Raw genomic sequence first — 57,671 nt, 5'->3', positions numbered from 1 at the left:
CTTTGGATTGCTCAATGAGACGTGCTGCGGCGTCGAAGAAGTTCGTGACTTCCTGCTTGGATCCCGCCCAAAGGGGCTTATTGTCGTCGAACACTAGGAACGGGTCGACATACAGCGGCGTATCTTGGTCAAGCAGAAGGTTGAACCACGGTCTCGTTTTGCTGTGGGCCACGCCGAAGGCGTTGCTGAACCTCATCTCGTGCTTCCTTCGGTGTCGATCCTTGCCCCGCTGTTCGGCTGTGGGATGAGAGTGCGTTGTCGCATACTGTTCCCGTCCGGGGCGCAGATGTCCTGCATTGGTTCCCCCATGAGTGCTGCACCAGCGTGATCAGGCTTAGCGGGAAGGAGTCGCATCGGTTCTCCTGGGATTAGAGGTGGGCTCAGCTTGTGGGACTTGCGGAGGTGGTTCATGCGCGGCGCGGTTGCGTAGTGCTGCGGCCTGTCTTCCCTCGGAATCAGACCAATCGAAGTCCGCCTCGCGACTCGCGTGACGCCCCGGCCCGAAGGGGGCCTTCATCAAGCGCACATCAGTTCGGGGCGTATGCAGTATGGCCGAGCCGAACTCCTTGCTGACAATCACACCCGAGGCTCGGAGCGTGGCATTGTCTGGCGCCTCGGCGAGTAACTTGTTGGTGGGACTTCGCAAGGAAAGCACACTCAAGATGAAGGCGTCATCGTGGGCTTCCATTGGTTGATCCGTCACACCCCGGCGGCGGCAACCTGAAAAAGTCGATCAACCCCGCATCGGCGAAGCTAGTGCGGAGTGTCTCCAAGCGAACTTGCCCATGTGGGGCCCATGACGTCATATCATCAGTCAAGCAAGGCCGCCAGTCAGAAGTCAATGCGGCAAGCTGATAAGCAATTCCGTAGAGTGTACGGAAAAATTTAGTAAATCGCCTTTCGGTGATTGGGTGTTTTCGTGCTCGTTGGCACTCTAGCGTCAGTGGGGGATGTTGTACGCCCTACTCCGGAAGACGGGCCCCAGCATGGCCAAGAAGCTTGCTAATGTCGGGAACTCGTGGATAGCTGCCCCACGATACCCAGCTTTGCCATAAGGCTGTGTAGAACATCCTGATCTGAGTCCTGGGCCTGCACCTTGACCGGACCGAAGACGCCGTGCGCAGCCGGGCTGGCGAGCTGGGTGTCCCGCTGAAGCCTACCAACCAGATTTTTTACAACACACGTGGCAAGAAACGCTAGGTAGCGGCACGCCTGACTATTGAACGCGATTCTCCCAGGGTGAAGGGGTCGGCGCGGAGCAGTTGACAACCATCCGGGCCGGACGTTGTCGTCCGATTCGTGGGGGCATCGGAGACTCGTGTCATTCGCAACATCTGTGGCCGCAGTGCAGGTCCACGACCATATTGGTGTGTGGACCCATGCTCTTAGTTGCTGGGTGGGCGGGGAGACGAGGGTAGGAGTTGTCAAGATCGCCGATCAGGCTGTTGTGGCCTGATTCTTCAGCAAGGGTTGCGTGAGCGTAGAACACGGTAGCTTTTCTGTACACGCCGAGGTGTGCTTTTCATCTGATCATGGGGTCAGTGAGATTCCGGCTCGCATCCTGGACTGTCTCCGGACGCCGCTCGACACCGGTGCGGTGCGGATCCTCCGAGCCAGGCAGGACGTGACATTCCCCGCCCGTTTCCAGTTGGTTCTGGCCGCCAACCCGTGCCACTGCACGTCAGACGATCCCCGCCGGTACCGGTGTCGTTCCGGAAGCGGTCGAGGTACCTCAATAATCTCTCCGGTCCACTGCGGGACAGGATCGACCTCCACGTCAGGACCCGGGCCAGGTCTACGGTCATCACGCCGGGGGACGAGGAATCATCGGAAGTGATCGCCGGACGGGTGGCCGCAGCCCGGGAGCGGGCGGCGGGCCGGTGGCGGCGTGCCGGGTTGGAGACGACGCTCACCGCCGATGTCAGGGGAACGGTGCTTCGCCGGGAACATCCCGCCGACGATGTGGCCATGGCGCTGCTCGCGGCGCACACGGCGCGGGGCCGGATCAGCCAGCGGCGCGTCGACCGGACGCTCCGGATCGTCTGGAAGCTGGTCCGCCGGAAGAAGGCTCTCCCTGATCGTGATCGGGTCACCACTCCGTGCGGTAAACATATCCCGCCACATTTAGCGCCGGTGTTCTTCTCATGTCGTTCCCGGCCTCCGGTGGACAACCACCGGTTCCGGTGTGTTGTACACAGCGACCGGCCATGAGGAATGTCCGACGCACGTGTTTCGGGGACGGTGAGGTCACCCGCCGCCGTTGCATAAGACGGGGGAGGAACCACATCGTCGATCCTCCGGGAGTCGCCCGAATGCCCATTCCCACACCTGCTGAACTAGGTCGTGCCGGTGAAGAAGCCGCCGCCCAGCACTACACGTCCAAAGGCGGTCGCATCCTCGCCAGGAACATGTCCTGTTTCCAAGGGGAGATCGACCTGATCGTCGAGGCTGCGGACGGAACCGTTGTCTTCGTCGAGGTGAAGACCCGCTCCACGGCGTGGTTCGGTGGGATTGAGGCGATCTCGCCCCGTAAGTTTGCGAGAGTCAAGCGCGCTGCGGCTGTCTGGCTGGCGGAGTATCCCGCGCATTCGGTGCGTTTCGACGCGGTTCTGGTGGCCCCGCACGCGGGTCACTGGTCGATCGAGTGCTGGGAGGACATCGACCGTGGCGCTCGGTAGGACCCGCACCGCAGCGGTCAGGGGTGTCACGGCCGCCATCATCGATGTGGAGGTGAGTACCGGACGTGGTCTGCCCGGCATCAGTGTCCTCGGCCTCGGGGACACCGCCGTCAGTGAAGCGCGAGACCGGATCCGCACCGCGTGCCATAACTTGGGCTTGCCGTGGCCGCGCACCCGGATCGTGGTCAGTCTTTCACCGGCGTCACTGCCGAAATCCGGGGCGGGGTTCGATCTCGCTATGGCGCTCGCGATCCTGAAAGCCGGCGGATCGGTCCCCGCGGACGGTGACCGGTTGGCCTCGACGCTGGTGCTTGGGGAGATCGGTCTCAACGGGGCGATCCGCCCGGTGACGGGGGTCCTGCCGTGTCTGCTCGCGGCCCGTGCGGCGGGACTGACCGGAGCTGTCATTCCCCGGGGTAACGCCGGTGAAGCGGCACTGATTCCGTCGTTTCCCGTCATGATCGCCGACACCCTCGACGAGGTTCTCCGGTGGGCGACCGGCGCCGGTGAGCTGACCGCAGCAGGTGATGTCGGATCCGGTGTTGTTGAACCTCGGGCGAACACGGACTTCGCGGATGTCGTGGGCCAGCCGGAGGCCCGGCTGGCCGCGGAGATCGCCGCGGCCGGTGGCCATCACATGTTGATGATCGGTCCGCCCGGCTCCGGGAAGTCCATGATCGCGACCCGCCTCCCGGGGATTCTCCCGCCGTTGACGGAGCGGGAGTGCCTGGCGGCGACCGCCGTGCACTCCGTGGCCGGGCGGACGTTCACCGGTGTCGTGTCCAGGGCTCCGTTCATCGCTCCCCACCACAGTGTCACGCGCGCGGCGCTGCTCGGCGGTGGAGGGAGTCCGCTGCCAGGGGCGGTGAGTCTCGCCCACCACGGTGTTCTCTTCCTCGACGAGGTCAGTGAGATTCCCGCCCGCATCCTGGACTGTCTCCGGACTCCGCTCGACACCGGTGCGGTGCGGATCCTCCGGTCCAGGCAGGACGTGACATTCCCCGCCCGCTTCCAGTTGATTCTGGCCGCCAACCCGTGTCGCTGCGCGGTGGACGATCCCCGCCGGTGCCGGTGCCGTTCCGGGGAGCGGTCGCGGTATCTCAACAACCTCTCCGGGCCGCTGCGGGACAGGATCGACCTCCACGTCAGGACCCGGGCCAGGTCAACCGTCATCACACCCGGGGACGAGGAGACATCGGAAGTGATCGCCGAACGGGTGGCCATAGCCCGGGAGCGAGCGGCGGCCCGGTGGCGGCGTGCCGGGGTGGAGACGACGCTCACCGCCGATGTCAGGGGAACGGTACTGCGCCGAGAACATCCCGCCGACGATGTGGCCATGGCGCTGCTCGCGGCGCACACCGCACGGGGCCGGATCAGCCAGCGGCGCGTCGACCGAACCCTCCGGGTCGCCTGGACTCTCGCAGACCTGGAGGGCAGGGACATCCCCGATCTGGATCACGTCGCCCGTGCCCTGGACCATTCCGGCGTAACGGACGGTGGTGAGACCGATGCCTGAGAGAATCACGATCAACGACAGGTGGTCGGCCCGGCGACATGCGTGGGCCTACCTCTCGCGGGTGATCGAGGGACCGTCGGCACCGCTCCAGCAACTGCTCGCCGAGGGGCGGGACGTCGAAGCCATCGCGTACGGGGTGAAGCGGCGGGAGCCGTGGATCGGGCCACTGCTCGGGCAGACCGCTACCCGGTATCGGACGGACAGCGCCGCGGAGGACCTCCTCACGGCCGACAGGAACGGGGCCAGACTCGTCACCCCGGACGACGCCGAATGGCCGTCAGAACCCCTGGACAGGGCCTTCGGTTTCGTCGACGCCGCGAGTGACCACGTCGGGCGGGCCGGTGGCCGGGATGCCGTGGCACCGCACGCGCTGTGGGCTCGGGGAGGGGCACCGGCGGAGCTGGCGCAGCGGGCGGTCGCCGTCGTCGGCACCCGCGCCATCACCCGCTACGGCTGGGAGGTCACCCGCATGCTCGTGGAAGGACTCGCGGCGTCCCGGTGGACGATCGTGTCCGGAGGGGCGCTCGGGGTGGACACCGTGGCACACGAGACCGCACTGGCGAACGGGACCCCCACCATCGTTGTCGCGGCATGCGGTCCGGAACGGACCTACCCGGCCCGCAACGCCGCCCTGTTCGACCGCATCGCCGGTGACGGGGCCCGCAGTGCCGTCATCTCCGAGTATCCGCCCGGTGTCCATCCGGCACGGCACCGGTTCCTCACCAGGAACCGGCTCGTCGCGGCGCTCAGCGGCGGAACCGTCGTGGTGGAGGCGGCCTGGCGTTCCGGCGCGCTCAACACGCTGACCTGGGCGGCGCGACTCGGCTCGGTGGCGATGGCCGTGCCCGGTCCGGTGACGGGGCACGGATCACTCGGTTGTCACGAGCGGATCCGGAACGGGGACGCACAGCTGGTGACGTCGGCTGAACAGATCCGGGAACTGATCGAACCGCTCGGGACCGTCGACGCGCAGGCGCAGTACGAGTTTGCTTTCCCACCCGACAGGATCCAGGCGTTGAGCCGCACGGAACTCAAGGTTTTCGACGCAACCTCCAGTGAGAGCCGTGTCACAGAAGACGTGGCTGCGGAAGCTGGCATCACAGTTTCTCTCGCGGTCCACATACTGGTTGACCTGCAGCAGAAGGGTCTCGTCCAGCGGGACGGAGTATCGTGGCGGCGATCCGGCTAGGTGATCGACGAAAGAAATTTCTGTCAGAGGGTTGCATGATGACGAAGCCAACCCTAAAGTTGCAGAGGCAAGCCTAAGTTACTGCTTCAAGGTTCGGGCTGGTTCCTTGTAGCAACTGCCTCTGAAGCTTCTCACGCACCGGGCGGTGTCCGCACCTCCAAGTCCTGGATGAGGCTGATGAAGGCGCTAGGGTTATGCATATGGGTGAGTCAGATGCGAAGGCGGCACGGTCAGCGATGATCGTGCCGCCTTCCGCATGTCCGGGGTCCGACATAACCCGCCGAGCAGCTAAACACGTACGGGGAGTGCCATGAAGGATCCAACGACACCGACCGGCCCGCTCCCGGAGGCCCTCGAGGACTTCTGTGAGCACCTCTCGCTCGTGGAGAACCGCTCGGACGCCACCGTGCGCGCCTACCGGAGCGACCTCTCGCCTCTGCTCCGGTCGATGTCCGGATGGGGTGACTTCACCCAGGCCACGTTGCGGACGTGGCTCGCCGACGCACACCGCTCCGGTCTCGCCCGCGCGACCCTGGCCCGGCGCACCGCCGCCGCCCGCGCGTTCAGTTCCTGGGCCGCCCGCCAGGGGTATCTAGACACCGATGTCGCAGCCAGGCTGGCGACCCCCAAGACGTCCCGGCACCTGCCGCGGGTCCTGAATGTCGATGAGGCTGTCGGTGTCGTGGAGGCCGCGGACGCCGCGAGTGAACCGGAGCAGCTCCGGGACGTGGCGATGCTCGAGTTCCTCTATGCGACAGGGCTGCGGATATCCGAGCTCTGCGGCCTCGACATCGCCGATGTCGATCTCGCCGCCAGAACCGCCCGGGTCACGGGCAAGGGCAACAAGCAGCGGGTCCTCCCGTTCGGTTCCACCGCCGCGACGGCGATCGGCACCTGGCTGGAGAAGGGGCGCGGGCATCTGGCCACCGGTGGGGAGAAGGCACTGTTCGTCGGCGTGCGGGGTGGGCGGATCAATCCCCGGCAGGTACGCCGTATCGTGCACGCCGCAGCCGCTGCGGCCGGCGCGGAGGGGCTCACGCCCCACGGGATCCGACACAGCACCGCCACCCATCTGCTCGACGGCGGGGCGGACATCCGGGAGGTCCAGGAACTGCTGGGACATTCCTCGCTGCAGACAACGCAGATCTACACCCACGTCTCCACCGCGCGTCTGGGCGAGGCGTTCAGGCAGGCCCATCCACGGGCTTGAGCCTGATCAACGGCCGCGGCAGCAGACCGAGCGGATTGACGTACGCCCCGTCCCGGCGGGCGCCCCAGCTCAGGCCGGGCCAGCCGCGCGGGTCGGTTCCCAGCGTTCCTATGACCTGTCCCTCCGTGACGGGGTCGCCGGCGGTCACCGTACCGATCACCGGTTGATAGGTCGTCCGGGTGCCGTCCGGATGGTCGATGGACACCGTTGCCGTTCCGGCCACGGTGCCGGAGAAAAACACCGTGCCGTCGCCGGCCGCCCGGACCGGCCGGCCGCGGGGGAGCGCCAGATCGACGCCCCGGTGTCCCGGGAGCCAGTCGTGTGCGGGCGGGGCGAACGGACGCAGGACCATCCCGGGATTTTCTCCGCCGGTGGTGGGGGAGACCCAGGCGCCTGCCGTGTGGCCGCCGCCGGGATGAATGGTCGTCAGGAACACCGCCAGAAGACTCAGGGAAGCGACTGCCGCGATGTGACGCGACCGCAGGGTGTTTTTGGTCCGGTTGTTCATGGCCCCGAGCCTGGCCGGTGGTGTGTGATGGGGTGTGCACGCGGTGGAGCGTCTGTGGATGATGAGGCATCTGTTGCCCCTGGTGCCCAGGTGCCGGAAACCGGGGTGTGCCGGATCTCCCTTTTGGTTCAACCGGCAGTTCAGGGCTACAATCACCGGTTAGCAGTGTGCCCGTTCCCGGGTGTGCTGACTACGCGCGGCCGCGTGCCGGGCGCACCTGATCGATCCGATCCCGTTTTCCGGGGTCCACGACCGATCGGGCCAGCTGCCGGAAACCTGAATACAGGCCACTCGAGGTCCCGCTCAACGCCCCTGCTCACGCGGGGGACGGTGTGCGGGTGAGGGGCCGGGTGTCGGTCGCCAGGGTGCGGGACAAAAACCCGCACAATCAAAAACCGAAACTCCGAACACAGAAAGGGAGCATCACCATGGCAGTTGTGACCATGCGCGAGCTTCTCGACGCCGGTGTCCACTTCGGACACCAGACCCGCCGTTGGAACCCGAAAATGAAGCGCTTCATTTTCACCGACCGTAACGGCATCTACATCATCGATCTGCAGCAGACGCTGACCTACATCGATCAGGCCTACGAGTTCGTCAAGGAGACCGTCGCCCACGGCGGCACCATCCTCTTCGTCGGCACCAAGAAGCAGGCCCAGGAAGCTGTGGCCACCGAGGCTGAGCGCGTCGGCATGCCCTTCGTTAACCACCGTTGGCTGGGCGGCATGCTCACCAACTTCCAGACCGTCTCCAAGCGTCTGCACCGCATGAAGGAACTGCAGGCGATGGACGCGGCCGAGGACGGCTACGAGGGCCGCACCAAGAAGGAAATCCTCATGCTGACCCGCGAGCGCACCAAGCTCGAGCGCGTCCTGGGTGGTATCTCCGACATGACCCGCGTGCCCTCCGCACTGTGGATCGTCGACACCAACAAGGAGCACATCGCCGTCAGCGAGGCCCACAAGCTGAACATCCCGGTCGTCGCTGTGCTGGACACGAACTGCGACCCCGATGTCGTCAACTTCCCGATCCCCGGTAACGACGATGCGATCCGCTCCATCTCCGTCCTGAGCCGCATCATCTCCTCCGCCGTCGAGGCAGGCAAGAAGGCCCGCTCCGACCGTGAGCTGGCCGCAGCCAAGGAGAGCGCCGGCGAGAGCAAGGCCGAGGCAACCGAGGAGACCGCCAAGGTCGAGGTCGCAGCCAAGGTCGAGGCCACCGAGGCCGTAGCGGAGTCCGCTCCGAAGGAAGAGACTGCCGCAACCGAGCAGTCCACCGAGGAAACCACCGCCGCGGAGTAGTCACCACCTCCGTCTGATCACACCCCCTCGCCGCGACCCAGCCACCGTGCGGTGACGGAGAACACTCCGCCACCGCACGGCGACCACCCACCAACCGTGGGTGGGGGCCGGGGAGGACACAGGCGCGGGGGTTTCGTGTCGCACACGGTACCTCCGGCCCACCGGAGACCTGCGGAACCGGACCGTGGTCAGGCACACTGGAAACCCGAGGGGATTCCACGCGTCGCGGATGCCCCACGTCCGGCACACAGCGCGCCGGCGTTTGGCTAAGCTCGTCCACGACGAACGTCACCGCACAGATTTCTACTTTCATAACCAATCAAGGAGGATCGCCCCATAATGGCGAACTACACCGCTGCAGACGTTAAGAAGCTCCGTGACATCACGGGCTCCGGCATGATGGCCTGCAAGAAGGCCCTCGCGGAACACGACGGCGACTTCGACAAGGCCATCGAGTTCCTGCGCATCAAGGGTGCCAAGGACGTAGGCAAGCGCGCCGAGCGCACCGCCGCCGAGGGTCTCATCGCCGTCTCCGGCAACACCATGGTCGAGGTCAACTCCGAGACCGACTTCGTCGCCAAGAACGACGAGTTCAAGGACTTCGCCGCCAAGATCGCCGAGGCCGCCGCCTCCGTCAAGGCCAACACCCCGGAGGAGCTCAAGAACGCTCCGGTCGACGGTGGCACCGCCGAAGAGGCCATCCAGCAGCTGTCCGCCAAGATCGGCGAGAAGCTCGAGCTGCGCCGTGCCGTCACCATCGAGGGTGACAACGTCGCCGTCTACCTGCACCACCGCGCCGCCGACCTGCCGCCCGCAGTCGGCGTGCTCGTCGCCTACACCGGCGAGGGCGAGGCAGCCGGTGCCGCCGCCCACGCCGCCGCGATGCAGGTCGCCGCGATGAAGGCCACCTACCTCAACCGTGAGGATGTGCCCGCCGACATCGTCGAGAAGGAGCGCAACATCGCCGAGACCATCTCCCGCGAGGAGGGCAAGCCCGAGAAGGCGCTGCCCAAGATCGTCGAGGGTCGTCTCAACGGCTTCTTCAAGGACGTCTGCCTCAACGAGCAGGCCTCCGTGACGGACAACAAGAAGACCGTCAAGGCCATCATGGAGGAGGCCGGCGTCACGCTGACCGGTTTCGTCCGCTACGAGGTCGGCCAGCACTGATCCGAGCTTTTCGGTACAGATTAAACACCGTGGGGCGTCACCTACCAATGACGGTAGGGACGCCCCACGGTGTTTTTGTTGTGCCCGTGGCGGACCGATTCAGGTGTCGGTCCGCCATCGTGGCTACGCGAGAACCGTGATCAGAGCTTTGGCCTCAGATAGCCGATGAGATAAGACTTCGTGAATCGTGCTTCATGCGCCGCTCCGGGATTCTGGGTCCACACCTTGACGTGCGAGCCGTCGTCGGAAACAACCATCGCCACGTGACCTGCCTCCGTGTCCCACGGCCAGCCCTTGCCCCAGATAGCGACATCACCGCGGCGTGGTTTGGCGCTGGCCGGGAGCTTCTCCCAGTGGGAATCCGGTGCTGCGGAGTACAGCTGCCGTGCGAGAATCACCGAGATGAAACCGTGTCCGAGAATGTTCTCGTTGTAGTGGTTGAAGAGGGCCACGCACTGGTTTCCACCGTGGTTGTAGACCTGCTTGCCCCGTGTCTGAGAGATCAGGCGGTCCATCACTTTGTCTGCTTTGGTGGAGCTGCTGTCTTTGCGCTTCGGACGCATCCAGAAGACGTGGCCGTTCTCCCCGTTGACCCGAAGAACTCCATCGTTACCGAGTTCAAGGATACGGGCGGTGGTGCCTGCGGTGTCCGATGCCCACCGAGCTTGGCCCCCGGAATAGAGCACGAGGTTGCCGTCCTTCTGAATACGCAGGTACGCATCCCTTCCAGCAACCTTTTCAGTTCCGGTTGCCCAGATAGGAGCTCGGTCCTTGGTACGCCGGATCACGAAGTTTCCGTCATCCTGAACCGCAGCAAAATACTCACCGTTCTCTGACGTCAGCTGCTGCCCTGCTGTGAGTCGGGCATTCGCGACGATTTTAGATGTGCGTTTGGGTTGGGGCTTGGGGGTCGGTTTGGGTTCTGGCTTGGGCTTGGGCTTAGTGGTGGCGTCGGGGGCGGGCTTGGGTGTGGAGCTCGATGTGGGTTCGGGAGACGGCCCGTCCGGTGAACTGTTGGCTACCTTCCCGGAGCTTCCGCCGCCGCCGAAGATCATGGCGAGCAATCCGATGATCAGTCCGCCCCGAGGAGTCCGAGAACCTGAACCAGTTGCGGGGGCAGTGCGGGAAGCTGGGGGAGACCTGCGACGAACTCGGCGATGACGTCATTTCCGGGGGGGGGGCAATGACATCGGTGTCACCCTGATCGTCCGGTTCCGTCAGCTCGGGTTCCGGACTATCGGCTGACGGATCGGTGATGTCCGCTGTGACGATCTCGGCGGGAGGGAACAACGGGTCTGCGGTTGCCGGTGTGACTCCGGTCAGGGTCATGCTCGCGACGAGTACAGCCGCGGTGACTGACTTTCGTTTGATGGGGGCTCTCATATGACGCTCCGAGCTGGGATTTGGGTAATTTGAATCTAGGCTCAGTTCGCGGAGAATCAAGACCAATGCTGCAACTTTCCCCTAACCAGGGCCACCCGTTTTGTGGGGAAAAATTAGGGTGGTGGACGAGGCTGCTGCCGCGGGCACGTGGCCGGCAGGTGCGGGCGTCGAACGGTGCGGAGGTCCTCGGGTAAGCTTGGCTGACGGTAGACCAAGTCACTGGTGACGTGTAACAACGATCCGAACCACGAGATTCACAACGGAAGGACAGTGCGGCATGGCCGACGAAGCGGGCGTCAGACGTCAGGGATTCAAACGGGTGATGTTGAAGCTCGGGGGGGAGATGTTCGGCGGGGGCAACGTCGGCATCGACCCAGACGTCGTGGAGAACGTCGCGCGGCAGCTCGCGGGCGTCGTGCAGAACGGCACCGAGGTCGCGGTCGTCATTGGCGGCGGAAACTTCTTCCGGGGTGCGCAGCTCCAGCAGCGGGGCATGGACCGTGCCCGCTCCGACTACATGGGCATGCTCGGCACCGTGATGAACTGCCTCGCCCTGCAGGACTTCCTCGTTCAGCTCGGAATCGACTGCCGCGTCCAGACGGCGATCAACATGGCACAGGTCGCTGAACCCTATCTTCCGCTGCGGGCGAAGCGGCACCTGGAGAAGGGCCGCGTCGTCATCTTCGGTGCAGGTATGGGCATGCCCTACTTCTCCACCGACACGACGGCCGCCCAGCGCGCCCTTGAGATCGACTGCGAGGTGCTCCTCATGGCGAAGGGCGTCGACGGGGTCTACGACTCCGATCCCCGGACAAACCCGGACGCCGAACTCTTCGACCGGATCACCCCGAGGGACTGCATCGAGAAGGGGCTGAAGGTCGCGGACGCCACGGCGTTCTCGCTGTGCATGGACAACAACATGCCCATCCTGGTGTTCAATCTGCTCACCGAGGGAAACATCGCACGCGCCGTCACCGGCGAACGTATCGGAACCCTCGTCCAGTCCTGATAGATTTATCGGGAGCAACAGAATAAATCAGTCCAGGCCAGTCCCCATTCCCCACCCAGTCCACGACTGCGCTGCTCCGCCGTCTTGAGGTGGTGCAGACAGGGAGGGGACCCGGCCGACCGAGCCCCAAAGGAACAGTCGAACTCACCATGATCGATGACACTCTCCTCGAAGCCGAGGAACGCATGACCAGCTCCGTCGAGCACGCCCGGGATGATCTCACCACCATCCGTACCGGTCGCGCGAACCCCGGTATGTTCAACGGCATCGTCGCCGAGTACTACGGTGTACCGACCCCCATCACCCAGATGGCGACGATCTCCGTGCCGGAACCCCGGATGCTCATCATCCGGCCCTACGAGCAGAACGTGATGAACGAGATCGAGAACGCCATCCGCAACTCGGATCTCGGCGTCAACCCGACCAACGACGGCCAGGTTCTCCGGGTCACCGTGCCGCAGCTCACCGAGGAACGCCGCCGGGACATGGTCAAGCTCGCCAAGTCCAAGGGTGAGGACGCGAAGATCGCGATCCGCAACGTGCGACGCAAGCACATGGAGATCCTGAAGAAGATCCAGAAGGACGGCGACGCCGGTGAGGATGAGGTGATCGCCGCCGAGAAGGAACTGGACAAGACGACCCAGAAGTACGTCGGCCAGATCGATGAGCTCGTCGAGAAGAAGGAGAAGGAGTTGATGGAGGTCTAGATGACCGCCATCGAATCCGGTACACGATCCCTTCCTGCTCCGGCGTCGACCGGAGGGACCTCAGTGCGGATGCGTCATGTCTGATAACCACCTCTCACCCCGGAAACACGGCGAGGACGGTACCCGCGAGACCGGGCACCCCGACCTGTGGCTGTCCGGCGACCCCGTTGATTCCGACCCCGAGGATCTGACCGATTCGGATGAGTCGGTCAGGCGTCTGTTCTCGGGAGGGCTCCGCGGGGGCAGTGGCGATGTCACCGACTCACTGCGCGCGCTGGGCCTCGACCATCTCCCCAAACCCAGGAACTCCGCCGGGCGGGACATGAAGAAGGCTGTCGGCGTCGGTGTGGGACTCGGTGCCCTCGTCCTCCTGATGATCTTCGTCGTCCCCTTCGGCTGGTACCCGCTCGTGGCGGCCGCCGTGGGCGTCGCGACCTGGGAGGTGCACTCGCGGCTCAAGGAGAGCGGGTACGTCATCCCGCGGGTGATCCTCCTCGCCGGGGGACAGCTGATGCTCTGGCTCTCGTGGCCCTTCGGGACGAAGGGGTTGGTCGCGGGGTTCGTGGTGAGCGTTCTCGCCCTGATGTTCGGCCGCCTGTTCCACCACGGTGCGAACACCGCTCCGCAGAACTATCTCCGCGACACGTCGCTCGGGATCTTCGTCCTCACCTGGATCCCGCTGTTCGCTTCCTTCGCCGCGATGCTCTCCCTGATCACTCGGGAGGGGGTTCCGGGACAGATGTTCATCGTCACCTTCATGGTGTGCGTCATCGCCTCGGACATTGGCGGTTTCGTCTTCGGGGTCCTGTTCGGGGCGCATCCCATGGCCCCCGCGGTCAGCCCGAAGAAGTCCTGGGAGGGGTTCGCCGGTTCACTGCTCCTCGGCACCGTCGCGGGAGTGCTCCTCGTGCACTTCCTCCTGGACGACATCTGGTGGCGGGGACTGATCCTCGGTCCCGGGCTTGTGATCTGTGCGACGCTCGGGGACCTGGTGGAGAGCCAGTTCAAACGTGAACTCGCCATCAAGGACATGTCGAACCTGCTGCCGGGCCACGGGGGGTTGATGGACCGCCTGGACGGTCTGCTGCCGTCCGCGATGGTCACCTGGCTCGTGCTGAGTTTCCTGCAGACCTGATCCGCTTCTTCTCGTCGAAGACACGAACAACGCCTCCGCCCGATCAGTCGAGGGGCGGAGGCGTTGTTCCGTCACCGGTGAATTCAGCGCAGTTTCTTCAGCTCACGACGAAGCTCGAGCATCCGGACGCCACCGACCAGCGCCATGATGAGGGCGCCGGCGATCGCGGCGAGGAGAACCCCGATGCCGGCGGGAACCGTGAACGTCCAGGCAAACAGGGTGAGCTCGACGGCCTGCTGGTTCTGCATGATGAAGATGAGCAGCAGGATCAACAGCAGAGCACCGACGATCAGGGATACCCAGGTGCTGCCGGCGAGTGTACGACGCTTCACGTTCGCGGGTTTCGGGTGCTCCGCGGACGCTGCCGCACCAGAATCGGGATAGGCGGGCACCTGAGGTGACGGGTCAGGCGTGGGAGTGTTGTCGGCGGTGTGCTCGGCCTCGTTGTTTCGGGTCATACCCCCATTCAACGGCTCCCGGGCGGGATGCACAACCCGCCGGTTCCAACGATCAGCCGGTGGCGTGTAATGATGGGGGAATTATGACGAAGGAACTACCCCTGGTTTTCGCCGCCCCCAAAAGGGGAATGCCGCCCACCCATTTCGCCGATCTCGACTCCGAACGACGCATCGAGACCCTGAAGGACCTGGGCTTACCCAGATTCCGGGCCGATCAACTCGCCCGCCACTACTACGGCAGGCTGGAGGCCGATCCTCGCACGATGACGGATCTCCCGGCGGCGCAACGCGACACGGTCAGGGAGGCTCTCTTCCCGGAGATGATGACGTGCGTGCGGAGCATCAGCTGTGACGCCGGCCAGACCAGCAAGACCCTCTGGCGCCTGCACGACGGCACCCTCCTCGAGTCGGTGCTCATGCGCTATCCCGACCGCGCGACCCTGTGCATCTCGTCCCAGGCCGGGTGCGGCATGGCGTGCCCGTTCTGCGCCACCGGCCAGGGCGGACTGGACCGGAACCTGTCCACCGGGGAGATCGTGGACCAGGTCCGCGCCGCGGCAGCGACGATGCGTGATGAAGGGGGCAGACTCTCCAACGTCGTGTTCATGGGGATGGGGGAACCGCTCGCGAACTACAAGCGGGTCGTCCACGCCGTCCGGCAGATCACCGAGCCGAACCCGAAGGGATTCGGGATCTCGCAGCGCAACGTCACGGTGTCCACCGTGGGGCTCGCGCCGGCCATCCGCAGGCTGGCCGACGAGGGACTCTCCGTCACGCTCGCGGTCTCACTGCACACGCCCGACGATGAACTCCGCGACTCACTCGTCCCGGTGAACAACCGGTGGTCGGTCGAAGAGGTACTGGATGCCGCCCGGTATTACGCGGACCGGACCGGACGCCGGGTGTCCATCGAGTACGCACTGATCCGGGACATCAACGACCAGGATTGGCGTGCGGACATGCTCGGAAAGAAGCTGCGGAACGCACTGGGCGCCCGGGTGCACGTGAACCTGATCCCGTTGAACCCGACCCCCGGATCGAAGTGGGACGCCTCGCCGAAGGACCGGCAGAACGAGTTCGTCCGCCGGGTCGCCGCACAGGGTGTGGCCTGCACCGTCCGGGACACCCGCGGCCAGGAGATCGCCGCCGCGTGCGGTCAGCTGGCCGCCGAGGAACGCTGACACCCGCAGCACACGCGACACAGAGAGGTTCCGAGGGGCCGGCGCAGATGGATATTCCCTCCATCGGGCACCGGAACCCGTCTCCGGGCGGGGCGGAGCTCCCGTCCCGGGGTGTCCGTCCGGAGCCGAGGCACGGCGACGACGGTCAACCGGAGTACCCGGGACAGAACAAAGACCCGCGATCCGAACGTGGATCGCGGGTCTTTGTTCTGTACGCGGAGAGAATCAGGCGTCGATGGCGTGGTTTCCGGAACGTCCGCGGACGGTGGCCGGATCGATGTTCAGGGAACGCAGCTGTGAGTCGGTGAGATCGGCGTAGACACCGCTGAGGGTGTGCTGATCGTGCGCCCAGTCGGGTTCGACGTGGTCGATGGGCTTGTTCCGGGCGGTGACCGTACGAACCTGGTTCAGCTTCGGCTGGAACAGGTTCAGCAGGAGACCGACCACGATCAGGGCGGTGATGGCGAACAGCCAGATGGTCTCCACGTGTCCGTGGTGGTTACCGAAGTGGTAGGCGAGGAGGAACGCGACCGAGATCCAGCCGGAGATCTGGATGGCCTGACGGCTGAGACCGTGCCAGCCCCACGCCGCCGAGGGCTCATCGAGGGTCGACACTCCGTTGTGGACCTGGGGAACGTTGTGGTCGGAACCAGACACGTCAAACTCCTTATGGGATAAAGCGCACGTACCGAAATCGCATTCTGTTGCCGCCATCATCTCATATCGAGCCGCCGACAGCGACTTGAACTGCCCCATACGGTGGCGGGATGTGACAAATCCATGCAAAATCCGGGGGCCGAACCGGGTTTTCTGCCGCTCGCCGCGGTGGTGGGCCGCCGATCCCGCCCCATTCGGGTGTAGTGGAAAGTTTGATGCGGACCGGTGGGTCCGGTTCCGCGCCCGCAACGGATCAATGGAACAATGGGACAGGTGAGTAAACGCGTTCTAATTCTGGGAAGTACCGGCTCCATCGGCACCCAGGCCATCGAGGTCATCACCGCCAACCCGGACGTCTTCGAGGTCGTCGGAATCGCCGCGGGGGGTTCCGACCCGGCGCAGATCATCGCACAGGCCCGGCAGTTGCGCCTCGACGCGGGAAAGGTGGCCGTCGCCGACTCCGCGGCCGCGGCCCAGGTTTCGCGTGCCCTCGGGGCGACGGTGATCAGCGGGCCTGACGCCGCCCGGGATCTCGTCGGTGCCGTGCCGGCGGACACCGTGCTCAATGCCCTCGTCGGTTCCATGGGCCTCGCGGCGACGCTCGCGGCCCTGGACTCCGGTGCGGTGCTCGCCCTGGCGAACAAGGAGTCGCTGGTGGCCGGCGGAGAGCTGGTGCTGCGGGCCGCCCGGCCCGGGCAACTCGTTCCCGTGGACTCCGAGCACTCCGCGATGGCCCAGTGCCTGATGGCGGGCACCGGACGGGAGGTGTCCCGTCTGGTGCTCACCGCGTCCGGTGGGCCGTTCCGCGGCTGGACGAGGGAGCGGATGATGGACGTCACCCCGCAGCAGGCCGCAGCCCACCCGACGTGGTCGATGGGGCAGATGAACACCCTGAACTCCGCGACGCTGGTCAACAAGGGACTCGAGTTCATCGAGGCCTCGCTCCTCTTCGGGATTCCCGGGGACCGGATCGACGTGGTGGTCCACCCGCAGTCCATCGTGCACTCGATGGTCACGTTCACCGACGGTGCGACCATCGCGCAGGCGTCCCCACCGTCGATGAAACTCCCGATCTCCCTGGCCCTGGACTGGCCCAGGCGGGTCCCGGACGCGCAGCCGGCGCTCGACTTCTCCGGCGCGTTCTCCTGGGACTTCGAACCCGTCGACCACGCCGCGTTCCCCGCGGTGCGGCTCGCAGCCCGCGCGATCGACGCGGGTGGCACCTGGCCCGCGGTCTACAACGCCGCCAACGAGGAGGCGGCCGCCGCGTTCCTCGCCGGGGACATCCGGTTCCCGCAGATCGTCGACACCGTTGCCGAGGTCCTCGATGGTGCGGCGGCCTTCGCCCGACCCGCCGAAACGGTTTCCGAGGTGCTCGAAGTAGAGCAGCACGCCCGTCGACTGGCGGGGCAGGTCCTCGCCGCGAAACGCTGAACCGGACGCCGGTGTGCGAGACTTGACCGCGCAACAACGGACACCGGGCCGAACCGGGACACCGACAGACATGCAAGGGGAGTGACCTCACCGTGGGTTATCTGCTGGGCGTCATTCTTTTCGCCCTCGGTATCGCGCTGACCATCGCACTGCACGAGGCGGGACACATGGGTGTCGCCCGGCTCCTTGGCATGCGGGTCCGCCGGTACTTCATCGGTTTCGGCCCGACCGTCGGCCAGTTCACCCGTGGACACACCACCTACGGGCTCAAGGCCGTCCCCCTCGGTGGGTTCTGCGACATCGCGGGAATGACCGCCAACGACCCGCTCACCCCGGAGGAGGAACCGCTCGCCATGTGGCGGCGCCCCGCGTGGCAGCGCATCGCGGTCCTCGCGGGCGGTGTGGTCATGAATATCTTCGTCGGTCTCGTGCTGATCTACACCGTCGCGGTGAGTGCGGGCATCCCTGACCCCGACATCGACCTCACCCCGACCGTCGACGGCACCGCGTGCGTCGCCCCCGCGCAGAACCCCGACGGCTCACTGGTGCCCTGCTCCGGTGAGGGGCCCGCCGCGGAGGCGGGCATCACCGCCGGGGACCGGATCACCGCCGTTGACGGCCGTCCCATGCACACCTTCATCGAACTCCGCGACACGGTGATGGCGAAACCCGGCGAGACGGTGGAGCTCACCGTGGAACGCGACGGGATCACCCGCGAGGTGGCGGTCACCGTCGCCGAGGCCACGCGGATCGACGCCGTGGGTGGGGAGGTCACCGTCGGGGCCATCGGCGTGTCGCGGGCACCGGTCGGGAACGTGTTCCGGTCCTACGGCCCCGTCGAGGGGATCGGTGCCTCGCTGCGTTTCGCCGGTCTGATGTTCTCCGGCACCGTCGAGGGGCTGAAGTCCTTCCCCGCCAAGATCCCCGGTGTCGCCGCGGCGGTGTTCGGCGAGGAGCGTGCCCAGGACTCGCCGGTCAGTGTCGTCGGAGCTACGCGGATCGGCGGGGAACTGGCGGAACGCAGCGAATGGGCAACGTTCCTCATGATGCTCGCCAGCCTGAATTTCTTCCTCGCGCTGTTCAACGTCGTGCCACTTCCGCCGCTCGACGGCGGGCACATCGCGGTCGTGCTCTGGGAGAAGTTGCGGGATGCCGTGCGGAGGCTCCGCGGTCTGCCGTCGGCGGGGCCCGCGGACTACCGGGGTCTGATGCCGTTGACCTACACGGTTGCTGCACTCCTGTTGACGGTGGGGATGGTCGTCATAGCTGCTGACGTGGTGAATCCGATCCGGCTGCCCGGCTGACGCTCCGCCGGCCGCAGATCCCCGGACCGGACGGGCACCGGTCCCGGTGCTACCATCGACCACGACGGCCCGCCCGAATCTCACCCACGAGCACCGACCTGCAGGCGGTGCGCGACAAGGAGTTCTTTCACAGTGACTATCCCCATCGGACTCGGCATGCCTGAGGCACCGCCGCCGGTGCTCGCCCCGAGACGCAAGACCAGACAGTTCATGGTCGGCAACGTCGGTGTCGGATCGGACCACCCGATCTCGGTGCAGTCGATGACGAACACGAAGACCCACGACATCAATGCCACCCTGCAGCAGATCGCCCAGCTCACGGCCACGGGCTGCGACATCGTGCGTGTGGCGTGCCCGAAGCCGATCGACGCGGAAGCCCTGCCGATCATCGCGAAGAAGTCGCCGATCCCCGTGATCGCCGACATCCACTTCCAGCCCAAGTACATCTTCGCGGCCATAGACGCCGGCTGCGCGGCGGTCCGCGTGAACCCCGGCAACATCAAGGAGTTCGACGGCCGGGTCAAGGAGGTCGCGCTTGCGGCCGGATCCGCCGGTATCCCCATCCGCATCGGTGTCAACGCCGGTTCGCTGGACAAGCGGATCATGGAGAAGCACGGCAAGGCCACCCCTGAGGCCCTCGTCGAGTCGGCGCTCTGGGAGGCCAGCCTCTTCGAGGAGCACGGTTTCGGTGACATCAAGATCTCCGTGAAGCACCACGACCCGGTCATCATGGTGGAGGCCTACCGTCAGCTCGCCGCACAGTGTGACTACCCGCTGCACCTCGGCGTCACCGAGGCCGGACCGATGTTCCAGGGCACCATCAAGTCTTCCGTGGCCTTCTCCGCGCTGCTGGCGGAGGGTATCGGTGACACCATCCGGGTGTCCCTGTCCGCGCCACCGGAGGAGGAGGTCAAGGTCGGTGACATGATCCTGCAGTCGCTGAACCTCCGACCCCGCAAGCTGGAGATCGTGTCCTGCCCGTCCTGCGGCCGCGCCCAGGTCGACGTGTACAAGCTCGCCGAGGAGGTCACCGCGGCCCTCGACGGGATGGAGTTCCCGCTGCGCGTCGCCGTCATGGGCTGCGTCGTCAACGGCCCCGGAGAGGCCCGTGACGCGGACATCGGCGTGGCATCCGGAAACGGTAAGGGGCAGATCTTCGTCAAGGGTGAGGTCATCAAGACCGTGCCCGAGTCGCAGATCGTGGAGACCCTGATCGAGGAGGCGATGAAGATCGCCGAGGAACTCGGTCTCGAGGAGGGCAGCGTGAGCGGTTCCCCCGAGGTGAAGGTCACCACCTGATCCTTTCCGGTGCCCACCGTATGCCGGCGCCCCCGCGGGGGCGCCGGCATACGCATGTCCCGGGTATCTACCGACTCCCCAACAGTCCCATCCGTCACAAGTTGCCGGTTCCGGTCACGGCACGCCGCGCGGTTCCGCTGCTGCGCCCGTTCCTGTTGCTACCTTGAACCCCATGAAGAAGACGTCTGCGCTGCTCACGGTGATCACGGTGGTCGCCGCGGGCCTGGTCGGATGCACCCCGAAGCCGCCGCCCGCGGACGGCACCATCGAGGCGTTCTTCGGGGCCGTCTCCGACGGCGATTTCGACGCCGCCGGGGAGCTGACCGATGACCCGTCCGCCGCGGCGGAGATGCTCCGTGAGTCCTTCGAGGGGTTGCAGGCGGAACAGGTCGAGGTGGAACTCGACGGGTCGTCCACGGGGGAGAACACCGCCACCGCGGAGTTCACGGTCGACTGGTCCCTGCCGCGCGACCGGGAGGTCCGCTACCCGTCGAGAATGTCACTGAGCAAGGTCGGCGGCGAGTGGCTCATCCGGTGGCGGCCCAACCTCCTCCACCCCAGGCTGGGGGCGAACCAGCATCTCGAGCTCCGGGGTATCAACGCGGAGCGTGCCAGGGTGATCAGCAACGACGGCGTCGCGCTCCTGGAACCCGGAACCACCTACCGGGTTCTCGTCAACACGAAGGGGCTCAAGGACCCGGACTCGACGGCCCGGACCGTGGCCAGGGCACTCGATGCCGCCCATTCGCGGGACCGGAGCGTGGCCACGGTCAACGCCAACGAACTGGCGGAAGACCTCCGCCGTGCGAAGGGCATGTACTCGGTCGGCCTGGTCAACGCGGTCGAGGGGCCCAAGGTCGTGGAGGCACTCGACGGTGTCGAGGCGGTGACCGTGAATCCGGAGGCGGCGATGGTCCGCACCGACCGTGACTTCGCGCCGGACATCATCTCCCGGGTCGAACGCATCGTCAACGACGACCTCGACGGGGAGCGCGGCTGGCAGATCGCCGTGGTCAACGCCTACGGTGCCCAGATCGACACCCTGGAGACCCACGCCCCGACACCCGTGCCCGCTGTGCGCGTCAGCCTCGACACTAACGTCCAGCGTGCCGCGCAGGCCGCGGTGGATCTCCGCTCGGAGATGAAGGCGATGATGGTGGTGATGCGCCCCTCCACCGGGGAGGTGCTAGCCATCGCGCAGACCGCCGAAGCCGACCGGGACGGGTCGATCGCCCTCATGGGCCAGTACCCGCCCGGGTCGACCTTCAAGATCATCACCGCCACCGCGGGCATGATGGACGAGGACCTCACCCCCGACAGCATCGTCCCCTGCCCGGGGGCGATGGAGATCGGGCACCGCATCGTCACCAACTACAATGGTTTCTCCCTCGGATCCGTGCCGCTCGAGCGTGCGTTCGCCGCCTCCTGCAACACCAGCTTCGCCGACATCTCCTCGCGCCTGAATCCAGGCGAACTCGAGCAGGTCGGCAAGCAGTTCGGGCTCGGCCTCGACTACACCATCGAGGGGCTGGGCACCGTCACCGGCTCCGTCCCCCACGGTGACGAGCTGGTCGACCGTACCGAGGCCGGATTCGGCCAGGGCAAGGATCTCGCCAGCCCCTTCGGGATGGCGCTCGTCGCCTCCACCGCGGCGACGGGGCGGACCCCCGTGCCCGTGCTCATCAACGGTCGGGAGACCACGGTGAGTGAGCACGTCGATCCGCCCACCCCGCAGGCGATCGAGGGACTGCAACGGATGATGCGGCAGGTGGTGACCACCGGTACCGCCCGGGGCATGCAGGCCGGCGGGGCGATCCACGGCAAGACCGGTGAGGCCGAGATCGCGGGTGGTTCCCACGCCTGGTTCGCCGGTTTCCGCGACGACGACATCGCCTTCGCCACCCTCGTGGTGCTCGGCGGTGGATCGGAGACCTCCGTCGCCATCACCGACCACTTCTTCCGGGCCCTCGATGACCCGTCACTCCTTCCCCCGCGGGACGCCGCCCGTCCGCAGGCCCGGGAACGGGAGGACGCTCCGCCACCCGACGAAGCTCCCGCACCGGCCGCTCCGGAAGCCCCCGCCCCCGGAGGCGCCGCCGACGCGGCGGTCCCACCGCCGTACCTCTAGCCTCGCGTTGCCGACGACGGGCACCACACGGAATACGGAGAGTTCGGTGCACCGGCACCTCCTCGTAGCGGTGCCCACCGGCAGCGCTACGATGGTGGACATGTCGAAAGCACGCGCACGCCTGACCCCCGGAAAACAGAGCCCCGTCCGCAAGGTGCCCAAGCACATCGAGCGGCCGGAATACGTCTGGAAGGACACCGTCAGGGAGGCGTGCGGTGAGCCGCTGATCCAGACCGCGGAGACCATCGAGGCCATGCGCGAGGCCAGCCGTATCGCCGCCAACGCCCTCGCCGTCGCCGGTCAGGCCGTCGCTCCCGGTGTCACCACCGATGAGCTGGACCGGATCGCGCATGAGTACATGTGCGACCACGGCGCCTACCCGTCGACCCTCGGCTACCGCGGTTTCCCGAAGTCCTGCTGCACCTCGCTCAACGAGATCGTCTGCCACGGCATCCCGGACTCGACGGTGATCCGGGAAGGCGACATCGTCAACATCGACGTCACCGCCTACAAGAACGGTGTCCACGGCGACACCAACCGCACCTTCCTCGCCGGGGACGTCAGTGAGGAACACAGGCTGCTCGTCGAGCGCACCTACACCGCCACGATGCGGGGCATCCGGGCGGCGAAGGCCGGCCGCGAGATCAACGTCATCGGCCGGGTCATCGAGTCCTACGCGAAACGGTTCGGCTACTCCGTGGTGCGGGACTTCACCGGCCACGGTGTCGGCCCGACGTTCCACAACGGTCTCGTCGTCGTGCACTACGACAACCCGGAGGACCACACCATCCTCGAACCCGGCATGACCCTCACGGTGGAACCGATGATCAACATCGGCGATCTGCCCTACGACATCTGGGACGACGGCTGGACCGTGGCCAACCGGGACGGGAAATTCACCGCCCAGTTCGAACACACCCTCGTCATCACCGAGGACGGCCCGGAGATCCTGACCATCCCCGACGCCGAGATCGACTCTTACGGCCACGACAGCTGATCCGGCACGACCGTGTCCGCAATCCTCGTCGCCGGAACCACCTCCGACGCCGGTAAATCCGTCATCGTCGCCGGAATCTGTCGGGCCCTGGCCCGCCGCGGTGTCTCCGTTGCGCCATTCAAGGCGCAGAACATGTCGAACAACTCCGCCGTCTGCCCCGACGGCGGGGAGATCGGCCGGGCCCAGGCGCTCCAGGCCGCCGCGTGCGGCCTCGACCCCAGCGTGGACTTCAACCCGGTACTCCTCAAACCCGGCAGCGACCGCACGAGCCAACTCGTGGTCCGGGGGCGTGCCACCGGTTCGGTGAACGCCCGGAACTACATCGAGCACCGCACCCACCTCAGACAGGTCGCGGCCGAGTGCCTGACCGACCTGCGCCGCCGGTTCGACGTCGTCATCTGCGAGGGTGCGGGTTCGCCGGCGGAGATCAACCTCCGGGCAACCGACGTCGCCAACTTCGGCCTCGCCGAGGCCTGCGACCTGCCCGTCTACATCGTCGGCGACATCGACCGCGGGGGAGTGCTCGCCCATCTCTACGGCACCCACCAGATCGTCGGCGCCGGGGACCGGGCCCGGATCCGCGGGTTCATCATCAACAAGTTCCGCGGTGACCAGACCATCCTCGACCCGGGCCTCGTCCAACTCGAGGAACTGACCGGGGTACCCACCGTCGGGGTACTGCCGTTCATCGACGGGCTGTGGATCGACGCCGAAGATTCGCTCCAGTCGCCACTCGGCGCGAGCGTCGGACCCGCCACACCCGCCCTTGGCACCCGGCGCCTGCGGGTCGCGGCCGTCCGGATGCCGCGGATCTCGAACGCGACCGACGTCGAGGCACTCGCCTGCGAGCCCGGGGTGAGTGTCGTCTGGTCGGCAGACGCGGACCAGATCGCCGACGCCGACCTCGTGGTTCTCCCCGGGACACGTGCCACCGTCGACGATCTCGCCTGGCTGCGACGGACGGGGATCGCGGCAGCCGTCACCGCGCGTGTCCGGGAGAACCGGCCGGTGCTCGGGATCTGCGGTGGTTACCAGATGCTGTGCCGCAGCATCACCGATCCAGTGGAGTCCGGTTCCACCGTCCCCGTCGACGGCCTCGGGGTGTTCGACACAGACATCGTGTTCCACCCGGACAAGACCCTCATCCGGCACGAGGGGGGAGCCTACGAGGTGCACCACGGGAGGGTCGCGCGCTCCACCGAACAGCCGTGGATCGGGGACGAGGGAGCCAGACGCGGTGTCATCTTCGGTACCCACCGGCACGGCCACCTGGAGCATGACGGACACCGACGTGCCTTCCTCCGGGACATCGCCGCAGCCACCGGGCGGAGCGGGTTCGTCCTCGCGGCGGACACCTCCTTCCACGCCGAACGCCTCCGCCAGCTGGATCTGATCGCGGACGCGGTGGAGCAGGCCCTCGATCTGGACGGCATCATCGGGCGACGGTGACCCGGCAACCCCCGCTGCACGACGCCAATCGGTGGACGACCGCTGCACACCGGTGGAAACCTGAACCCGATCTGATCGGTTACGGGGGTGATTTTCGGGCCGTGCAGAAAAGAGAATCTGCTATAACGGGCGTTGTCCCTCCCGCACCGCACGCCAGGAGTCTCCATCATGCACAAGCTGCCCCGGCGGATGACCGCCACCATCGCCTCAACCCTTCTGCTCCTCGGCGCGTCCCCCGCGGTCGCCTCCGCGGATGAGCACGTGTTCGGTTCATCGGGGACCAACTCCTCCGAGTCCACCCTCGAGTGGTTCATCGGACAGATCATCCAAGTGTTCGGGATGCCCCTCCACCCGCATACCGGCACGACCGGAGAACCCGCGACCGGCATGCACTCCGAGCATCAGACCGATTTCTTCTACACCGTGATCGACAACGACACCATCCGCATGACGGTCCCCTCGGGTGACGACGGCTGCTACGGAGTCCGTGGCGTGGTCACCACCACCCCGAACACCGTCGGCGTCGCCGCCGTCGAAGGGCTCCGCCCGGGCGTCGGCGAAGGGCCGTGCGCTGCCGTCGCCAGCTACCCGAGGATCGATGTGAAGGTCCCGGGCGGCATCAACGGGCGGGCGATCACGAGGATCACCCTCGGTGAAGATCAGCTGAACTAGCCCGTCATCTCGGGGTGGGCCGGCCGATCGCGGTAGGTCACGCCCGCCGCCACAGGTAGGGCCGCGGCGATGATGTAGGCCCACGCCAGCACGATGCTCGGGGCCTGGGCCGGCCACCAGGTGATCGGGGTGGCCGCGAGAACAACCGCATAGACCATCGTCGCCGCGAGAATCCCGGCGGCGGCGGTGACCGCGGTCCACCGCCAGCCGTGATCGCGCACGCCGCGGTCGCGGGCTCCGGCGAGCACCGGTACACAACCGAGTAGGGCGAGGAGAGCGGACACGAGCACGAGCCCGCGGGTCGGCGGGGTGTCGGGGCCGAGCGCGAACCAGCCGGCTGCCGCCGCCCCGACCACGCTGAAGCCCACCCTGGGGACCCACCGCCCGGGAAGCTGACCGAGCCCGCCGGCCAGACACGCGATGACCGCCGGGGGAGTGAGATACACCGTCGCCAGGGTGGTCACCGTGAATACCTCGTCCAGGGAGGTGACCCGGCTCGCCGCGACGAGTACCCCCAGCATGAGCAACGCGACACCCCCGGCCGCGGACAGCGCCCGGAACACCGTGACCCTGCCCGGGCGGTACAGCTGAGCGAGGGCACTCGCCGCACCGAATGCCACCGTCGCGGCGGCCAGTCCGGCGTAGCCGACGTGACTCCTCGTGTAGTTCACCCCCAGGGTCGCCAGCAGCAGGGCCACGGCAGCGGCGATCGAGGCCGTTGCTGCGGGCACATCACGGTGGCGCGGGGACGGTGGTTGGGGAGTCACGGTGAAAAGATGTGCAGCTTTCGTCATCGTCGGGTCAGCGGCGGTTGCGGCCCCTCATTCTAGCCACGTCCGGCCCTCCACGCCGGGTGCCGTGGCAGCCTGTCACGACGGAGAGTCAGGTTCGTGCGCGCGCCGGGGAGGGGGAACCGGTGCGCCGGTGGGAGGTGCGATCTTCGGATACCCGGAGGAGACGTCCGGGCCTGAGGCGGCTCGCGGGGAGGCCGTCGGCGAACCACTGACCGCGGCACCCGTGGACACGACCGCGCGTGCGGGACTCGGATCCCAACCGGTGTCGACGACGCGCCGTTGCACGAGGATCGCACCGCCGAGGATCGCCGCACCGATGAGCAGGAGCAGGATCGTTCCCGCGATCGTCCCGGTCTTCGCCGCGGCGCCGATCAGGGTGCCGAACCAGGCGAAGTCGGCGTCGCCGAAGGTGGTGTTCTCCCCGGAGAACACGCCCAGCACCTGCATGAGGAACGCGGGGCCGAGGGTGATGAAGAGACCGTTGGCGAATGCGCCGGCCACGGCACCGCGTCGTCCGCCGGTGGCGTTGCCGTAGACACCCGCCGCACCACCGGTGAAGAAGTGGGGGACCAGTCCCGGCAGGATCAGCACGACACCGAACAGCGGGTTGAATGCGATCTGCAGCAGCGCCAGGCCGACCAGCCCGCCGATGAAGGAGGAGATGAATCCGATCAGGACGGCGTTCGGCGCGTAGGGGAAGACGATCGGGCAGTCGAGGGCGGGGACGGCCCCGGGCACGAATTTCGCGGCGATGCCCTGGAACGCCGGCACCAATTCACCGAGGATGGTGCGCACACCGAACAGGATCACCGCCACGCCGACACCGAACTGCAGGCCCAGGGTGAACGAGTGCATCAGGTACGCCCCCACATCGGAGGCACCGTCCTCGAATGCGGCGAACGCCTCGTCCCGGCCGGCCCGGATGAGGAAGATCACCGCGAGGATGACGTACATCAGCGCCATGGACAGCGCGGTGGCGACCATCGAGTCCCGGAGGAACTTCAGTCCCTCGGGCAGTTTGAGGTTCTCGGTGGACGGGGACAGCTTCTCCGGTTTCCGTCCGCCGACGAGCGAGCCGACACCACCCGCGACGATGTACCCGGCCGTACCGAAGTGTCCCATGGCGATCGAGTCGTCGCCGGTGATCCGTCTGGTCCACGGGTGCACGAACGCAGGCAGGGACACCATGAGGATCCCCAGCAGCACTGCCCCGAGCGGAACGGTGACACCCGCCGAGAAGCCCGCCGTCGCCAGGACGATGGTGATCAGCGTCGCCATGAATAGCACGTGGTGGCCGGTGAGGAACACGTAGTGCAGGGGTGTGAATCGCGCCAGCAGCAGCGACACCGCGAAACCGAGGACCATCAACCAGGCGACCTGTGCGCCGTAGTTCTCTTGCGCGATCCCCACGATCGCCTCATTTGTCGGCACCACGCCCCGCGCCCCGGTGGCACCGGTGATCATCGTGCCGAGCGGCTCCAGGGAGGTGACGACGAGACCGGCACCGGCGCCGATGAGCAGGAAACCGAGGGTCGCCTTGACCGCGCCTCCGATGACCTCGCCCGTCGATTTGCGGAGTGCCGCGAGCCCCACCGCGGTGATGATGCCGATGAGGAACGCCGGGACCGAGAGGATCTGGTTGACCAGGAACTCGATGACAACCATGTCGGAAGTCCTTTCTGTGTGGTGGTGCCGGTCAGACCGCGTAGATCTCGCGGAGGGCGGCGTCGATCTCGTCGGTGGAGGTGAAGTTGGATATCACCCGCATCGGGACCCCGAGGTCCCCGAGGGCCCGGGCTATCTCCCCGGAGGTGAGGATGCAGTCGGCGTCCCCGGACTTCCCCTTCGCGGAGATCGTGTCGGTGGCCTCCACCGTCATGTACCGCGACCAGCCCCAATCGTCGAGCACGTCCTCGAGGGTGTTCTTCAGGAACAGGGAGGTACCGAGGCCGTTGCCGCACACCGTGAGGATCAGGCCCTTGCTGGGGACGGTTTCACCGGTGTGGGGTGAGGGGGCATGGGTTTCCCGCCGGGTCGTCTCCTCGTCATGGAGGGACCGCGGCCTTTCCGCGGCCCCGTCGATAAGCGCGATCACCTCATCGGCCGAGCTCGCCCTGCGCAGGGCGGCGCGGATCTCCCCGGATCCCAGACCCCGGGACAGCGTCTTCATCGCCGCCAGGTGCGTGTCCGGATCCGTGGCGGACAGGGCGACGACGAGATCCACGGGATCATTGGAGGGGTGACCGAAGGACACCGGATCGGTCAGAACGATCAACGACAGAGCCGTGCGGTGAACGGATCCGGACGGTCGGGCGTGGGCGAACGCGGTGCCGGGGGCGATCACGATGTAGGGGCCGTTCACCTCGACGGCCTCGATCATCTCCTCGGTGTATCCGGCGTCGGTCGCATCCGTTGATGTCAGTAGTCCGCCGGCGTGGCGGATCGCGTCACGCCAGTCGTGCGCCTGAACCCCGAGGGCGATCCGGTCGTGGGTGAGCAGATCATGAAGAGCATCCATGATCTCAGACTAGGCGCACCGTGCACCGCCCCGGTAGGGCGCCGGACACACCCCGTCCGGGCAACCGTGCTACCGGAGCCCCACCCACAGCATCGTGATGCTGAGTACGGCGCCCGCGACAAAGTTGATGTAGAGGAAGAAACTCCATCCCGAGCGGGCCCGGGTGCACGTGGCGTCGGTGATGGTCCAGAATCTCGCCGAATTGACCGCGTAGGGGAGAATGACGAGCCCCGCTATCCAGCTCGGACGGGGGAGGAGGAACAGGATCAGCGCCGCGACGAGATACTGCACGGTGGCCAGTCGCGCGGTGGTTCCAGCACCGAGAACCGTCGCTATCGACGACAGTCCGCCCTGCCGGTCGGCGGTGACATCCTGGATTGCGCCGAGAGCGTGGCTCGCCATGCCCCAGAGAAAGAAGGCGACCATGCACCAGGTGAACCACGCATTCACCCCACCGGGACACATCGTGCCCGCGATCAGCGCCGGTGAGACGAAGTGCACAGAGGAGGTCACCGAGTCGAGGAAGGGGCGGGCCTCGAACCTGAGACCGGGAACCGAGTAGGCGAGGAGGGCGAACAGCGAAATTGTGAGCCAGACGCCGGATGCCCGCGTGCCCACCGCGTAGAGGTACACCACGAACGGCAGGCAGCTGATCGCCGCGGCCCACAGCAGGGTCCGGTGGTGTTCCCTGGCCAGGACGGTTCCCTCGACGCCACCTTTCCGCGGGTTGAGGATGTCGGATGCGAAGTCGAAGACATCGTTGACGCCGTACATCGCGATGTTGTAGGGGATGAGGAAGAAGAAGGTGCCCAGGTAGAACCGGGTGTCCATGCCGCCGCCGGTGACGAGGTACGCGGCGAGGAACGGGAAAGCGGTGTTGACCCAGCTCAGCGGTCGCGATGCGCCGAGGACGCGCAGGAGCGTGGCTGTCATCGCCGGGTTCCCTTCCCCGGCCAGACCGCGGGTACGGCCACTCCCGCGACAACCGCGTACGCCAGATCCTCCACCGGCATCACCCCGATGGTCAGACCTGTGTGGTGCGCCGGATCGTAGCCCACGAGTCCGGCCCTGATCATCAGGTTGTCGAAGATGACGGTGAGTGCGACGAGCGTGACGACGACAACCGCGGTCACGGTGCACTGTCCCGGTACCGAGTGCCTCCTGGTCCACCACACCACAGCGGCAACCAGCACGAACGGCAGGCTGATCAGCAGATACGTCACTGTCCGACCATCTTCCCCGGCACCGTCATACGGGTGAAGGAGGTGAGGTTGAGCGCCAGATATACCAGGAAGAACAGGAAGAACGGTTCCTCGAGAGGTAGTTCGGGGGCGAGTTCCACTCCGCTCATCCACCGTGAGGTGCCGCGGAAGAAGACGCCGCTGACGATTCCGAGGCCGTCCCACGGCAGGAACATCCCAGACAGGACAACGCTGACCACCGTGGCACGGGCAGGCGCCGCCGTGAACGTCAGGCGCCAACGGTGGTCGCACAACCCCATCGCCAGAATCGAGCCGAGGATACTCGCCAGATAGAGCCACCGGTCCATCTCAGATCGGCTCCGGCAGCGGTGCGGGGGTCCGGTCTCCGCGGAGGCGCTTGAGCACATTCTCCGCGGAGATCAGACACATCGGTACCCCGACCCCGGGGACGGTCGTCGCGCCGGCATAGTATAGGCCATCCACCAGATGGCTGGCGTTGGTTCCCCGGAGGAACGCCGATTGGCCGAGCGTGTGCGCGGGCCCGATGCTCCCGCCGTGCCACGCGTTGTAACGTCCGGAGAAATCCGCGGGTCCCAAGGTCCGGCGCACCACGATCCGCTCGGCGAGATCGTCCACTCCCGTCCATCGGGCTATCTGTTTGATCGCGGCATCGGCGATTCTCTCGACCAGGGGAGCGGGGTGCGGTGCGTAGGCGGAGCCGTGCCCGAGCTGCGGGTCCGCGGGAACCGGGATCAGCACGAACAGGTTCTCGTGCCCCTCGGGTGCCACATCCGGGTCGGTGGCCGAGGGCTTCGAGATGTAGATGGAGCGGGATGCGGGAAGCTCGCGGTCTGCGACCGGGCCGGCGAACACGGCGTCGAAGTCGGCGTCCCACTCGCGGGAGAACAACAGGGTGTGGTGCGCGAGCTGGGGCAGCGCGCCCCGCACACCCAGCATCACCAGAACGGTGCCGGGACCCGGATTCCGCGTACCCCACCAGCGCTCGGGATAACTGCGCAGATGGGTGGGAAGCAGTGCGGTCTCGGTGTGGTGCAGATCGGCACAGCTGACCACCACGTCCGCGGTGAGAGTCTCCACCGTGCCTTCGCCGGTGAGCACCTGTACCCCCGTCGCCCTCGCCTTCGTCGGGCGGAGGCGCCCGAACCGGTCCGGGAACGCCTGCGTCGACCTCGGGTGATCCTCGGTGGTTATCCGGAGAACCCGGTTGGATGTACACACGACCGCGCCGGCCCGCCGGGCGACCCTGTCGATGGCCTCGACCAGGGCGGTGAATCCACCCACCGGATACCTCACTCCCTGGTCCAGATCCGTGTGACTCATCAGGTGGTAGAGGGCGGGTGTGTCGTCGGGGCGCGACGACAGGAACACCGCCGGGTACGTCAGAATCTGGCGCAGCCGGACATCGTCGACGTAGCGTGCCGCGAAGTCCTCCAGCGAGGTGGTCAGCAACGTTGAGAGGACCCCGAGACGACGACCCACATCGCGATTGACGAATCCACCCGCTCCGGTGAACGTGGTGTAGAGGAACCGCTCGACCGCGATGCGGTACGCGTCCGCCGCGGAATCGAGATACTCCCCGAGCCGGGCACCCGCGCCGGGCTCGATGGATTCGAACAGTGCCGCGGCCCCGTCACGGCCTGCGGGGACATCCAGTGGTGGATGGCCCTCGGTGTACACCCGGTACGCCGGATCCAGGGTTTTCAGCCCGACCTCGGCGTCCGTGCTGGTGCCCATCAGCCGGAAGAAATGATCGAAGGCGTCGGGCATGAGATACCAGCTCGGACCGGTGTCCCACCGGAACCCGGGGGCCTCGTCGACGGTGAGCGTGCCGGCCCGTCCGCCGACGGTGGATCCCTGCTCGACGACGGTGACCGACACTCCCTCGCGGGCGAGCAGGGCCGCGGTGGCCAGTCCCGCGACACCTGCCCCGATGATGACGGCCGTCCGTGGTGGAGTGGTGCTGGTCATGCGGGAGGTCCCTTCCGGGGGAGCGGGGCGGGCAGGAGGCCCCGGGAGTCGAGGCGCTGCCAGGGTTTTTCGCTACGCCAGTTTACCGCGATGGTGTGGAAGCCCCGGCGGAATCGGCGCAGCATCTGCGAACCGGGCTCCACCGCCCGACCATCCATCGTGAGCGTCAGATCGGACTGCAACCAGACGGTCTCCTCGGGGCGCACCGCGAAACTCAGGTGCATGTCCTCGTGCACCTCGGTGTCACTCATGTCCACGCTGTCGCGAACCTCCAGCCACCAGTCCCGCCGGATGCAGTAGTTCGTCCCGAAGAACGGTTGGTGACCGAGAGTCGAACCCACGCTGGCCCGGTACGCGCCGAGATAGACGGCGCTGGCCAACGGGCCCCACCTGCCGGGCAACTCGAAACGCCCGGACCCGGTCACCCCGATGACCCGGCGTCGACTCGCCCCGGAACGTGTCTGGTCCTCCGCCAGATCCCACGCCCGGTGAAGTCTCTCCAGGAAATCGGGGCCCGGTTCGACGTCGGCGTCCGTCCGGAGCATCACATCCGACACAGCGGCGTCGAAACCGGTCCGGGTCGCCCAGGTGATACCACGACGGGGTTCCTCGATCACACGGGCACCATGGTCGCGCGCCACCGCTGCCGAGTCGTCGGTATTGCCGTTGTCGACGACGAGGATCTCGGTGGCGGGTACGGTCTGTCGGTGCAGTGCACGCAGGCAGCGGGTGAGCAGCTCGGCGTCGTTGAGACACGGGATGACGACACCCAGGGTTCGGTGTGGAGAGGTACGAGGGATCACGGGGTCCTTCCTCGGTGCCCGCACCCGGTTGTCCGGGGCGGGAAGGGTGACCGCCCAGTGTAGAGGGCGGCGAACGGAACACCGGGCCAGCACCGTCTCCTGGGGGTCAGCGCACGCGTGCGGACGGGGACCGGGGCACAGCCCCCGCACCGGGGCGCCACAACCACACGAAGGGAATGACGGCACAGGTCAGCACCAGGTAGGTGACCAGGAAGCGGGTGTGGACATCCGAGCCGCCCAGCGCGGCGAGTGCCAGTGCACCCACCGCGATGGAGACCGTCATCCCCGTGATTCCGGCCACCTGGAGGGCGGAGCCTATGAAGCCGCTCTGCTCCGGGGGCAACAGTTCCAGGGGTTCGCTGGAAAGACGCGGATAGATGAAGCCGATTCCGAACGCAGAGAGTCCCCAGCCGGTGACCGCGATCGCCCACGGTGCCCCGAACCCCACGGTCAGCGCAACGACGATCAGTCCGCCGGCCATCGCCGCGGCGGAGAACCTGGCGACGGTCGGCATCGACCAGTCCGCCGTGAACCGCGCCTGGATCTGCGAGGCGATGAACCAGGTCACGCCGCTGACGGAGAGCCCCAGGCCAGTGAGCGTCGGTCCCAGTCCGTACGCCTGGGCGAGCAGCAGCGGGATGTAGATCTCGGCACCGAGGACCATGTCGGTCAGTACCCGGGAAAGGACCAGGCGGGGCACTCCGGTCCGGCCCCGTAGCGTGCCCACCGGCACCAGGGGGCCGATCGCCAGCGCGATCACCGGGAGAGACAGTACGAACGCCACCATTCCCGCGCCGAGCGCGAGCTGCGGCGAGTAGTTGAGTGCCCCCGCCGCCGCCGAGAGGATCAGCGCCGCGACGAGCATCCGGGCACTCGTGCGGGAGAGCGTTCCCCGCCGTACCGGTAGCCTGCGTACGGCGGGACCCAACAGGACCGCCGCGACAACGAGCAGCACCAGAGTGAACAGAAACACCGCGTGCCAGCTGAACGCCTCGGTGAGGATCCCCGCCAACGCCGGGCCGACCAGTGAGGGGATAACCCACGCTCCCGCGAACGCGGCGAACACCGGGGCCCGCAGCGCGGCCGGGTAGACCTGCGCGATCACCGCGTATATGGCCACGATCACGGCACCGATCCCGAACCCCTGGATACCCCGGGAGAAGAGGAACACGCTCATGTCGGGCGCGACGACCGCGAGCGCCAGGCCGATCACGAGAATCACGGTCCCGGTCACCATGGACAGCCGGGCACCGGCTACATCGGTGGCGATTCCCGCGGCGACCATCGCCACGATGGACACCGCGAAGGGGATCGAGAACGCCAGTGAATAGGCCCCGGTGTCGCCCAGTTCGCGGGTGATCCGCGGCATCACCGCCGTCACCGCGGTGTTGTCGAAGGCACAGGCGGTGATCGCCATGAGCAGACCGACGGTGGTTGCGGCGAAACCCTGGGAGAAGATGCCCGCTCGGCGTTCATCGGGCTGTGTGGCGGTCGACATAGCGGCCAATCCTACTGCTCCCGACCAACCGGGAGGCACCCGTGCCCAACCCACAACCGGGTGCCGGAAGGCACGGGCGCCGGCATGGTCCCGACTACCGGGGACCGAACTCGAGACCCAGCAGCGCGTTCTCGATGAGCTCGGGCAGTGCCGGATGGATCCAGTACTGGTCACGGGCGACGTCGCGGACGTCGAGGTCGAAGGCCATCACCGTGATCAGCTGCTGGATCAGGGTGGAGGCCTGCGGCCCGATGATGTGGGCACCGAGCAGGCGTCCGTTCCGGCGGTCGGCGATGAGTTTGGCGAACCCGGTGCTGTCCTCCATCGCCCAGCCGAACGCCACGTCGCCGTAGTCCTGCACCTTGACGGTGACGTCGTACCCGGCGTCGCGGGCCTCGTCCTCGGTGAGCCCGATACTCGCGATCTGCGGGTGGGTGAAGATCGCGGCGGGAACGTTCTCGTGCGGCATCGGCTTGAGGTCATCCGGGTGAAGCAGATTGTGTCGCACCGCGCGCATCTCCGCGTTTGCGACGTGCTTGAGCTGGTACGGCGAGCTGACGTCCCCGAGCGCCCAGACACCCTCGGCGGTGGTCCGACCGTACGCGTCGACCCTGATGCGCTGTCCATCCATCTCGATGCCTGCCGCGTCGAGATTCAACTGATCACCGTTCGGGGTACGGCCGGTCGCGGCGAGAAGCACCTCCGAGGTGACCTCGGAGCCGTCATCGAGCTTCAGGGTCACGCCGTGCTCGTCCTCGGTCGCCCCGGTCGGGGTCACGCCGAGCCGGAGGTTGAATCGCTTCGCGGCGAGTTCGGTGTAGCGGTCGGAGATGGCGGCGTCGGTCTTCCGCAGCAACCGCTCCGACCGGTTGACCAGCGTGACGTCCACCCCGAGAGAGGCGAATACGTGGGCGAACTCGACCGCGATGAATCCGCCCCCGAGGACCGTCATCGTCTTCGGCAGCTCCTCGAGGCGCATGATGTTCTCGTTGGTGTAGTACGTCACGCCCGAATCCGCGATCGCCGGCAGAATCGTGGGGCGTGCTCCGGCGGCGATGACGATCGTGTCACCGGTGATGGTGACGAGTTCGTCTCCTGAACCTGTCTCGATGGTTCGCTCACCGACGAAGCGTGCGGCACGGTCGTAGACGTCGATGTTCGGGGTCTCTTCCCCGCGGCGGTACGCCTCACCGCCGTCGGCGATGGGGTCGATGCGACGACCGAAGACCCGCTCGCGGATCGACGCCCAGTCGACGCCGTTGAGCTGCGCGTCCAGCCCGTACGTGGTCGCGTTGCGGATTTCTTCCGCGACGTCGGCGGTGTAGACGTACATCTTCGTGGGGATGCAGCCGACATTCAGGCAGGTTCCGCCGAAGCGTCCCTTTTCGACGATGGCGATCTTCTTGTCGTCGAACTCCGGGCCCGGAATCGAGTTGCCCGATCCGGTTCCGATGATGATGAGGTCGTAGTGGGTGGGGGATGGGGTGGTCATGGCAGTTGGTCCGTAGTTCCTTGTCGTGTCGGGGTCGTGTCCGGATCGGTTGTCGCCGTCGCGGGGAGTCGGTTCAGGCCCGGTCGGCCAGGGTTTCGGTCAACCAGTTGATCGCGGCGGTGAATGCTCTTTCTCTGGGGCGACGGAGCGAGAGCCACACGTCGTGTCGGGCACCCTCCACCGGGATCACGGTGACATCTGCGCCGAGCGACGGTGCCCACTGCTGGATCTGATCGACATTGAGTACCGCGTCCGAGGTGTCCGTCACCGCCGAGTACGGCTTGTTGAGCCAGGACTGTGTAGAGCACAACACCAGAACCGGGGTCCCGCATTCCACGCCCCCGGCGTGGACCGTGTCCTGGGCGCGGACGACAGCGGCGAACCAGCCCGCGTTCTTCGCGTGACCGGCTATCGGTTTGATCCGGGTGTTGAAATCCCACTCGCCGTAGTGGTCGGCGTGGATGGACTCGCCGTAGCCCGCGAGACCACCGGGGAGGTTGAGCTCCGGGGCAAGATCACCCAGTGCACGGATCAGTGGGCGGGTCCACCGGTGGAGTGGTGCGGGGAACATCAGGTCGAGCCACGGGCTGTTGAGGACGGTCGCCGCGATCGCGGAGTGTCGCGCTGCGGCCACGGGGTCCCCGGTGGTCGCCGCCCTGCGAAGGTGATCCAGCCAGAGGGGGACGATGAGACCTCCGGTGGAGTGCGCCTGGACGATCACCTGTCCGTGGTTCTGCCGCACCGCATCCAGGGTCGCGTTGAGATCCTCGAAGTACCTGCGGACGTCCCGGACGTCGTGCCACAACTGACCCGCCAGATGCGAGCGTCCGCACTTGCGCAGATCCACCCCGTACACGGCGTAGCCCTCCCGGTGGAAACGCTCGGCGACGTGGCGGTGGAAGAAGTAGTCACTCATGCCGTGGACGAATATCATGGCGGGCCGCGAAGAGAAGTCCCCGCAGTCCGGTGGAAGGTACCTGACCAGCGTCGACACCACGGACCCGCCACCTTCCGGATCCGCGCCCAGCCGCAGGGTCCGTCTGGTGAATCCTTCACCCAGGATGTCGTCCGTGTACGTCTCGGAGATCGGCAGATCGCTCATGCCGCCCACCCTATCCCGGGGAGACAGGCCGTGCCGCCCCTGCGGTGCAGGCCGGGGATGGGGCCCGGGTACCCCTCTCACGGGCGACGCCGCTGGTTGACAGGGACGCCAGATGCCGCGAGAGGAGGTGTCCCAGGATCTCGCGGACGGTGCTGATGGTTGCCGGATCACTGTGCGATGCGTTCCCGGGCGTCCCTCTCATCCGGGAGATCCCGGGACTTCCCGTACACCTGAGACACGAGGCCCCACCGCTTCCTTCACCCGATCGACAACTCCGACCGGGAGGTCTGCTCACCGTCAGCCCCGAAAACACCGGCGTCGATGGGGATCCGCGGTGGTGGTGTCGTATCCCATCGGTGGATCGGGTGCGTTGTCCGATTCGTGCAGACCGGCGGCGAAGTTCATCCCTGACAACCGGGCCCGACCCTCGGACGAGCTGTGGTGCCTGAGTCCGTCGTTCGCGTCGGCAGTCGGGATTCGCGTGTGGAGGTTCCGGTTTCGGACGTGGTTGCGCTGTCCGATGGGCCGCCATTCCTGTACTCCGAGACTGGGGAGCGAGCGCAGCGTATCCGCAGTTGTCTGAAGGGGTTGGTGAGTGTTCCCCGGAATGTGTCCCATGATCCCGGACACCCGGTCGATGTCTACTGTGACCTGCGCTCCCGGAGGGGTGAGCGCGCCGGGCTGTTCCTGTGCTCTCCCGAGAGGCTTCACTGTGTTCCTGAACCGAGACGGGGAACTTGCTCCCCCGGAACCGTGGCGACCCGGCCCATGGCCTACTCCTGTCGAATCCGTATTGGGGGAGTGTCGTCTGGTCGGACAGCCGTGGTGCGGCTTGCACGGGGGACGCCGAGGACGAGGGCGGGGCAACCGGCAGTGCGGTCGTCGGCGGACGATCGAGGGGTCTTCTGAACATGCGGTTCGGCTCCCTTGTCCGGGATCTGGTCCCGGGAGAGCTCCGGTGTGTGCGGGGTGTGCTCAACTCTCGGTCAGGAGATCTTCGGCTACGGTCACGGACTGTTCGTCGGTTCTCCGGGTGGTTGGCCTCGTACTGACCGGACAGTGTTTATGACGTGGCTCACTGTCTGCGTGTTTTTCGGGGGTGAAAGTGGGGGTATCTAGGCCATCGTCGACTCTCCCCTTGATTCCCCGAACCTGGGGGCCTGTTCCTGCCGGTGCCGGATTTTACGAGGTAGGCGGCTTGATACCGGAGTGGGTGGGGGTGTCGGTGGGTGGGCAAGTGGGCATCGAAACCAGGGCTGTGCTGATACCCCCGGGGTGCAGGGCGTAAGGTGTTACAGCGATAGGCCAGTCCAGGAATCCTCTCTTGGGCCGTGCCGGTGCTGGTGACGGCAGCATCGGTCAGTGATGGTCGATCGGGATGCTCTGCAGGGTTCCGTCGGTGTCGTGTCATGTCGTGCGTGTCATCCGGATAACGGTCGGGGATGAGCGGACACCGGACGGTCTTTCAGGGTGGAACGGTGGATGATGGCGTGAAGGTTGCGGTTCCGAATGGATCCGCTTACCGGGACTGGGACGAATGCACAATTCGAAGAACTAGCGAAGGTTGAATACAGTGTCTGACTCCAAGGTTTCTGCAGCTCATGTGACAGACGAAGTTGATGTCTGTCTGATCGGCGCAGGCATCATGTCCGCGACCCTCGGTGCGATGCTGCGCCAGCTTGAACCCGGATGGTCACAGCTCGTCGTCGAACGGCTCGACGGCCCCGCCGAGGAATCCTCCTCGCCGTGGAACAACGCCGGCACCGGACACTCCGCGCTGTGTGAGCTGAACTACACCCCGGAGGTCGGCGGTGAGATCCAGACCGTCAAGGCCGTCGCCGTGAACGAGAAGTTCCAGGTGTCCCGCCAGTTCTGGTCCTACCTCCTGGAGAACAACGAGCTCGACAACGCCCGCGGCTTCATCAACCAGGTTCCCCACGTCTCCTTCGCTCAGGGTGATGATCAGGTCCGGTACCTGCGCAAGCGCTATGATGCACTGTCGGTCCACCCGCTGTTCCCGGACATGCAGTTCACCGACGACGAGCAGAAGTTCGCGGAGTTCCTCCCCCTCATGGCTGAGGGTCGGGACTTCGACAGGCAGAAGGTCGCGATCTCGTGGACCGACGCCGGAACCGACATCAACTACGGCGCACTCACCCGTCAGTTCCTCCGCAACGCGGAGGAGGCCGGGACCGAGATCCGGTACGGACACGAGGTCGCCGACATCATCCGCGACGGTGCGAAGTGGAAGATCCGGGTCAAGAACGTCCACACCGGTGACACCAGTGTGGTCCGGGCGAACTTCGTGTTCGTCGGAGCCGGCGGAATGGCACTGCCGCTGCTCCAGAAGTCCGGGATCCCGGAGATCCGGGGCTTCGGTGGTTTCCCGGTATCCGGTGAGTGGCTGCGCTGCACCAACGAGGAGATCATCGCCCAGCACCACGCGAAGGTCTACGGTAAAGCATCGGTCGGTGCCCCCCCGATGAGTGTCCCGCACCTGGACACCCGCGTCATCGACGGCAAGACGGGCCTGCTCTTCGGCCCCTACGCGGGCTGGACCCCGAAGTTCCTGAAGCAGGGATCCTGGTTCGACCTGGCGAAGTCGCTGCGCCCCACCAACGTGCTTTCCATGGCGGCTGTCGGCATCCAGGAGATGGGCCTGACCAAGTATCTCATCACCGAGGTGATGAAGGACGCGGAGGCCCGGATGGAATCGCTCCGCGAGTACATGCCGAACGCCCGTTCGGAGGACTGGGAGCTCGTCACCGCCGGGCAGCGAGTCCAGGTCATCAAGCCGGTCGCCGGACCCCGGTTCGGTTCCCTCGAGTTCGGTACCGCGCTGATCAACAATGCGGAAGGTTCGATCGCGGGCATCCTCGGTGCCTCGCCTGGAGCCTCCATCGCGCCCGCCGCGATGCTCGAACTTCTTGAGCGTTGCTTCGGCTCGCACATGGTCTCGTGGGGCCCGAAGATCAAGGAGATGGTTCCCACCTACGGCACCAAGCTCGCCATGGACGAGAAACTGTTCCACGAGACCTGGGAGCGCACCCAGAAGACCCTCAAGCTGGAGGGCCAGGACCAGTAGTGGCACTCTCCACCCCCGACGCCGGTTATCCGTTTGCTGCCGTGGTGGGGCAGGACCAGCTTCGTCTGGCCCTGATCCTCAACGCGGTATCGCCCCGGATCGGGGGTGTCGTCGTGCGTGGGGAGAAGGGCACGGCGAAAACGACCACGGTCCGGGCCTTCGCAGCTCTCCTCGGCGGAGCACCACTCGTGAATCTGCCGATCGGCGCGACAGAGGACCGGGTGGTCGGTTCCCTCGACGTCGAGACCGTGCTGACCACCGGCCGTGCCGAATACCATCCCGGGCTGTTGGCGCAGGCCGATGGCGGTGTCCTCTACGTGGACGAGGTGAACCTCCTCGCCGACCACCTCGTGGACACGCTGCTCGATGCGGCGGCCACCGGGCGCGTCACCATCGAGAGGGACGGCATCTCCCACAGCTCCCCGGCGGACTTCGTCCTCGTCGGGACGATGAACCCGGAGGAGGGGGAGCTGCGTCCCCAGCTGCTCGACCGCTTCGGTCTGGCCGTCGATGTCTCCGCATCACGGGATGTGGAGATCCGCACCGAAATCATCCGACGGCGCCTGTCCTACGAGGCTGATCCCGTCGCGTTCGCCACCGCGTGGGCGGCCGAGGACGCCGACCTCTCCGCACGGATCGAACGAGCGAGGAAGCTGCTCCCCGACGTCGAGCTCTCTGACACGAACCTCGCCCGTATCGCGCACATCTGTGCCAGCTTCGACGTCGACGGAATGCGCGCCGATCTCGTCATCGCGCGCGCCGCGGCGGCCTGCGCCGCCTACCGCGGGGACACCGCCGTCACCGATGGGGACATCCGGACCGCGGCGCAACTCGCGCTCCCGCACCGGCGCCGCCGTGATCCGTTTGATGAGCCCGGTCTCGACGAGGACAAGCTCGACGAGACCATGGATGAGGCCCGCGACCAGCATCCGGAACAGCCGGAGGACAACGCCCGGGAACCTGAGGACAACGATCCGGAACCCGAGGACCGGGGCGCGGAGGACAACACCCCCCAGGATCCTCCCGAGCAGTCCGAGGAACCGTCCGAAAAGCCGGACGCCGACGGGAAGGCAGGTCGCGCCGAACAGGGCGCCCCCTTTCGTTCCGCGGGTACTGAGGCGTAAGGGCGCCGGGAAAGAGGGCGTCCCGGGGCGACGCTCCAAGGCGTGGTCGGCCCAGGGGCAGAATGTCCGGGCGATCCCGGGTGGTCGCGGACTGAACGTCGTCGGTTCGGTGCTCGCGGCCGCCGAGCGGGGCGCGGGCATCGTGGACGGCCTGATCGACTTCCGGCCCGAGGACCTGCGTGGTTCGCTCCGGCGCGGCATGGAGTCCAACCTCATCGTATTCGTCGTCGACGCCTCGGGATCGATGGCGGGCAGGGACCGGCTCTCCGCCGTGACCGGTGCCGTCATCTCCATGCTCCGGGACGCCTATCAGCGCCGCGACCGGATCGCGGTGATCTCGGTCCGCGGATCGGCCCCCGAGATTCTGCTTCCCCCGACCGGATCGACGGTGACCGCGCTGCGCCGGCTCGAAGGGGCACCCACCGGTGGGCGCACGCCCCTCGGCGAGGGCCTGATGATGGCCCACGAACTGATCGAAAGGGAACACCGCAGGGAACCCGGGCGTCGCGCCCTGCTCGTCGTGCTCTCGGACGGGCGGGCGACCGGAGCGTCCGGGACCGCCGGGGCACGCCGTGCCGCCGCCGTCATCCGTGACCGCGGGCTCGCGGGCAGTCTGGTGATCGACTGCGAACGGGCCGGTCGCATCCGACTCGGCCTGGCGGCGGACCTCGCGAAACGTCTCGAGGGGGTCTGTGTCCGCCTCGATGAGGTGTCGGCGGACTCGGTGGCCGGGGTCATCGAAGCCGTGTGAGCCAGGGCTGTGCGAGACAACGCGGTGGCCTGAGGGATGACTCACAGTTCCCCGAAACATGTCGGATGTAGTCGAGCCTAAACTAAGGTCGAGGTGGAGGCGGCACTGTTGCGGCGGGGGAGATCCCGGGCTCGCGTTGCCGTACCGCACCTTTTCCGAGCTCCCGGAGGGCATCCCATGACCAGAAGAATCCACCTGATCCGACGCGCGGGAATCGGCACGCTTGCATGCGTGGTCCTGACCGCCTCCCCGCTGGTGGTTTCTCCGGCCACAGCGGATGAGACCAACCCCATCGGGATCACGCACACGGCAGAGGTCACCGAGTACGCCGATGACACACCGGCGATGTACTGGAACATCCGCGACCTGTTCATGCAGATCTCCGGCGGCGCCGACACCACACTCGACGGAGCGAGGCAGGGGACGAGCGACATCATCTGGCCCTTCGTGGGACGGGAGACGACCTCGGACGGGCAGGTGCTGCTCAAGTATCAGGGAACAGCCAACATCCGCAGCTTCTGTGAAACCCCCGAGGAGGTGCGCGGTGAGTGTCAGCTTGACCTGACCTTCTCCCGTCCGTGGGTCACCTACGATCCGGCCACGGGCAGGGGACTGTTCAGCGCCGTCGTGCACACCGTCAACCGGAACTCCGGCGAGTGGGAGGGGCCCGAAAGGCTCGATCTCGCAACCTTCGACCTGAAGAACGGCCGCTACAACACCTCGGGTGATCTGACCACATGGGCGGACGTCCCTTCCGCGTTGACCGTCGCCGGTGCGCACGCGTTCAGCGACATTCTCGACGAGGGTGACGCACTGTCCCTCCTGGACTTCACCTACACCGGTGCTCCCGGGTTCACGGGTGCCGGGGACGGCGGTTACTCGACGACGGTCGCCGAGCACACGGGGATCGTCCTCGAGCACGCGGTGCGTCTCTTCCCGCGGAGCGACGGATCGCTGGTGCTGGTCGCGGGCGACCACGAGACCAGCACCGCTGTCCTGATCGGACGGGACATGAAGCCGATCGGCGAGAAGCGCACGATCGATCTCGACTCGGACAATCCCTCCGCCTTCGACCCCACGGAGAACGTGCTCTACTTCGCCGGATACAACGAGCCCGCCGGATTCCTGGACCCGGTCGTGGACACCCCGGTCTACAAGGTCGCGGTCACGGCGGCGGGCGTCGGTGAACCGGAGCTGATCACCCGTCTCCCGCACCGCGTCACCTCGATGGGCTTCAATGCCGCGACCGGCGAGGTGGGTATCATCCACCAGGCCCGCAAGGGCGAGGACCAGTTCACCACGATCGCTCCGGGTGGTGAACGTACCACCGTGGACCTGCCCAGTGGCAGCCAGCTGTTCGGTATCCCCGTCGATGACAGGTACTACTCCGACGGTGCCTACGGCGAATCCATCCCGAACGGGCGCGCATCCAAACTCCTCGGCCTACCGGACGGGACCTGGCTGTCTGTGAATGATCACGGGACGACACCGGTGGAGGGGACGGACGACGGCTTCGGCGGACCGCGGAAACGGGGTGCCGTACCGATCCACGTCACGCCGAAGGGGGACGTCACCGCGGAGCTGGTCACCGAAGCATGGTCACAGTACGAGTTCGTCGCATCCAACGACGGCGTCGCGGTCCGGGGCAACCAGATCGCGATCTGGAACGACTACGCGGACCAGGAGGGGCAGGGGGTGGCCACCTACACCTACGACAACGGAACCTTCACGCAGGTGCACGGCCGGGACAAGGTAGTGGTGAACGGGGTGAACCTCGCGCATCTCGCCGGTGGTGCCTTCACCGATGTCGGCAATCTCGTACTCACCGACGCCGACAAGTCCACCCTGGCCATCATCGATCCCGTCACGTTCGAGGTACTGGACTCGGCAACCCTGTCGAGTTTCATGAAGGGAACCGAACGCAACCAGAACGACGGGATTGTCGCAACCGGTGGGAGGATCGTCGTGATCGATGGCCGGCCGGGCACCGAGAACCCGGACTCTGACCTGGACACCTACATCGGACTCCAGGTACTGGAGGAAGCCACCGCCGCGGGCAAACTCGATCCGTCGATCACCCCGTTCTACATGGACGAATCGCTCACAGGTACGCCGTCCACGCCGGTGACCGATGCCCACGAACTCACCCCGGTCTACCCGGTGACGCGGGCGGTATCCGGACAAAAGGCCGCTTCGCCCGCCCCCACCTTCACCTCGGACAGCGGTCGGGCCCCCGGGGCGGTGAGCTACTCGCTGGACGGGGACCGGCCCGGGGGTGCGGTGGTGGATCCCGACACCGGGGTGGTCACGTTGACACCTGCAGCCGCTGATGTCGGGGAGACCATCGGTGTCGTCGTGACGGTCACCTACGCCGACGGAAGCGTGGACAAGGCGATCGCCGCATTCGCGGTCGGGGAAGACGCTGATGGAGCCGCTGGAGGGTCGACCGATCCGGGGAAGCTCCTCGGAATACTGTTCAGTGGATCGGGTGGTCCGGATTCCGCCGGGATGCCCGGTCTCATCCCGGTTCTGACCATCGGTGGTTTCCTCGCGCTCGTGGCGGGCCTCATCCACTTCCTCCGGACCCAGATGCCAGTGGGGTTCCAGCTGCCCTGGGGTCCGCGCTGAATCAGTGGGGCTCTGCCAGTCGGGCCGTGATCAGTTCGAGGAACTCATCGACCTGACCGGCGCAGGACTCCAGATCCGCCGGCGTGAGCAGGATGCGGTCGTGGTCTCCATCGAGGTAGACGACGACCGGGCTGCTCCCGTCGGCCACCCGGGCAGTGGCGGTGTCCATCTCGTTGAGATGCACCGTCTCCAGGGGGAGAGGCAGCTCCCGAAGAGCGGTGCTCCATTCCTTCCGCTGCCGGACGGATCTCCCGTGGCTGATGTCGCAGAGACTGCAGTGGGTGGTGCCCCGTAGTTTGCCGATGACGTAGGACAATTCACCGAGGACACCGCCGTTGGCGTTGTAGACGCCGACGAGGCGGGCTGAGTCGGAGAACTCGGGGGCGGGAGATGGGGTCGACACTGGTGGTGTTCCTTAGGGGATCGTGGGGGAGGGCGATGTGCTGGTGGGTCACCCCGGTCAACGGATGTGGAGCCCCGGATATTCCGGCGGATTTGAATCGGAGATGTTTAGGCAAAGATTAACCTGATAGAAATATTAATATTGTTTCGGTAAAGCAGTTTCTAATCAGGTATGCCTAAGGTATGTTGGGGTAGGCGTCCCGGCTCTCATCCGGCGGTGAAACACCGCTGAACCGGGGCCGGATCCGTGCACCTCCGTGATCCTCCCGATACCCAGAAAGTAACGCACCATGAAAAAGTCCACCCGTCGTCTCTCCCGGACCGGTCTCGCCGCCGTCGCCTGCCTCTCCATGTCGATCGCCCTCGTCGCGCCCGCAATCTCCGGGGCGGACGAGAACACGAAGCTCGGCATCGAGCATGTCGCCTCCACCACCAGCTATGCGGAGGAGACCCCAGCTCTCGCCTGGGGTGTGCTGGAGATCTTCCGGCAGGCATCCGGCGGTTTCGACCGGGTATTCGACGGGGCGACGCTCCACTCGGGTGTACCGTCCTTCGCCTTCGTCTCCCGCACCGATTCCGACGACGGAACCGTGGTGCTGAACTACGCCGGCACCGCGAACGTGATGAACTTCTGTGGACCGGACTACAGCGCCAGGGACGAGCGGGGAAACTGCAAGCTCGATCTGACCCTCAGTGAACCCACCGTGACCATCAATCCGTCCGACGGCACCGGCGCCCTCTCGATGATGGTGCACTCGCTCGACAAGAAGACGAAGGAGTGGGTCGGTCCCTCCCGCGTCGTGATGGCCAACCTCGATCTCTCGAAGGCGAAGTACCGGTCCGGGGAGACCTCCACCGTTCGCGACATCGCGGTCACCGTCACCGCAGAAGGCCGCGCGGCACTCAGCGGAAACCCGAAGGGGTACGACGACCTGGACGCCCTCAACCTCTCCTTCACCGGGCCGGTCACCTTCGGCACCTCCACCGGTGCCACGGAAGACCTCACCCTGGAGAAGGAGGCCGTCACCTCGTACCCCAGGGGTGAGGCGAACAGGATGTTCGGTCTGCAGGACGGCTCCCTCCTGCACATCACCCGCGGCCAGGAGGGGAGTGACTCCCAGATCGTCATCGCCGACAACGACCTAGGTTCGTTCACCGCGATCAACGACATCACCGTCAACACAGGCAACCCCTCGGCGCTGAAGTCCGCCTCCGACACCCTCTACTGGGCCGACGGGACCACGATCCGCTACGCCGACGTGACCGCAGCGGGGCTCGGTGCCGTAATGGAACTCGGTACTGTTCCGAACTCGAACGTCACCGGTCTCGCATACGCCGAAGGAAATGACACCCTCGGTGTCCTCACCGCCGACCCCGGTACGCGCAAGGGTGTGATCACGGTGTTCAATCTCGCGGACGGTACCTCCACCCAGACAGAGTTGCCCCCGATGAGCGAGGTCCGTGGAACCAAGCCCGAGGAAGACGGCGGGAGCTTCGACAGCACCTACGGCTACAGGAGCCCCACCGGTAACGCCGTCGGTCTCCGTGCCCTTCCCGACGGCACGTTCGTCTACATTCTCGACGACATCCTCGATGGGCCCGATGGGCGCACGGGCAGCACGCCGCTCCACATCCGCCCGGGACAGAACCCGGCGGCCATGGAGATCGACGCAGCCAAAGAACAGTTCAAGTCGGTGCTGTACGGCGGCGGACGACGTACCGCCAGCATCGTCGACGGGAACATCGTGTTCTACAACGGCGTGAGCGATGAATTCGAATCCGTCGGCGTCTACGCCTACTCCGACGGCACCTTCACCAAGAAGAGCACCGCCGACAAGGTCGCCGCCTTCGACTTCATCACCGGCGCAACCTTCGCCGCCGACGGAAACCTCGTGATGGCCAGCGCCGGTGACGGCCACGAACTCGCCGTTCTCGACCCGACCACCCTCGAGGTGATCTCGAGCACCACCGTCGGCTCCACCCTGCAGTACTCGAACGGCCAGGCGGCGGAAACCCTGAAGTTCGTCGGTGACGACATCTTCATCTCCGGTGTCAACGACTTCGGTGGCGACGAGACCCTCACCTTCATCAAGGTCTCCACCAGCGAAGAGGGCCTCACCGTCGGGACATCCGATGACACCCTCGAGGTCGTCGAACTGGGGTCCTCCGATGACAACGAGCCGCTCAAGAGTGACGACACCCCGGAAACCTCGACCCCGGAGACTTCATCCCCTTCGACGTCGACCCCGGAGACTTCATCCCCTTCGACGTCGACCCCGGAAACCAGCACCCCGGAGACGTCCACCCCGTCGATACCCGATGACCACGACGGAATGTCATCCGATGTGGATGACAAACTCAACGCTCTCTCCGGAAAGCTCCTGCTGGGGTCCGGTGGGCTCAGTCTCGTCTCGCTCCTGACCGTTGGTGGAATCGTCGCGATGATCGCGGCACTGTTCCACTTCGTCAAGACCCAGTTCCCCGGCGCCTTCCAGTTCCCCCCGATGCCGGGCATGCACTCCTAGATCCCCGGTTCCCCCGGACCTGGCCCCGGTATCCCGACCAGTGAGAACTGTTCCCTGCTCCCCGAATACGGAGAGCGGGGAACAGTCATTTCCGCAGGCTCCGGTTCGGTTCAGTCACCGGATAACGCACCTGGCCCAACCGTCGTCGCGATAGGATTACCCGGAACCACCGAACCCGATGTAGCGAAGGACACTCCCCATGCCCAAGGGACAACTCGACCCAGCCAGCATTCCCGATGACGGTCTGACCACCCGGCAGCGTCGGATGCTTCCCGTCACCGCGGTGCACACCGGTCCGGGGAAGGGAAAGTCGACGGCGGCCTTCGGTATGGCCATGCGCGCCTGGAACCAGGGCATGAACGTAGGGGTGTTCCAGTTCGTGAAGTCCGCGAAATGGAAGGTCGGGGAGGAAGCGGTGCTCCGGCGTCTGGGTCAGCTCCATGATGAGACGGGTGAAGGCGGTCCCGTCGAGTGGCACAAGATGGGCGAGGGATGGTCCTGGGCACGCAAGGCCGGGACGGAGGAGGATCACGCCCGCGACGCAGCCGAGGGATGGGCGGAGATCCGTCGCCGGATCGAGGCGGAGACCCATGATTTCTACGTTCTCGATGAGTTCACCTACCCGATCAAATGGGGCTGGATCGACGTCGACGAGGTCGTGGCGACACTGGTGGATCGGCCGGGACGTCAGCACATCGTCATGACCGGTCGGGACGCGGATCCGAAACTCATCGAGGTCGCCGATCTCGTCACCGAGATGACGAAGATCAAACACCCGATGGACCAGGGGCGCAAGGGACAGAAGGGCATCGAGTGGTAGTACCGGGCCTGTGCATCGCGGCACCCGCATCCGGCACCGGAAAGACCACGATCGCCACGGGGCTGATCCGGGCGCTGGCGCGCCGGATGGAGGTCGCCCCATTCAAGGTCGGCCCCGACTACATCGACCCCGGTTACCACGGCCTCGCCGCGGGGCGTGTCGGCCGCAACCTTGACTCCGTGATGTGCGGGAGTCACCGGATCGGACCGCTCTACGCCCACGGTTCCGCCGGGTGCGACATCTCCGTGGTGGAGGGGGTCATGGGACTCTTCGACGGACGTATCGCGCCCGGTTCGGATCCGGTGTGCGCGCCCGGCTCCACCGCGGAGATCGCCCGCGCCCTGGGGATACCCGTCGTTCTCGTCGTCGACGTCCGTGGCATGAGTCAGTCGATCGGCGCGATGGTCCGCGGATTCGCGACGGCCGTCGACGGGGTACGCCTGGCCGGGGTCATCCTGAACCGGGCGGGAACCGGACGCCACGACGCGGTCTGCCGCAGCGCGTGCGATGCCGTCGGCGTGCCCGTCCTCGGTTCTCTGCCGCGCTTCGCGGACATCGAGGTGCCCTCCCGTCACCTGGGGCTGGTGACCGCGGTCGAGCAGGGCGGCGCCGCGGTCACCGCCGTCGAACGGATGGCTGACATCGTCGAGGAGCACCTTGACCTGGACGGCCTCGTCGCCGTCGCCGACTGCGGGTGGGACGGGGAGGTGTGGAATCCGCGGGCCGAGGTGGCGCAGGCGGGCAGCCCGACCATCGCCGTCGCCGGTGGACCCGCATTCACCTTCGCCTACGCCGAGCACACCGAGCTCCTCGGTGCGGCGGGCGCCCGGGTCGTGCGCTTCGATCCGCTCACCGATGATCTGCCGGACTGCGACGGACTCATCATTCCCGGCGGGTTCCCGGAGGAACACGTGGAGGATCTCGCCGGGCGGACCGGCCTCCGTCAGCGGGTGCGTGAACGGATCGCCGACGGCATGCCCGTCCACGGGGAATGCGCAGGCCTGTTGTGGCTCACCGCAACCCTCGATGCGCATCCGATGCTCGGGGTGATCGACACCCACGCCGCCATGGGCCGGCGGCTCACCCTCGGATACCGGGAAGCCGTCGCGTTGTCCGACTCGGTGCTCCACCGCGAGGGCGAACGACTCACGGGCCACGAGTTCCACCACACCGCCCTCACCGACACCACCGTCGCCGGGTGGTCACCCGCCTGGGGCTGGCGTGGCTGGGACGGGCAGGGGGTCCGGGAGGGTTTCGCCGGTGGCACCGTCCACGCGTCCTATCTGCACTGCCATCCGGCCGCGACACCGAGAGCCATCGAGCGGTTCGTCGCCGCCTGCGCCTAGCTGCCGACGAGCGCCCGGTGATCCTCGGTGAGCTTTCCGTCCACCATGGTGAACCGGCGGTCGGCGCGTCGGGCGGCCTCCTCGTCGTGGGTGACCAGGAGCGTCCCGGCCTTCTCCTCCGCGACGAGTTCCAGGAGCAGATCCATCACGTCCGCTGAACGTCCGGAATCGAGTGCCGAGGTCGGCTCGTCGACGACGAGCAGTGCCGGGGAGTTCATCAGAGCGCGGGCGATGTTGACACGCTGCCTCTGGCCTCCGGAAAGTGCGCCGACGTTCCGGTCGCGGGCCTCGGCGAGGCCGAGACGCTCGAGGAGCTCGAGAGCACGGTTCCGTGTCGTGGCTTTGGGGGAACGCCTCCGCCACGGCGACTCCAGGTGCCGGGTCATCATCAACTGTTCGGTGGCGGTGAGCGATCCGATCAGGTTCGGTTGCTGGAAGACGATCCCGATGTCGTTCCGGCGGACGGTGGCCGCCTCCCGGGAGGAGAGCCCGGCGAGTTCCCGGTCGCGCAGCCGGATTGAACCGGAGGTCGGTGGCTGCAGAGTGGACGCGACGGCCAGGAGCGAGGACTTGCCGGAACCGGAGGGGCCGGTGATGGCGATGAGTTCACCGGCGTCGAGGGACAGCGACGCACGATCGACTGCGGTGATCTCACCGGCGCCGTCGGGGAAGGTCAGGGTGACGTGGTCGAGTACGAGGACAGGGCGGGAGCTCATCGGTTACCTCCGAGGGCGGAAAGCGGGGATGCGGATTTCAGGAAGGACAGTGCGGCGGCGGCACCGACCAGGCCGAGTGCGAACATGGCGAGGGCCGGGTAGAGCGTCGTGGAGGTCGACACCACGAACGGAAGTCCGTCGCCGATCAGCGATGCGGCGCCCAGGGTCAGCGCGAGTCCCACGCCGACACCCACTGCGAGGATCACCGCGGCCTGACCGAGAGCGTCGACGACCAGTGCCGCGCTCGTGGCGCCGAGTGCCTTCAGGGTGGCGATGTCCGGCTTGCGCTGGATGGTCCACACGGTGAAGAAGGCACCGGTGACCAACGCGGTGATGATCAGCAGCATCACGTTGATCATGGTCAGGGAGGTCGACTCCGCCCTGTGTGACGCCATCGTGCCGGGCAGCTCCCCGGCGGAGATCCCCACCGTGCCGGGTATTCCGTCGAGCGGACCACCCGAGGCGATGAACGTTGCCGGTGCATCCGCGTCGAGATGCATCCATACGACGGGCTGATGTGAGTAGTGGTCATCGCCGCGTACGGCATCGACCGTCACCGTTCCGTACCGGCCGAGTTCCGCCGAATCCCCGGCGGCCAGTCCCGTGGCCTTCGCCGCGGCCTCGGAGAGAACGATGTGTCCCTGATCGGGCAGGGGAGTGGACGCGTCCGCCGGGCCGTCGGTCGCGGGCCGGGTCGCCAGCACCGACACGGATTCCTCGCCGATCAGGCTCCGGTCGATCCCCACGGCGGTGGCGGGGATTCCGGCCTCTGCGGCGGTGTCGAGAAGTGCGGTGGTGGATTCCGGATCGAGCCGTGACCGGTCCAGGCTGGCCTCCCCGGTGTCGGACAGGGTCGCGGAGGTACCGCCGATGGTGGACAGGGCGGAGATGCTCTGGTGGGTCAGGCCTCCGGTGAGGCCGGAGAGGAAACTGACCAGCAGGGCCATCATCGCCACGGTGACGGTGATCAGGGCGAACCGGCCACGGGCGGCCCGCAGGTCGCGGAGAGCGAGGAACATGATCGGGGAAACTCCTCCTTCAGGGGCGGACTGGTGGGAACTGTCCTCCAGTGTGCGTGGATTACCCGCCCGGAAAATCGGAAAACCGGACAGAAATGGACAATTCGTTTAGCCATTTGACGAATCAACCGTTTGGTTGGCGGTGCTCCACCGACCGGACTCCAACCCAGGTGAGCCTGAACCGACCGACTACACTCGACACCTATGAGTTCACCTACCAGCACCGGTACCGGACAGCCCGCATCCGGCCACGTCACCCTCATCGGCGGCGGGCCGGGAGCCCACGACCTCATCACCGTCAGGGGCATGAATCGCCTCCGGGCCGCCGACGTCATCGTCGCCGACCATCTCGGACCGACCGACCAGCTGGACCAGCTCTGCGACCTGAGCGGCAAGGAGGTCATCGACGCATCGAAGCTGCCGTACGGCAAGCAGATGGCGCAGGAGAAGATCAACGAGCTGCTGATCACCCACGCCCGCGCCGGGCGCACCGTCGCCCGACTCAAGGGCGGGGACCCCTACGTCTTCGGCCGCGGATTCGAGGAACTCGTCGCCTGCCGCGAGGCGGGGATCCAGTGCGAGGTCGTCCCCGGAGTGACCAGCGCGGTGTCGGTTCCCGCCGCCGCCGACGTCCCGGTCACCCAGCGCGGCGTCGTGCATTCCTTCACCGTGGTCTCCGGGCACGTGCCGCCCGGGCACCCCAAGTCACTCGTCGACTATGACGCTCTGGCCCGTACCGGTGGCACCCTCGTCGTGATCATGGGGGTGAAGAACTCCCCGGCCATCGCGACCGCACTCATAGCCGCCGGGCGCGGTCCGGAGACCCCGGTGGCCGTGATCCAGGAGGGGACCACGGCGCGGGAGCGCAGTTTCCGGGGTGTTCTCGGCGGTCTCGGCGCGCTGATATCCGACAACGGGGTCACCCCGCCCGCCGTCATCGTCATCGGAGAGGTGGCCGGCCTGTGACCGCGCGTGGAACCGGTCCCGGTGCCCGGGAGATCACCACTCCTGTGGCCGCCTCCGCCCTCGGCTGGCCGCTCGCGGTGCTCTCGGCGTTGCAGCTGATGGTGGTCCTCGACGGCACGGTGGTCAATCTCGCGCTCGCGCGTATCCAGATCGAGCTGGGCCTCACGGACAACCTCCGCTCCTGGGTCGTCACGTCCTACGCCCTGGCCTACGGCGGCCTCCTCCTGCTCGGTGGGAGGCTCGGTGACACCTTCGGCCGGAAGCGGGTGTTCCTCACCGGTGTCGGGCTGTTCACCCTCGCCTCCCTGGCCTGCGGTCTGTCGACCACTCCGGTGATCCTGCTCGCCGCGCGGGTCATCCAGGGGATCGGTGCGGCCATCGCGTCACCCACCGCGATGGCGCTCATCGTGGTCACCTTCGCCCCGGGCAAGGCGCGGAACCAGGCGTTCTCCGTGTTCGCGATGATGACGGGCCTCGGCAGTGTGCTCGGCCTCGTCGCCGGGGGAGCCCTCACCGAAGCGAGCTGGCGGTGGATCTTCCTCATCAACGTTCCCATCGGGTTGCTGATCCTCACCGTCGGTGTGAAGGTGCTCGCCCGCACGCCCGTATTCGAACGGATCCGGCTCGACGTCCGGGGTGCGATCCTCGCCACCGGCGCGTCCACCCTCCTGGTATTCGGACTAGCGGAGGGCGGCACCGGATACTCGCCGATCGTCGTCGGCGCCCTGATCCTCGGCTTCGGAATCCTCGTCGCGTTCTTCCTCTCCCAGCGTCGGGTCCCCAACCCGGTGCTGCCGCTGCACATGTTTGCGGAGCGGTCCCGCGCGGCGGTGTTCATCTGTCTGCTGCTCGTCGGCGCGCTCATGATGGCCATGACCGTCCAGGTTGCGCTGTTCGTCCAGGAGGTCGTAGGGTACGGCCCGCTCCGGGCGGGGCTGGCGTTCATTCCCTTCGCCTTCGCACTCGGAGCGGGAAGCTGGATCGCCGGACTCGTCGTGGAGCGGACTGCGCCCCGGTTCATCATCGCCACGGGCGGCCTCATTCTGGTCGCCGGATTCGTCTACGGGTCGACCCTCGGTGTGGACACCACCTACTTCCCTGATCTCCTCGTTCCCATCCTCATCATCGGGTTCGGTATCGGTGTCGTGCTCATTCCGCTGACCCTGTCGGTCGTCGCGGGTGTCAAACCCATGGATGTCGGTCCACTGACCGCCACGTCGCTGGTGTCGCAGACTCTCGGTGGACCGCTCGGGCTCGCGGCGGTGACCGCGTTCGCGGAGTACCGTGCCCGGTCGGTTCTCGGTTCCGCCTTCGACCGGATCGACCGGGCGGCCCTCGATGACGCGTCGCGTGCCGCGCTCGGAACGGGCTACACCTCATCACTGCTGATCTGCGCCGGTCTGGCGATCACAGTCGTGGTGATCTCCCTGGTGTTCGTACGCTTCACCCCGGAGCAGATCCGCGAGGGCCGCGAGGCCGAGAAGGCCAGCACCCTGGGCTAGCCGAGGGGCATCGATCCCACCGTGTGAGCCCGGTTCGCCGGTGGGGGATCCGCCGGAATGAAGCCCCGGGGATGAACCGTCGCCCGGGGAGGCGACCGAGAGTGCCCCGGTTTCGGTGGAAGGTGTCCGGTGGCCCGTATTTCGGTCGGATCCACAGTCATCCCTGAGGCTGATTCCCTCCCGCCCGCGGGGTCCTACGATTGTCGGGTGGACCCGCACCCGATCCGAGAGACCTGCCCGATGCCGCCACCCGTCACCTGTTCCGGAGCCACCGCCGCGCTTCCGGAGCGTGTCCGCGCCGCTGTCGGCGGTCCGGCCCACGCGTTCTGCCACGTGTTCTGTGCGGCCGGGGTCATCCTCCTGGACGCCGGAGGACACACCGACACACTCTCCTCGGTCCTCTATCTCATCATCGCCTGCGTGTTGCTCGTCGGACCTGGGTACCCGGCGGTCGCCGTCGGGACCACGGGCATCGCGTTGTCGGCGGTCCTGTTGCGCGGTCTACCCGGCGGACCGGTGGTCGGCGCGGTGGCCGTGGCGTACTGTGCGTTCCTCACCGCCGCACGCATCACATCGCGTATCCGCTTCGTGTACCTCGGCGCGATGCTGTCCGGCGCCACCGTGGCCCTGTTGATGCTGTGGAACGTCTCTCGCCTCCCCGAGGGAGACAGATGGCCCGTGGTGATGCTGGTGGCGGCCCTCTTCTCGTCGTGGACCTGGGTGGCCTTCTTCTGGATGCTCGGCGATGCCTCACGTCGGCGTCGCCGCAACCTGGAGGCACTCCGCCAGCGGGCGGAACTCGCCGGAGTGGTGGAACGAACCCGCATCGCCCGCGAGATGCACGACATCGTGGCGCATTCCCTGGCCGCGGTCATCTCACTCGCAGACGGCGCCAGGTTCGCGGCACGACGGGACCCGCAGGCGGCGGTCGACACGCTGGAACTGATCGCGGAGACCTCCCGGGAATCGCTGGAGCAGATGCGGGGTCTGCTGAGTGTGCTGCGTGATGACACCGGGCGGTCGGAGTCCGCCCCACCCGGTGCCGCGGACATCCCCGGCCTGATCGCGGATGCACGGCGCAGCGGACTGGCGCTGCGTACAGAGGGGCTGGAAAAGATCCCGACGGACCTGTCCCAGCTGTCGCAGATGACTCTGTACCGGCTGGTCCAGGAGATGCTGACGAACATGCTCCGGCACGGTGACGGCACCGGGGAACTCGCCGCGACCGACACCGGCAGGGCGGTCACCGTCACCGCGACCAACCCGACCGGTCAGACGGGGAATCCCGGGGGAAGCGGCTTCGGCGTCACCGGGATGCGGGAACGCCTCGGGGCCATCGGCGGCAGCCTGGAGATCGTCGATTCGGGTGCACGGTTCGTTGTGACGGCGGTGGTGCCGAGATGATCCGGGTCGGAATCGTCGACGACCAGCCTCTGGTGCGTGCGGGTTTCGCCATGCTCATCGGCAGCCAGGACGATATGGAGGTCGTCTGGCAGGCCGGTGACGGTGACGAGATCCCCGATGGGGAATCGGGCGCCGACATCATCCTGATGGATGTCCAGATGGCCCGGACCGGTGGGATCCCGGCGACCAGGCGTGTGCTCGCGGATGACCACGGTGTCCGGGTCATCATGCTCACCACCTTCGACGATGAGCGTTTCGTCAGCGGTGCGATCGCCGCGGGAGCGTCCGGGTTCCTGTTGAAGGACGCCCAACCGGAGGAGCTTCTCGACGCCGTGCACACCGTCCACTCCGGGGCGGCGGTTCTCGCGCCGTCGGTGACCGCGGACCTGCTTGAACGACTGCGGGCACCGGGGCAGACGGGTGCGGATGCGGCCGAAGGGCAGATCCCGGGTCCGGTTCCCCTCATGGATCCGCTCACTCCGCGGGAAACCGAGATCCTGCGCCTGATCGCGCTGGGATACAACAACGACGAGATCGCCGCCCGTGAGTTCGTGTCCATGGCGACGGTGAAGACCCACATCCGGCACATTCTCGCGAAGACGGGTTCCCGGGACAGGGTCCACGCGGTTCTCCACGCCTACCGGACCGGCCTGGTGAGCCGCGCGGAACTGCTCGCTCACCCCGGGGACTGATCTCCGGGGAATCAGCGGAGGGGAGGACGTGGGTGCCCTCTCCGCCGCGGGATCGTGGAGACATGATCACAGTCAGCTCACTCACCAGAAGATACGGCGGTACGCCCGCCGTCGACGATCTGTCCTTCACCGTGCCCGACGGGCGGGTCACGGGTTTTCTCGGACCCAACGGTGCCGGAAAGTCCACCACCATGCGCATGATCTGCGGACTCGAACGCCCGGATGAGGGCACCGCTTTCATTGACGGCCGTCGCTTCACCGCGCTGCCCGCCCCGGCCCGCGCCATCGGCGCACTGCTCGATGCCTCCTGGTTCCATCCGGGGCGCAGTGGACGGGCACATCTGCGCATGATGGCGCGGGCGGGCGGTATCGACGCCGACCGGGTCGATACGGTGCTCGACCGGGTGGGCCTGAACTCCGTCGCACACAAGCGGGTCGGTGGATACAGTCTCGGCATGCGGCAGCGGCTCGGTCTCGCGTGCGCTTTGCTCGGCGACCCCGGCCACGTCATACTCGACGAACCCGTCAACGGGCTCGATCCGGAGGGGGTCATCTGGATGCGCCGGATGATCCGGCAGCTCGCGGAGGAGGGACGGGCTGTGCTGGTGTCCTCGCACCTGCTCTCCGAGATGTCGGTGACCACTGACCGGCTCGTGATCATCGGACGGGGAAGGCTCATCGCCGAGGGGCCGCTGTCGGACTTCGTCGGGGATGCGGTGCACGAGATCAGGTGCACCGACACAGACGCCGTCGTCCGGGTCCTCGCCGAGCACGACATCACCGCCGACCGTGCGCCAGACGGACTGATCACCGTCAACGCGGACACCACGACCACTGAGCGCATCGCACGGCTGTGTCAGGGGACGGGAATCGTGATCACACACCTGGCCTCCCGGGAGCGGTCCCTCGAAGACGTCTTCCTCACCGCGACAGCTGACACCACCACCTACAGGAGCGCCTGATCATGACCGCCTCAACCCCGGTTTGCCAGACGACCGGAACAGACCGACGGCCCGGTTACGGAGGACTGCTCGCCGCCGTGATCACCGAACTGACCTCGGTGCGCAGCCACCTGGTATTCCTCGCCGCCGTGATACTGGTGATTCCGGCTTTCGCGGTCGGGATGCGACTCGTCCAGAACGACGGGCCGCTGACTCTCCGCGACCTCACTGTCGGCACCGATCTGTCGTTCCTCATCGCGGGCTTCGCCGCAGCGGCGATCATCGGGGGCACCTACCGGCACCACTCCATCGCCTGGATGTGGATGATGGACAACAGGAGAGGCCGGGGTACCGCCCTCCGTGTCGGGGTCGTGCTGATCGGCGCTCTCGCCGGGCTTGCGCTGGGACTGGCGCTCGCCTGCGGTGCCGTTCTCCTCATCGGCGACACCCTACCCACCGATATCCCGGGTGAGCAGCTCCGGGAGTTCCGGTTCGACCTGATCAAGTTCGTCACCGCGGTTGTCCTCACCGCGCTTCTCGCGGTGATCACCCGTTCCACGGTGCTCGCATCCCTGATCTTCGCCGCCGATGTCTTCGTCATCGAGGCGATGGTCTACGCTCTGCCCGTCCAGGCGCTCAAGGACGTCGGTTGGGTCCTGCCCTTCCTCTCGGGACAGATAGCCAACGGAAGCTCCATCCCGGGCATCACGGCCACGCCACTCCAGGGCGGTGTCGCGTTGGCCTGCTGGGTGGTCGTTCTGGGGGGACTCGCGTGGTGGTCCGACACCAGACGTGCGATCCGCTGACCGAAGCCGGTACCGGGAGGCCGGGCTTCTCCCGGGCACCGGCGAAACGAAGCCCGGTCACCGCGTGGAGTGCACGGGTGACCGGGCTTCGGAATCAGGAATTCCGGTTCAGATGGTGGTGTTCGGGACGATCAGGCCTTGACCGGACCATCCCACTTCGCACC

Annotated in this window: 51 protein-coding genes and 1 pseudogene (2 of these 52 running past the window's edge); 32 read left to right on the top strand and 20 right to left on the bottom strand. The window is 66.6% G+C overall.

From position 1 onward, the window contains the following. On the bottom strand, positions 1–196 hold the beginning of the coding sequence (locus JDV75_RS05295) for a hypothetical protein (protein WP_232958176.1). 1,259 nt of this gene lie to the left of the window's left edge; only the first 196 of its 1,455 coding nucleotides appear in the window; the start codon lies at positions 194–196; the stop codon falls past the left edge of the window. A 1,278-nt stretch (positions 197–1,474) separates the two neighbouring features. On the opposite strand from JDV75_RS05295, the pseudogene JDV75_RS12315 reads away from it, so the two are divergent. From JDV75_RS12315 to JDV75_RS05270, 6 genes and pseudogenes are all read left to right on the top strand, one after another. Further along, a pseudogene (locus JDV75_RS12315) lies at positions 1,475–1,734 on the top strand (ATP-binding protein); the annotation flags it as partial. Positions 1,735–1,833: 99 nt separating this feature from the next. Further along, positions 1,834–2,211, top strand: a complete 378-nt coding sequence (locus tag JDV75_RS05290) for a magnesium chelatase subunit ChlI family protein (protein ID WP_472843702.1) — start codon at positions 1,834–1,836, stop codon at positions 2,209–2,211. 101 nt (positions 2,212–2,312) lie between these two features. Then, positions 2,313–2,678: a YraN family protein gene (locus tag JDV75_RS05285; protein ID WP_198738181.1), complete on the top strand. Its 366-nt coding sequence runs from the start codon at positions 2,313–2,315 to the stop codon at positions 2,676–2,678. Next, the gene (locus JDV75_RS05280) at positions 2,665–4,194 is read left to right on the top strand and encodes a YifB family Mg chelatase-like AAA ATPase (RefSeq protein WP_198738180.1); all 1,530 of its coding nucleotides are present in this window, start codon (positions 2,665–2,667) and stop codon (positions 4,192–4,194) included. Before JDV75_RS05285 ends, JDV75_RS05280 begins: the two co-directional genes overlap by 14 nt. Next, on the top strand, positions 4,187–5,383 hold the full coding sequence (gene dprA / locus JDV75_RS05275; protein ID WP_198738179.1) for a DNA-processing protein DprA: 1,197 nt from the start codon (positions 4,187–4,189) through the stop codon (positions 5,381–5,383). Before JDV75_RS05280 ends, dprA begins: the two co-directional genes overlap by 8 nt. 310 nt (positions 5,384–5,693) lie before the next feature. After that, positions 5,694–6,593: a tyrosine recombinase XerC gene (locus JDV75_RS05270; RefSeq protein ID WP_198738178.1), complete on the top strand. Its 900-nt coding sequence runs from the start codon at positions 5,694–5,696 to the stop codon at positions 6,591–6,593. Here JDV75_RS05270 and JDV75_RS05265 read toward each other — a convergent pair. After that, positions 6,568–7,101: a murein hydrolase activator EnvC family protein gene (locus tag JDV75_RS05265; protein WP_198738177.1), complete on the bottom strand. Its 534-nt coding sequence runs from the start codon at positions 7,099–7,101 to the stop codon at positions 6,568–6,570. The genes JDV75_RS05270 and JDV75_RS05265 overlap by 26 nt on opposite strands. Positions 7,102–7,529: 428 nt before the next feature. On the opposite strand from JDV75_RS05265, the gene rpsB reads away from it, so the two are divergent. Together rpsB and tsf are read left to right on the top strand one after the other, a co-directional pair. Beyond that, a complete protein-coding gene (gene rpsB, locus JDV75_RS05260) occupies positions 7,530–8,402 on the top strand; it encodes a 30S ribosomal protein S2 (RefSeq protein WP_198738176.1) in 873 nt (290 codons plus the stop codon). A 339-nt stretch (positions 8,403–8,741) separates the two neighbouring features. Beyond that, entirely contained in the window at positions 8,742–9,569 is an 828-nt protein-coding gene (gene tsf / locus JDV75_RS05255; protein ID WP_198738175.1) for a translation elongation factor Ts, read from the top strand. 140 nt (positions 9,570–9,709) lie between these two features. On the opposite strand, the gene JDV75_RS05250 is transcribed toward tsf, so the two are convergent. Then, complete coding sequence (locus JDV75_RS05250; RefSeq protein WP_232958257.1) at positions 9,710–10,624, bottom strand: CHAP domain-containing protein; 915 nt, start codon at positions 10,622–10,624, stop codon at positions 9,710–9,712. Positions 10,625–11,229: 605 nt separating this feature from the next. Here JDV75_RS05250 and pyrH point away from each other — a divergent pair. The 3 genes from pyrH (at position 11,230) to JDV75_RS05235 (ending at position 13,803) form a co-directional block, all read left to right on the top strand. Then, entirely contained in the window at positions 11,230–11,961 is a 732-nt protein-coding gene (gene pyrH / locus JDV75_RS05245; RefSeq protein ID WP_198738173.1) for a UMP kinase, read from the top strand. Between the two features lie 149 nt (positions 11,962–12,110). Continuing rightward, on the top strand, positions 12,111–12,668 hold the full coding sequence (frr, locus tag JDV75_RS05240) for a ribosome recycling factor (RefSeq protein WP_198738172.1): 558 nt from the start codon (positions 12,111–12,113) through the stop codon (positions 12,666–12,668). 76 nt (positions 12,669–12,744) lie between these two features. Beyond that, a complete protein-coding gene (locus JDV75_RS05235) occupies positions 12,745–13,803 on the top strand; it encodes a phosphatidate cytidylyltransferase (protein ID WP_418884378.1) in 1,059 nt (352 codons plus the stop codon). 83 nt (positions 13,804–13,886) lie between these two features. On the opposite strand, the gene JDV75_RS05230 is transcribed toward JDV75_RS05235, so the two are convergent. Continuing rightward, positions 13,887–14,261, bottom strand: a complete 375-nt coding sequence (locus tag JDV75_RS05230) for a LapA family protein (protein WP_198738171.1) — start codon at positions 14,259–14,261, stop codon at positions 13,887–13,889. Positions 14,262–14,344: 83 nt separating this feature from the next. On the opposite strand from JDV75_RS05230, the gene rlmN reads away from it, so the two are divergent. Beyond that, positions 14,345–15,442 (top strand): dual-specificity RNA methyltransferase RlmN, encoded by a 1,098-nt coding sequence (gene rlmN / locus JDV75_RS05225; RefSeq protein ID WP_198738170.1) that lies wholly within the window; start codon positions 14,345–14,347, stop codon positions 15,440–15,442. Positions 15,443–15,667: 225 nt separating this feature from the next. On the opposite strand, the gene JDV75_RS05220 is transcribed toward rlmN, so the two are convergent. Further along, entirely contained in the window at positions 15,668–16,099 is a 432-nt protein-coding gene (locus JDV75_RS05220; RefSeq protein WP_198738169.1) for a DUF2631 domain-containing protein, read from the bottom strand. Positions 16,100–16,363: 264 nt separating this feature from the next. On the opposite strand from JDV75_RS05220, the gene dxr reads away from it, so the two are divergent. The 7 genes from dxr to JDV75_RS05185 all read left to right on the top strand — a co-directional run bounded on the left by dxr (position 16,364) and on the right by JDV75_RS05185 (position 25,382). Continuing rightward, the gene (gene dxr / locus JDV75_RS05215) at positions 16,364–17,533 is read left to right on the top strand and encodes a 1-deoxy-D-xylulose-5-phosphate reductoisomerase (RefSeq protein WP_198738168.1); all 1,170 of its coding nucleotides are present in this window, start codon (positions 16,364–16,366) and stop codon (positions 17,531–17,533) included. A gap of 92 nt (positions 17,534–17,625) precedes the next feature. After that, positions 17,626–18,837, top strand: a complete 1,212-nt coding sequence (locus JDV75_RS05210) for a site-2 protease family protein (RefSeq protein WP_198738167.1) — start codon at positions 17,626–17,628, stop codon at positions 18,835–18,837. Between the two features lie 156 nt (positions 18,838–18,993). Next, positions 18,994–20,136, top strand: a complete 1,143-nt coding sequence (gene ispG / locus JDV75_RS05205) for a flavodoxin-dependent (E)-4-hydroxy-3-methylbut-2-enyl-diphosphate synthase (RefSeq protein WP_198738463.1) — start codon at positions 18,994–18,996, stop codon at positions 20,134–20,136. A 172-nt stretch (positions 20,137–20,308) separates the two neighbouring features. Then, positions 20,309–22,264 (top strand): penicillin-binding transpeptidase domain-containing protein, encoded by a 1,956-nt coding sequence (locus JDV75_RS05200; RefSeq protein ID WP_198738166.1) that lies wholly within the window; start codon positions 20,309–20,311, stop codon positions 22,262–22,264. Positions 22,265–22,355: 91 nt separating this feature from the next. Further along, positions 22,356–23,261 carry a type I methionyl aminopeptidase gene (gene map, locus JDV75_RS05195; protein ID WP_198738462.1) on the top strand — a complete coding sequence of 302 codons (906 nt, stop codon included), beginning with the start codon at positions 22,356–22,358 and terminating at the stop codon, positions 23,259–23,261. Between the two features lie 12 nt (positions 23,262–23,273). Continuing rightward, positions 23,274–24,710 carry a cobyric acid synthase gene (locus tag JDV75_RS05190; protein WP_198738165.1) on the top strand — a complete coding sequence of 479 codons (1,437 nt, stop codon included), beginning with the start codon at positions 23,274–23,276 and terminating at the stop codon, positions 24,708–24,710. 168 nt (positions 24,711–24,878) lie between these two features. Beyond that, positions 24,879–25,382: a hypothetical protein gene (locus JDV75_RS05185; protein WP_198738164.1), complete on the top strand. Its 504-nt coding sequence runs from the start codon at positions 24,879–24,881 to the stop codon at positions 25,380–25,382. Here the strand turns inward: JDV75_RS05185 and JDV75_RS05180 are convergent. The 11 genes from JDV75_RS05180 to JDV75_RS05130 form a co-directional block, all read right to left on the bottom strand. Next, on the bottom strand, positions 25,379–26,113 hold the full coding sequence (locus JDV75_RS05180; protein ID WP_198738163.1) for a hypothetical protein: 735 nt from the start codon (positions 26,111–26,113) through the stop codon (positions 25,379–25,381). The two genes, JDV75_RS05185 and JDV75_RS05180, sit on opposite strands and share 4 nt — an antisense overlap. 138 nt (positions 26,114–26,251) lie before the next feature. After that, positions 26,252–27,841 carry a PTS ascorbate transporter subunit IIC gene (locus tag JDV75_RS05175; RefSeq protein WP_198738162.1) on the bottom strand — a complete coding sequence of 530 codons (1,590 nt, stop codon included), beginning with the start codon at positions 27,839–27,841 and terminating at the stop codon, positions 26,252–26,254. 31 nt (positions 27,842–27,872) lie between these two features. Continuing rightward, positions 27,873–28,694, bottom strand: a complete 822-nt coding sequence (locus tag JDV75_RS05170) for a PTS sugar transporter subunit IIAB (RefSeq protein ID WP_198738161.1) — start codon at positions 28,692–28,694, stop codon at positions 27,873–27,875. A 69-nt stretch (positions 28,695–28,763) separates the two neighbouring features. After that, positions 28,764–29,627, bottom strand: coding sequence for a prenyltransferase (locus JDV75_RS05165; protein WP_198738160.1), 864 nt, complete (start codon positions 29,625–29,627; stop codon positions 28,764–28,766). Continuing rightward, positions 29,624–29,917: a lycopene cyclase domain-containing protein gene (locus JDV75_RS05160; RefSeq protein ID WP_198738159.1), complete on the bottom strand. Its 294-nt coding sequence runs from the start codon at positions 29,915–29,917 to the stop codon at positions 29,624–29,626. Before JDV75_RS05160 ends, JDV75_RS05165 begins: the two co-directional genes overlap by 4 nt. Beyond that, positions 29,914–30,243, bottom strand: coding sequence for a lycopene cyclase domain-containing protein (locus JDV75_RS05155; RefSeq protein WP_198738158.1), 330 nt, complete (start codon positions 30,241–30,243; stop codon positions 29,914–29,916). The genes JDV75_RS05160 and JDV75_RS05155 overlap by 4 nt, the downstream gene beginning before the upstream one ends. A 1-nt stretch (position 30,244) precedes the next feature. Beyond that, positions 30,245–31,885, bottom strand: coding sequence for a phytoene desaturase family protein (gene crtI, locus JDV75_RS05150; RefSeq protein ID WP_198738157.1), 1,641 nt, complete (start codon positions 31,883–31,885; stop codon positions 30,245–30,247). Next, positions 31,882–32,688 carry a glycosyltransferase family 2 protein gene (locus tag JDV75_RS05145; protein WP_336244299.1) on the bottom strand — a complete coding sequence of 269 codons (807 nt, stop codon included), beginning with the start codon at positions 32,686–32,688 and terminating at the stop codon, positions 31,882–31,884. Before JDV75_RS05145 ends, crtI begins: the two co-directional genes overlap by 4 nt. 106 nt (positions 32,689–32,794) lie before the next feature. Beyond that, the gene (locus JDV75_RS05140) at positions 32,795–34,186 is read right to left on the bottom strand and encodes an MFS transporter (RefSeq protein ID WP_198738156.1); all 1,392 of its coding nucleotides are present in this window, start codon (positions 34,184–34,186) and stop codon (positions 32,795–32,797) included. Positions 34,187–34,280: 94 nt separating this feature from the next. After that, entirely contained in the window at positions 34,281–35,678 is a 1,398-nt protein-coding gene (mtr, locus tag JDV75_RS05135; protein ID WP_198738155.1) for a mycothione reductase, read from the bottom strand. Between the two features lie 73 nt (positions 35,679–35,751). Continuing rightward, positions 35,752–36,780 (bottom strand): alpha/beta hydrolase, encoded by a 1,029-nt coding sequence (locus JDV75_RS05130; protein ID WP_198738154.1) that lies wholly within the window; start codon positions 36,778–36,780, stop codon positions 35,752–35,754. Positions 36,781–38,353: 1,573 nt separating this feature from the next. On the opposite strand from JDV75_RS05130, the gene mqo reads away from it, so the two are divergent. The 4 genes from mqo (at position 38,354) to JDV75_RS05110 (ending at position 44,368) form a co-directional block, all read left to right on the top strand. Continuing rightward, entirely contained in the window at positions 38,354–39,865 is a 1,512-nt protein-coding gene (gene mqo, locus JDV75_RS05125; protein ID WP_198738153.1) for a malate dehydrogenase (quinone), read from the top strand. Next, entirely contained in the window at positions 39,865–40,989 is a 1,125-nt protein-coding gene (locus JDV75_RS05120) for an AAA family ATPase (RefSeq protein WP_248095132.1), read from the top strand. The genes mqo and JDV75_RS05120 overlap by 1 nt, the downstream gene beginning before the upstream one ends. Continuing rightward, the gene (locus JDV75_RS05115; RefSeq protein ID WP_198738460.1) at positions 40,979–41,740 is read left to right on the top strand and encodes a vWA domain-containing protein; all 762 of its coding nucleotides are present in this window, start codon (positions 40,979–40,981) and stop codon (positions 41,738–41,740) included. The genes JDV75_RS05120 and JDV75_RS05115 overlap by 11 nt, the downstream gene beginning before the upstream one ends. A gap of 177 nt (positions 41,741–41,917) precedes the next feature. Beyond that, complete coding sequence (locus JDV75_RS05110; protein ID WP_198738152.1) at positions 41,918–44,368, top strand: HtaA domain-containing protein; 2,451 nt, start codon at positions 41,918–41,920, stop codon at positions 44,366–44,368. A gap of 1 nt (position 44,369) precedes the next feature. Here the strand turns inward: JDV75_RS05110 and JDV75_RS05105 are convergent, their stop codons facing one another. Continuing rightward, positions 44,370–44,771 carry a hypothetical protein gene (locus JDV75_RS05105; protein ID WP_198738151.1) on the bottom strand — a complete coding sequence of 134 codons (402 nt, stop codon included), beginning with the start codon at positions 44,769–44,771 and terminating at the stop codon, positions 44,370–44,372. 289 nt (positions 44,772–45,060) lie between these two features. On the opposite strand from JDV75_RS05105, the gene JDV75_RS05100 reads away from it, so the two are divergent. The 3 genes from JDV75_RS05100 to JDV75_RS05090 all read left to right on the top strand — a co-directional run bounded on the left by JDV75_RS05100 (position 45,061) and on the right by JDV75_RS05090 (position 49,461). Continuing rightward, positions 45,061–47,295 (top strand): HtaA domain-containing protein, encoded by a 2,235-nt coding sequence (locus JDV75_RS05100; RefSeq protein ID WP_198738150.1) that lies wholly within the window; start codon positions 45,061–45,063, stop codon positions 47,293–47,295. Positions 47,296–47,494: 199 nt separating this feature from the next. Then, positions 47,495–48,115 (top strand): cob(I)yrinic acid a,c-diamide adenosyltransferase, encoded by a 621-nt coding sequence (gene cobO, locus JDV75_RS05095; protein WP_198738149.1) that lies wholly within the window; start codon positions 47,495–47,497, stop codon positions 48,113–48,115. After that, positions 48,109–49,461 (top strand): cobyrinate a,c-diamide synthase, encoded by a 1,353-nt coding sequence (locus JDV75_RS05090; RefSeq protein ID WP_198738148.1) that lies wholly within the window; start codon positions 48,109–48,111, stop codon positions 49,459–49,461. The genes cobO and JDV75_RS05090 overlap by 7 nt, the downstream gene beginning before the upstream one ends. Here JDV75_RS05090 and JDV75_RS05085 read toward each other — a convergent pair. Both JDV75_RS05085 and JDV75_RS05080 read right to left on the bottom strand, forming a co-directional pair. Continuing rightward, the gene (locus tag JDV75_RS05085; protein WP_198738147.1) at positions 49,458–50,177 is read right to left on the bottom strand and encodes an ABC transporter ATP-binding protein; all 720 of its coding nucleotides are present in this window, start codon (positions 50,175–50,177) and stop codon (positions 49,458–49,460) included. The two genes, JDV75_RS05090 and JDV75_RS05085, sit on opposite strands and share 4 nt — an antisense overlap. Then, entirely contained in the window at positions 50,174–51,196 is a 1,023-nt protein-coding gene (locus JDV75_RS05080) for an ABC transporter permease (protein ID WP_198738146.1), read from the bottom strand. Before JDV75_RS05080 ends, JDV75_RS05085 begins: the two co-directional genes overlap by 4 nt. A 204-nt stretch (positions 51,197–51,400) precedes the next feature. Between JDV75_RS05080 and cobA the strand changes: the two genes are divergently transcribed. The 6 genes from cobA to JDV75_RS05050 all read left to right on the top strand — a co-directional run bounded on the left by cobA (position 51,401) and on the right by JDV75_RS05050 (position 57,507). Beyond that, positions 51,401–52,162, top strand: a complete 762-nt coding sequence (gene cobA / locus JDV75_RS05075) for a uroporphyrinogen-III C-methyltransferase (RefSeq protein ID WP_198738145.1) — start codon at positions 51,401–51,403, stop codon at positions 52,160–52,162. Then, positions 52,159–53,664, top strand: a complete 1,506-nt coding sequence (locus JDV75_RS05070; protein ID WP_336244298.1) for an MFS transporter — start codon at positions 52,159–52,161, stop codon at positions 53,662–53,664. Before cobA ends, JDV75_RS05070 begins: the two co-directional genes overlap by 4 nt. A 240-nt stretch (positions 53,665–53,904) precedes the next feature. After that, on the top strand, positions 53,905–55,068 hold the full coding sequence (locus JDV75_RS05065) for a sensor histidine kinase (protein WP_198738144.1): 1,164 nt from the start codon (positions 53,905–53,907) through the stop codon (positions 55,066–55,068). Further along, on the top strand, positions 55,065–55,760 hold the full coding sequence (locus tag JDV75_RS05060; RefSeq protein ID WP_198738143.1) for a response regulator: 696 nt from the start codon (positions 55,065–55,067) through the stop codon (positions 55,758–55,760). Before JDV75_RS05065 ends, JDV75_RS05060 begins: the two co-directional genes overlap by 4 nt. A 62-nt stretch (positions 55,761–55,822) precedes the next feature. Continuing rightward, positions 55,823–56,722 carry an ABC transporter ATP-binding protein gene (locus JDV75_RS05055; protein WP_198738142.1) on the top strand — a complete coding sequence of 300 codons (900 nt, stop codon included), beginning with the start codon at positions 55,823–55,825 and terminating at the stop codon, positions 56,720–56,722. A 2-nt stretch (positions 56,723–56,724) separates the two neighbouring features. Beyond that, positions 56,725–57,507 (top strand): hypothetical protein, encoded by a 783-nt coding sequence (locus JDV75_RS05050; RefSeq protein WP_198738141.1) that lies wholly within the window; start codon positions 56,725–56,727, stop codon positions 57,505–57,507. Between the two features lie 131 nt (positions 57,508–57,638). Here the strand turns inward: JDV75_RS05050 and JDV75_RS05045 are convergent, their stop codons facing one another. Then, positions 57,639–57,671, bottom strand: partial view of a sugar porter family MFS transporter gene (locus tag JDV75_RS05045; protein ID WP_198738140.1) — the end only. The gene runs 1,368 nt beyond the window's last position; 33 of the gene's 1,401 nt are visible here — the last part of the coding sequence; its start codon lies off the right edge, out of view; its stop codon occupies positions 57,639–57,641.

Source organism: Corynebacterium meridianum (genome assembly GCF_016342265.1).
In the GTDB taxonomy this organism is placed as follows: domain Bacteria; phylum Actinomycetota; class Actinomycetes; order Mycobacteriales; family Mycobacteriaceae; genus Corynebacterium; species Corynebacterium meridianum.
The sequence above is the reverse complement of the archived record's forward strand: the minus strand, read 5'-3'. Positions and strand labels throughout refer to the sequence as shown.

Excerpts from the sequence above, each read along its gene's own strand:
- JDV75_RS05285 (WP_198738181.1), top strand. The coding sequence starts at position 2,313 with ATGCCCATTCCCACACCTGCTGAACTAGGTCGTGCCGGTGAAGAAGCC.
- dprA (WP_198738179.1), top strand. The coding sequence starts at position 4,187 with ATGCCTGAGAGAATCACGATCAACGACAGGTGGTCGGCCCGGCGACAT.
- JDV75_RS05270 (WP_198738178.1), top strand. The coding sequence starts at position 5,694 with ATGAAGGATCCAACGACACCGACCGGCCCGCTCCCGGAGGCCCTCGAG.
- JDV75_RS05265 (WP_198738177.1), bottom strand. The coding sequence starts at position 7,101 with ATGAACAACCGGACCAAAAACACCCTGCGGTCGCGTCACATCGCGGCA.
- rpsB (WP_198738176.1), top strand. The coding sequence starts at position 7,530 with ATGGCAGTTGTGACCATGCGCGAGCTTCTCGACGCCGGTGTCCACTTC.
- tsf (WP_198738175.1), top strand. The coding sequence starts at position 8,742 with ATGGCGAACTACACCGCTGCAGACGTTAAGAAGCTCCGTGACATCACG.
- JDV75_RS05250 (WP_232958257.1), bottom strand. The coding sequence starts at position 10,624 with ATGATCTTCGGCGGCGGCGGAAGCTCCGGGAAGGTAGCCAACAGTTCA.
- pyrH (WP_198738173.1), top strand. The coding sequence starts at position 11,230 with ATGGCCGACGAAGCGGGCGTCAGACGTCAGGGATTCAAACGGGTGATG.
- frr (WP_198738172.1), top strand. The coding sequence starts at position 12,111 with ATGATCGATGACACTCTCCTCGAAGCCGAGGAACGCATGACCAGCTCC.
- JDV75_RS05235 (WP_418884378.1), top strand. The coding sequence starts at position 12,745 with ATGTCTGATAACCACCTCTCACCCCGGAAACACGGCGAGGACGGTACC.
- JDV75_RS05230 (WP_198738171.1), bottom strand. The coding sequence starts at position 14,261 with ATGACCCGAAACAACGAGGCCGAGCACACCGCCGACAACACTCCCACG.
- rlmN (WP_198738170.1), top strand. The coding sequence starts at position 14,345 with ATGACGAAGGAACTACCCCTGGTTTTCGCCGCCCCCAAAAGGGGAATG.
- dxr (WP_198738168.1), top strand. The coding sequence starts at position 16,364 with ATGGGACAGGTGAGTAAACGCGTTCTAATTCTGGGAAGTACCGGCTCC.
- ispG (WP_198738463.1), top strand. The coding sequence starts at position 18,994 with ATGCCTGAGGCACCGCCGCCGGTGCTCGCCCCGAGACGCAAGACCAGA.
- JDV75_RS05200 (WP_198738166.1), top strand. The coding sequence starts at position 20,309 with ATGAAGAAGACGTCTGCGCTGCTCACGGTGATCACGGTGGTCGCCGCG.
- map (WP_198738462.1), top strand. The coding sequence starts at position 22,356 with ATGGTGGACATGTCGAAAGCACGCGCACGCCTGACCCCCGGAAAACAG.
- JDV75_RS05185 (WP_198738164.1), top strand. The coding sequence starts at position 24,879 with ATGCACAAGCTGCCCCGGCGGATGACCGCCACCATCGCCTCAACCCTT.
- JDV75_RS05175 (WP_198738162.1), bottom strand. The coding sequence starts at position 27,841 with ATGGTTGTCATCGAGTTCCTGGTCAACCAGATCCTCTCGGTCCCGGCG.
- JDV75_RS05170 (WP_198738161.1), bottom strand. The coding sequence starts at position 28,694 with ATGGATGCTCTTCATGATCTGCTCACCCACGACCGGATCGCCCTCGGG.
- JDV75_RS05165 (WP_198738160.1), bottom strand. The coding sequence starts at position 29,627 with ATGACAGCCACGCTCCTGCGCGTCCTCGGCGCATCGCGACCGCTGAGC.
- JDV75_RS05155 (WP_198738158.1), bottom strand. The coding sequence starts at position 30,243 with ATGGACCGGTGGCTCTATCTGGCGAGTATCCTCGGCTCGATTCTGGCG.
- crtI (WP_198738157.1), bottom strand. The coding sequence starts at position 31,885 with ATGACCAGCACCACTCCACCACGGACGGCCGTCATCATCGGGGCAGGT.
- JDV75_RS05140 (WP_198738156.1), bottom strand. The coding sequence starts at position 34,186 with ATGTCGACCGCCACACAGCCCGATGAACGCCGAGCGGGCATCTTCTCC.
- mtr (WP_198738155.1), bottom strand. The coding sequence starts at position 35,678 with ATGACCACCCCATCCCCCACCCACTACGACCTCATCATCATCGGAACC.
- JDV75_RS05130 (WP_198738154.1), bottom strand. The coding sequence starts at position 36,780 with ATGAGCGATCTGCCGATCTCCGAGACGTACACGGACGACATCCTGGGT.
- JDV75_RS05110 (WP_198738152.1), top strand. The coding sequence starts at position 41,918 with ATGACCAGAAGAATCCACCTGATCCGACGCGCGGGAATCGGCACGCTT.
- JDV75_RS05100 (WP_198738150.1), top strand. The coding sequence starts at position 45,061 with ATGAAAAAGTCCACCCGTCGTCTCTCCCGGACCGGTCTCGCCGCCGTC.
- cobO (WP_198738149.1), top strand. The coding sequence starts at position 47,495 with ATGCCCAAGGGACAACTCGACCCAGCCAGCATTCCCGATGACGGTCTG.
- JDV75_RS05085 (WP_198738147.1), bottom strand. The coding sequence starts at position 50,177 with ATGAGCTCCCGCCCTGTCCTCGTACTCGACCACGTCACCCTGACCTTC.
- JDV75_RS05080 (WP_198738146.1), bottom strand. The coding sequence starts at position 51,196 with ATGTTCCTCGCTCTCCGCGACCTGCGGGCCGCCCGTGGCCGGTTCGCC.
- cobA (WP_198738145.1), top strand. The coding sequence starts at position 51,401 with ATGAGTTCACCTACCAGCACCGGTACCGGACAGCCCGCATCCGGCCAC.
- JDV75_RS05065 (WP_198738144.1), top strand. The coding sequence starts at position 53,905 with ATGCCGCCACCCGTCACCTGTTCCGGAGCCACCGCCGCGCTTCCGGAG.
- JDV75_RS05060 (WP_198738143.1), top strand. The coding sequence starts at position 55,065 with ATGATCCGGGTCGGAATCGTCGACGACCAGCCTCTGGTGCGTGCGGGT.
- JDV75_RS05055 (WP_198738142.1), top strand. The coding sequence starts at position 55,823 with ATGATCACAGTCAGCTCACTCACCAGAAGATACGGCGGTACGCCCGCC.
- JDV75_RS05050 (WP_198738141.1), top strand. The coding sequence starts at position 56,725 with ATGACCGCCTCAACCCCGGTTTGCCAGACGACCGGAACAGACCGACGG.